Genomic DNA, 55768 nt, shown 5'->3' with positions numbered 1-55768 from the left:
ATTGACCGCAGGACGCGTCTGGTTGCGGCGGCTTTCGGCCCAGATGGCCGGATCGAAGCCGTCATCGCAGACCCGCGACAGAGTGCTGGACTGCACCAGGCTGTCGTTCCCCACATCCTGACGGTTGGCGATTTTCTCCACCGAGCGTTCGGCCGCACGCACCACGCCCTCCGAGTTCTGGAAGGCCCGGTTGGCGGCGCGGTAGTTCGCTGCCATCTTCTCCTGCATGCCGGCCACCTGCATGCCCGCAATGCCGAGCAGCGCCAGCAGGATGAGCATGATCAACGCGACATAGAGCACGGCGCCGCGCTGGGTGCGAGCGGAGGCGGGCCTGAACGAACGTGAGAAGGTCGTCATGATCAGTTCCCGAACAGGCGATTGCGCAGTGCAATCGAGACTTCATAGCTGGAGCGGTAGCGGCCGTCAGGCTTGTCACTGCTGGCAAAGCCAACGCCGAGTACCGACAGCGGGTTGGCCGGCGTGCTCGAAGACGACGGCGTCGGGCTGCGTGCCAGCAGCCCCACCTGCACCTGCCCCACCCGCAGCCACTGCGCGGCACCGGCAGCGTTAGCGTTGCTGCTGACGCCAGTCGCGGCGGCCAGGCGGGTGATGTTGCCGGCCGGCGGCGTGCCCAGGCTGATGTTGGCGGTACTGTCCAGGCCATACAGCAGCTGCAGGCTTTCGATGCCTTCCACAAGTTCTTCATTGACCGCATAGGCGCCAGCACTGTTGGCGCGCGCACGACGCAGGCCCGGCTGACCGGTCTCCGGATTGATGCCGACGTAATAGACCATCGACTCGGCGCGATAGAGCATCGTCTGCCCGGTCGGCTGCGCGGCATAGCGCGACAGGTCCAGCGAGGGCGCGGTCACACGTGCCGCACTCAACGTACCGGCGAAGATGTCCGCATGGGCACAGTCGGCGATGCCGAACAAGGTCGGTGCCGCCACGCCCCCCGAGGTGAGCCTGGCCACCCGGGTGCTGTCCATGTCCAGTAGCGCATTGCCGCCGCTGGACGAAATGCCGGTCACCGGCACCCCCTCAGGGGCCAGGTAGCGCAGTACCAGCACATCGCTTCCGCCTGCCGGCGCAGGGCTGAGCCGGGTGATCGCTGCCGGCAACGCTGACGGTGCGGACCATGTCGCCCCGAGTGCGAGCCTCCCGCCCGGCGCGGTTCCCGGTGCATCGAAGCCCTGGATGGAAACGCTGAAATCAAGCGGGCTGCCATCGCCCGAGGATGCACCCAGATGCGATACCGGATCGCCTTGGTTCTTCACCACGTGGGCCTGGTCGTTCACGCAGCCCATGTGCCCGGCCATGCGGATGTCTCGCTCAAGGAAATCCAGCGCGAAACGGGCGTTCTCCTGCACGCGCGAGGCCCCCTCGGACAGTCGCGAGGCAGCCTGCGAGGCCATGAAGACCTGCACCACCCCCAGCATCAGCACCAGGCTGATTACCAGGGCGATCATCAGTTCCACCAGCGACAGGCCGGCCATGGTGGCACGTCGGTTCAGGCGCATGCTCACAGCTCCGTAGCCAATGCAAAGGTGGTGGCCTTGTCCGGGTCATCCGGATCCCAGCGCTGGTCGCCCCAGGTGATCGCCACATTGACCACGCCGCCATTGAAGGTGACATTGGCGCCTGCATCGTCGCCCAGCGCCTTCACCACCTGGCATTGCCAGCGCGCGATCTTCTTTTCAATGGAGACGTCGCCGGTATCGCTGGTGCACGCGGTGGCGGCGGTCTTGCTGCCTGCCGCGAACGACGCGCCGGTGTACCAGGCCGCCTGGAAGCGGTTGCTGCGCATCTGCTCGGTCAGGTCGTACGCAAGGTTGGTGGCCTGGGTTCGATAATTGGCGCTCTGCACGAATCGGACGTTCATGGTCTGCAAGAGAGCAAAACCCAGCAGGCCGAACGCCAACACGATGATGGCGATCAGTACTTCAAGCAGGGTGAAGCCCCCGGCCTGGCGCGCACGGAAGGTACGGGTGGTCATGGACAGGCTTCCTTGGTGCTGCGGATCTGCCCGGAGGCGTTCACCGTCAGTGTGCGCTTGTGCAGTGCGCCCTTGCTGCAGACGTCCGGCTCCAGCCGTACATCCTGCTCGGCGCTGGCGCGGCGACGGCCGCGCCCGTCAAAGGCGATCTCCGTGGCCGGCCCAGTGATCTTCAGCTTGGGATTGCCACTGACGAAGCGCAGGACGGTTTCACCTGCCGACAGCGCACCATCGCCATTGGCATCGGCAAAGGCCAGCATGCCGCCCGACCAGCCACCATCACAGCTGGCACCGTCGCTGCTTCCACAGACGCCGCCACCGCGGTTGCTGCGGATCGCCTCGCTGCGGGCAAGACTGAGCAGGCCCAGGACCTCGTTGTTGGTCGAGCTCACCCGGCTCGAACGGATCGTGCTCTGGAAACTTGGAAAGGCGATCGCAGCCAGGACCGCCACCACGGCGATGGTGACCATCAGCTCGATCAAGGTGAAGCCGTTTTCCCGGCGCAAAGACATTGGACGCTCCCCAGCGTGTTGGTGGCCACGATGGGCCATCGCCCCGCCACCGGCAAGCGGCGGCAGGATGAACGGTCAATCCGGGGCGACGGGCGTCAAAGGCTTGACGACCCGTCCTCCCCTGCCAGTGCCGGCGCGATCCCCATCACGCCGGCCCGGGTTCAGGCCAGCACCTGGTAGCAGGGCTGGTACTCGCCGGAGATCTTCATCCGGCGCTGCTCGACGAAGGCGCGCAGCAGCGCATCCAGCGCCTGCATCATGTCCGGGTCGCCGTGGATCTGGAACGGCCCGAACTGCTCGATGCGGCGCATGCCGTCTTCCTTCACGTTGCCGGCGACGATGCCCGAGAACGCGCGGCGCAGGTCGGCCGCCAGCGCGTGCGGGGCACGCCCATGGTGCAGGTCCAGCGCGGCCATCGCTTCGTGGGTGGGTACGAACGGCTGCTGGTACTCCCACGGAATCTCGATCGACCAGTTGAAGAAGAACGAGTCCTTCTGCGCCAGACGGTGCTCGCGCACGCGCTTGATGCCGTTGGCCATCTTCTTCGCAACCGCCACCGGGTCGCCGATGATGATCTCGTAGCGATCGGCAGCCGCATCGCCCAGGGTCAGGCGGATGAAGCGATCAATCTGCTCGAAGTACGGTGCCGCTACCGTCGGGCCGGTCAGGATCAGCGGGAACGGCAGGTCCTTGTTCTCCTCGCGCAGCAGGATGCCGAGCAGGTACAGGATCTCTTCGGCGGTACCGACGCCACCGGCGAACACGATGATGCCGTGGCCGATGCGGACGAAGGCCTCAAGGCGCTTCTCGATGTCCGGCATGATCACCAGGTGGTTGACGATCGGGTTCGGCGACTCGGCGGCGATGATGCCCGGCTCGGTCAGGCCGATGTAACGCGTCACGGTACGGCGCTGCTTGGCGTGGGCGATGGTGGCACCCTTCATCGGGCCCTTCATCGCACCCGGGCCACAGCCGGTGCAGATGTCCAGGCCGCGCAGGCCCAGTTCATAGCCCACCTGCTTGGTGTACAGGTATTCGTCGCGCGAGATCGAGTGTCCGCCCCAGCACACCACCAGGTTCGGATCACCCGGATTGAGGATGCGCGCGTTGCGCAGCAGGCCGAATACCGCGTTGGTGATGCCCTCGGATGACTCCAGCTCGGCCGCGTAGGCCGGGCCCATTTCGATGGCCATGTAGGCCAGGTCGCGCACGACGGCGAACAGCAGTTCGGCGACACCGCGGATGATCTCGCCGTCGACGAAGGCCATCGCCGGTGCGTTGACCAGATCGATGCGCACGCCGCGATCCTGCTGCGCTACCTGGATGTCGAAATCAGGGTAGAGATCGCGCGCGGCGCGCGGATCGTCCGAGGCGCTGCCGCTGGTCAGCACGGCCAGCGCGCAGCGGCGCAGCAGCTCATGCATGCCGCCGGCGGAGGCATCGCGCAGGCGTGCCACCTCGGCCCGCGACAGCACATCCAGCCCACCGCGCGGGTAGATCCGGGCATCCTGCACCGGCAGTGCACGGGCCGATTTTTCGTTCGTGGTCATATCCAATTTTTCGCTTCCTTCAAGGTTTCCGACTGTACTGCCGCCCCCTTAAAAAGCAAAACGGCCGGGAAGCCCGACCGTTGGATGTGTGCCGCCCGCGTCCGCCATTCCGGGACCGCATCGGCGGCGTTGGCACCGCGCACATTTCTGGATGCTACGCCGTTGCCCCACGCCCTGCAAGGACTTTCGCCTGAACGGAAAACGGCCGGGTTTCCCCGGCCGTTTCCACTTACCACTTCAAGCGCTGATGGATCAGAACTTGTACTTCAGGGTCAGCTGCATCGACCAACGCGACACGGCGGTGTTGCCCTTGTCGTTGTTGTTTTCCTGCACCGACGGGTTGTCGGTCGAACCAGTGAAGGAGTACACGTACTTGCCGGTGGCCGGATCGATACCTGCGTAGTTGGCAACGCGACGGGTCGAGTAGAAGCCGTAGTCGTCGATCAGGCCCCACTTCTTGTTCAGCAGGTTGCCGACATTCATGATGTCCAGAGCGACTTCACCCTTGTGCCCCTTCATGAAGCCCGGGAATTCCTGGCTGACGCGGACGTCGAAGCTGTTGACCCACGAGGCGCGGTGGCGGTTGGCCGGGACCACGCTGCCACGGTAGGCATCGAGTTCCGGGTTCTGCGCCAGCCAGTCGAAGAACTGCTTCTCCATCGCGGCACCGCCGGTGAACAGCACGTCGCCCGGACCCTTCGGCACGTAGAACAGGTCGTTGGTGGTAGCACCGTCGCCGTTGGCATCGTTGTAGAAGATGTAGCTGTACGGACGGCCCGAACGGCCTTCGTAGAACAGGCCGACGCGGGTAGCGTTGTCACCGAAGAAGTTGTGCTTCCACTCCAGGGTGCCGGTGACGCGGTCCTTCATCGCATAACGCGAGTTGTAGGCCACGTTCTCGTTGGCATTGAAGATCAGCGTGTTGTTCCAGTTCGAGGTGTTCTGCGAGCTGGACAGCGGGCTGACTTCGGTGGACTTGGTGTAGGTGTAACCCAGCGACCAGCCCCAGTTCTCGGTCAACGGCTTGGCCAGCGAGAAGGTGGCCTGGGTGCCGCGGCCCTTGTCGGTGTTGCGCAGGACCAGAACGTCGCCGATGTCCTTCGGACGGTTGAAACGATCAACTGCATTTTTGGTACCGGTGGAGATGCCGTAGTCGACACCCTTATCGATGCGAGTGTTCGCCGAGTTGCGTCCAGCATCGTTCCAGTAGATCGCGCGGCCGTCCTGACCGAAGGCGGTCGGCGCCGACACGTCCAGGCGGTCGAAGTAGATGCCGTCCTTGACCTTGGTGAACAGCACTTCGGCCGACGCCACGATGCCGTACCACGGCAGCTCATGGTCGAACGCCAGGTTGGCCTTCCACACCGACGGCAGGCGGGTGCCCGGCGCGATGATGTCAACGTTCTGACGGGCCGAAGCCGGGCCACCGGCCGGGATGTACGGGTTGTTGCCGTCCGGGGTGAAGGCACCGGCCGGGATGCTGCGCTCGTCGTACTCGATGTAGTTCAGGCCGGTGTTCTGGTAGGCACCTGCCAGCCACACGTTCGGGGCGGCGCCGCCGAACAGGCCCACGCCACCGCGCAGCTGGGTCGGGCGATCGCTGTCGAAGGTGTAGTTGAAGCCGACGCGCGGCTGCACCAGGTTCTTGTCGACCAGCTTGGTGTTGTTGAAGCCGTACAGCTGCTCGATGCGCGGGTTGTACAGGCGCTGGGTGCTGAAGTCAGGCATGTCGATGCGCACGCCGAACATCAGGTTCAGGTTGTAGTTGATCGCCCAGGTGTCCTGCACGAACACGCCGGTGTTCTTCAGGGTGAAGTCGGCCGGGATGTCGCTGCGGCTGCCATCGGCGCGCGGCGCACGCAGCTGGTAGCGCGAAGCCTTGCCCGCCAGGAAATCGTTGACGCTGTTGAATTCGTACACGCCGTTGAGGTTGCGGCCGTAGAAGTTCATCAGGTCATTCTTCGAGTAATCGAAGCCGAACTTGACGGTGTGGTCACCGATGTACCAGGTACCGGCACCAAAGGCGCTCAGTTCCTTCGACTCGACGATGTTGACGTGGGTGTTCTGTTCAGTACCGACGTACAGCGAATCGTTGCCCGACTTGATGCGGATCTGCGGCATGTCGACCAGCGGGACGCGGTTGGCCGAGTAATCCTTGTGCGAGACCTTGAACTCGGTCGAGAAGTTCTCGGACCAGTCACTGAACAGTTCGCCCATCCAGGTTTCGTACTGGGTCGGCTGCTGGTACCAGAAGTTGCTCAGCGAGATGGCGCTGCTGCTGACCTGCGGGAAGCGAACGACGTTCTGCTCCATCTTGTTGTAGCGCAGGGCCGCACGGTGGTTCTCGTTGATGTTCCAGTCCAGCTTGACCGCATACTCTTCGATCTCGGTCTTGCTGTTCGGCGCCGTCAGGCTGCCCGGGTCGTAGCCCAGCTTGCCCAGGAAGTTCTGGACGTCGGTGATCTGCTGCTGGGTGATGGTGCCACGGCCGATCGGCGTGTCGCTCAGGGCGACGCCGGCAGCCGAGCGCTCGTACTTTTCATAGTTGGTGAAGAAGAACAGCTTGTCCTTGACGATCGGGCCGCCGAAGGTCATGCCGTAGGTCTTCTCGTCCTCGAAGCCGTTGAAGTCCTGCTTGTCACCTTCCAGGCGCGAGCGGACCATGTCCTTGTCGCGGTACGAACCGTACACGGTGCCGTGGAATTCATTGGTACCCGACTTGGTCACGGCGTTGATCACCGCGCCGGTGCCACCGGCGATGGTGGTGTCGTAGTTGGCCAGGTCGATATTGATTTCCTGGATGGCGTCCATCGACACCGGCTGACGCTCGGTCGGCAGGTTGTTGGAACCCAGGCCGAACGGATCGGAGGCGCTGATGCCGTCGATGCGGATGGCGTTGTAACGGGTGTTCTGGCCGCCAGCCGAGATCGCGCCGTCCGCCTTGCTGACCTGCGAGATGCGCGGGTCGAGACGGACGTAGTCCTGGATGTTGCGGCTGGCCGACGGCAGCGCATCCATCGTTTCGCGGGTCACGTTGGTGCCGGTGCCCATCTTGTTGGCACTGAACAGGTCCAGGCCGCCGGCGGTGGCAACAACGTTCACCGCGTCCAGGTTGGTCGCAGCCAGATCACCGCCCAGGTTGGCGTTGACGGTGTTGACCTGGTTCAGGTTCAGGTAGACACCTTCCTCGGTCTTGGTGCCTTCACCGGACTTGGTGATGGTGATGGTGTACGGACCACCCACGCGCAGGCCGCGCGCGTTGTATCGGCCCGACGCATCGGTGGTGGCACGCGAAACAGTGCCCGACTCGGTGTGCGTGATGGTGACTTCAGCGCCGGCGACAGGCTGGCCTGCAGCGGACATCACCTGGCCGCCGACACCGGCGGAGGTGCTGCTCTGGGCGAAGGCGGGAGCGGCAGCAAGTGCAGCCACGAGACCAAGGGTAAGCTTGGACATCCGGAGTGGGTGGGTCATTTTTCGGTAGCCTCGATGCGAGTTGGCGATGGCGGAAAAAAAGCGCATCCAAGCAGCCCTGCGGGTGGCTGATCGGAGAGTTATCTGGGGTTCCCTACCGCTCGGCTGAAGGCAGCCCTAACGGTTAACACTAGATTAACACGCTACGCCATCAATGTGACGGTTGTGCGACAAACGGCACCGGTTCGCAACGCAATCGTGACGGGTTCTTCACTCCGTCTTTCCACAGGGCTCACCTTTCCCGGGGCGTCTCACTGGCATCGAGAATCTGCCCGCGCCAGGTGCTCCCAGCGGCGGACAGCAGGGTCACCGCGGCGGCCGCCGCGGCTTCCGGGCCTTGCGCAGCCGGGTCCTGGTCCACGGAATAGGCGCGGGCCCGAAGCGCCGTGCGCAGGGGGCCGGGGTACAGGCCGCTGACCCGGATGGGACTGCGGCGCAGTTCATCGTGCAGGCTGGCGATCAGGCCACGCAGGCCGTGCTGGGCCACGCCATACCCCCCCCAGTAGGCCTGTCCGACCCGTTCGGGAGCATCGACCGCGAACACCAGAGCGGCATCCTCGCGTTGCCGCAGCAGCGGCAGGCAGGCCTGGGCCAGCCAGGACGGCGCGGTCAGGGTGACATGGACCGCACGGGCGAAACTGGCCGGGTCAGCCAGTTCAAACGGAGTCAGCCCGGGGAAATGCGCTGCGCAGACCAGCAGTCCATCCAGCCGCCCCAGCTCGCGCTGCAGGGCCTGGGCCAGTTCGGCATAGTCATCGGGACTGGCGCCTTCCAGGTCCAGCGGGTACAGAAGCGGTTCCGGACCGACCGCCTGGACCTGGGCATAGACCCGGTCCAGCCGGCGCGGCTTGCGTCCCAGCAGGACCACGGTGGCACCGGCTGCGGCTGCGGCGACCGCCGTGGCACTGCCCAGCCCTCCCCCGGCGCCGGCGACCAGTACGACGCGATCCTGCAACGGGCGGCCATCGATCGCCCCGTCAGTCGGTGACGTCGACGGCCAGGCACTCATCCCTGGGTCGCCTCTTCGACGATGCGCTTGAGCTCGCCGGATTCAAACAGTTCCATGACGATGTCGCAGCCGCCGATCAACTCACCGTTGATGAACAGCTGCGGGAAGGTCGGCAGATTGGAAAAGCGCGGCAGGTTGGCGCGGATCTCCGGCTCTTCGAGCACGTTGACAGTGCGCAGGGTGACGGCGCCGGCTGCCATCAACGCCTGCACGGCGCGACTGGAAAAGCCGCACATCGGGTATTGCGGGGTGCCCTTCATGAACAGCACGAGCGGGTAACGATCGACCTCGGCCTGGATTTGCTGCATTACCGCCACAACCACACTCCTTGCTTCGCCGGACAAACCGACCGTGATGGTCGGCTAGACTGCCCACGGTAGCCGCCATTGTAAGCGGATGGAACAGGCTACCGCCGTCCCCTGGCCACGAACCTGTCCATGCCCGTCGAATTGCCTGCCCTGCCCTACCTCCCCGGCTCCCTGCAGCCCCACCTGTCCGCGCAGACCGTTGAGTTGCATCACGGCCGCCACCACCGCGCCTACGTTGACGCGGTCAACGCCGGCACTCTCGGCACCGAGTGGGAGGAGGCGTCACTGGAAGAGATCGTGCGCCATGCCCAGGGCACGCTGTTCGATGCGGCCGCCCAGGCCTGGAACCACGGCTTCTATTGGCAGTGCCTGCGCCCGCGCGGCGGCGGCGAGCCGCAGGGCCGGCTGGGCGAGCTGGTCAAGCGCCAGTTCGGTGATGCGCAGCGCCTGCGCGAGGAATTCAACCGCACCGCGCTGGGCCTGTTCGGCTCGGGCTGGGTGTGGCTGGTGCAGCACCCCGGTGGTCAGCTCGGCATCCAGGCCACCCGCAACGCCGGCACGCCACTGACCGGCGAAAGCACCCCGCTGCTGTGCTGCGATGTCTGGGAGCACGCCTACTACACCGATTACCAGAATGATCGCGCGCGTTACCTGGATGCCTTCTGGCAGATGGTCAACTGGGAATTCGCCGAGAGCCAGCTGCGCTGAGGCAGCGGCTCGGTCCCGGGGTAGTGCCGGCCGCTGGCCGGCAACCCACTGGACGCACAAGGATGCCGGGGTTGCCGGCCAGCGGCCGGCACTACCGAAATGCAGAGCGGAGCGTCACGCGTTCTCGTGCGCAGCCACCGCGTCCATCACCCGCGCCGAGTACACCAGCGCCGCGCCGGCATTGAGCGACACCGCCACGCCCAGTGCTTCGGCGATTTCCTCGCGACTGGCGCCCTGCTTCAGCGCAGCGTCCACGTGCACGGTGATGCAGCCGTCGCAGCGGGTGGTCACCGCCACCGCCAATGCGATCAGCTCACGGGTCTTGGCATCCAGGTGGTTGGTCTGGGCACCGGCATTGGCCAGGGTGGCGTAGCCCTTGACCGTGTCCGGCGAGAGCTTGCCGATCTCGCCGATGCGGCCCTTCAGTTCCTTGCGGTAGGCATTCCAGTCAAGCATGGTCGTGACTCCTGTGAAAGGAGCTCCACGCTACCACCGGCAATGGTGCGCCGATGCCTGCACCGGCGCGCCACACCGTTGCAGGCATACAGGGTTGTGCCGGCCATTGGCCGGCACGCCCGGGCTCAGCGGTTGCGCAGCGCGTGCACTGCCGGCGCCACCTGAGCCTGGCGGTCCAGCTCCAGGCCGACCTGGTCCAGCGCATCGGCCAATGCAGCGGCATCATCGTCGCGCAACGTGGCGTGGCCGACCTTGCGACCTTCGCGCGGCTCCTTGCCGTAATCGTGCCAATGGCCACTGGCCTGACCCAGCACCGGCGCCGGATCGGGCATCGCGCCCAGCCAGTTCAGCATGCAGGCATGGCCGAGCATGCGGGTGCTGCCCAGTGGCAGGCCCAGCACGGCACGCAGGTGGTTCTCGAACTGCGAGGTCTCGCTGCCTTCGATGGTCCAGTGCCCGGAGTTGTGCACGCGCGGTGCCATCTCGTTGGCCAGCAGTTCGCCGTCGCGACAGAACAGCTCCAGTGCGAACACGCCCACATACTGCAGGTGCTCGGCGACGCGGCGGGCATAGCCGATCGCTGCCTGCCGCTCGGCGTCGGACAGCACCGCTGGTGCCACGCTGGCCGACAGCACGCCGTCGACATGCCAGTTGCCGGTGACCGGCCAGGCTTCGAAGCTGCCATCGCGGCCACGCACGGCCACCACGCTGACCTCGCGTTGGAAGGCCACGAAGCCCTCCAGGATCAGTCCGGTGCGCTCCGCCTGGGCACCGAGCGCATCCCATGCGGCGTCGATGTCGGCTTCGCTGCGCAGGCGGAACTGACCCTTGCCGTCGTAGCCGAGGCGGCGGGTCTTGAGGATGCACGGCAGGCCGAACTCAGCCGCCTTCGCCGCCAGCTCGTCGCGGTTACGGATGTCGGCGAAGGCCGGCAGCGGAATACCCAGCTGCTGGAACAGGGTCTTCTCGCTCAACCGGTCCTGGGCCACCGCCAGCGCGGCCGGCGGCGGATAGACCGGCACGCGGTCGGCCAGGAACTGTGCACTGTCGGCAGGTACGTTCTCGAAATCGAAGGTGACCACATCGACCTTGGCGGCGAAGTCCGCCAGGGCCTGGCGGTCATCGAAGGCGCCCACGGTGAGCGGCGCCAGCGGGCCGCTGCAGGCGTCGGCGGCCGGGTCGTACAGTTCGAAGCGAAGCCCCAGCGGCGCACCGGCCAGGACCATCATGCGGGCGAGCTGGCCGCCGCCCAGGATGCCGACGGTCAGGCTCATTGGCGCGGATCGTCGTGGGCCATCACGTCTTCGGTCTGGCGTGCACGGAAGGCATCGAGCGCCTGGCCGATCGCCGGCTGGTCGCTGGCCAGCATCGCCGCCGCGAACAGCGCGGCGTTGGAGGCGCCGGCGTTGCCGATGGCGAAGGTGGCGACCGGGATGCCGGCCGGCATCTGCACGATCGACAGCAGGGAATCCATGCCGTTGAGGGCTTTGGACTGCACCGGCACACCCAGCACCGGCACGGCGGTCTTGGCCGCGATCATGCCTGGCAGGTGCGCGGCCCCGCCGGCACCGGCGATGATCGCGCGCAGGCCACGCGGGCCCGCCTGCTCGGCGTAACTGAACAACACATCCGGCGTCCGATGCGCGGACACCACCTTCACTTCGAACGGAACACCCAGGGCTTCAAGCTTCTGGGCGGCGTGCTGCATGGTTTCCCAGTCGGAACGGGAACCCATGACGATGCCGACAAGCGGCGCGATCGGGTTGGGGGTCATTGGCCGTCACCTGCCTTAAAGACGTATTCTAGCCGTCTTCCACGCAAGACGAAGAACCATGGATCGCAAGCTGCTCGACCTGCTGGTGTCCCCGGACACCCGCCAGCCCCTGTCCCTGCTGGATGGCAAGGGCCTGGAAGCCCTCAACAAGGCCATTTCCGCCGGCACGGTGACCAAGGCCGATGGCAACCCGCTGGCGCAGCCGCTGCGCGAGGCGCTGGTCACCCGTGACCGCAAGCAGGTGTTCCGCGTCGACGACGGCATCCCGGTGCTGCTGGCCGAGGAAGCCATTCCGACCGCCCAGATCGCCGACTTCCCGGCCGCATGAGCACGCTGCCGACGCCGGATGCGGCCGTTGTCGCCGCCGATGTCGCGCGCGCGCTGGCCGAGGACCTGGGCAGCGGTGACGTCACCGCCGCCCTGCTCCCCGACCAGGCCGACAGCGCCTACCTGCTGTGCAAGCAGGATGCGGTGATCGCCGGGCGGCCCTGGTTCGACGCCACCCATCGCGCGCTCGACCCTGACGTGCGCATTGAATGGCACATCGCCGAAGGCGATGCCGTCACCGCCGGCACCGTGCTGGCCCTGCTGCACGGGCGCAGCCGCAGCCTGGTCAGTGCCGAGCGCACATCGCTGAACTTCCTGCAGACGCTGTCCGGCACCGCGACCACCACTGCCCGCTACGTGGCTGCGGTGGCCGGTACCGGTACCCGCATCCTCGACACCCGCAAGACCCTGCCCGGCCTGCGCCTGGCACAGAAGTACGCGGTGCGCTGCGGCGGCGGCGAGAACCATCGCTTCGGCCTGTACGACACGGTGATGCTGAAGGAGAACCACATCCGTGCTGCCGGTTCGCTGGCCGCGGCGGTGGCCGCCGCACGCCGGCAGTGGCCTGCGCTGCCACTGGTGGTCGAGGTCGAAGACCTGGCACAGCTGCGCCAGGCGCTCGAAGCCGGTTGCGAACGCATCCTGCTGGATGACTTCAGTCCCGACCTGCGCCGCGAGGCGGTGCGCATCACGGCCGGGCGCATTCCGCTGGAAGTCTCCGGCAGCGTCGGCCTGGGCGGCCTGCGTTCGATCGCCGAGGATGGCGTCGATTGCATCTCCATCGGCGGGCTGACCAAGCATGTGCAGGCCATCGATCTGTCGTTGAAGCTGGGCCCGCCGCCGGCTTGAGGCCTACGCGACCTTGTGGAGCCGAGCGTAGGCTCGCCTCTACACGACCCGGGCGCCTTCACGGCTCGGCTACGCCAGCCTCTGCGACGCTGCGGGCATCCCCCACAGGAGCCGCGCATGCGCCGGATGCTCTTGCCTGCCTGTCTGCTGCTCGCGGCAGCCCCCTTGTCCGCCGCAGCCGCTGAAGCCTGCGATGTCCCTCCCCGCTTCGGCCTGAGCCCATTGGCGGTGGCCATCCGCAATACCGCCTGCAATGAACACCGGCTCTGGTTCCGGCCCTTCATCGATCGCGATGGCCGCGCGGCGAGTCTGAGTGTCACCGAGGCCGAGAACGAACACCTGGCCGACAACGGGCTGATTGCCTGGCAGCGCGTGGCCGGCTACTGGCGCAACAGCGGCACGCTCAACGCGATGGGCAGCATCGCCGGTGCCAGCAGCTGCGTGGCACCGCTGGGTACGCGCTACACCGACAGCGACTGCCGCGCCTTCCTGATCGACAATCCGTGGTCGGCCGCTTTCATTTCCTGGGTGATGGTGCAGGCCGGCGTTCCCGGCTTCAACACGTCGCCGCGCCACATCGACTACATCCGTGCCGCGTACCAGGGCGGCCCCTCGGGCGTGCCGTACCGGCTGGTCGATCCCGCGACCGCAAAGCCCGCACCGGGCGATCTGTTGTGCTTCCTGCGCGACCGCAGCACGACGCTCAGCTACAGCGGGCTGGTGCAGGCGCTGGGCAACGGTTCGGTGGGCCACTGGAAATCGCATTGCGAAGTGGTGGTGGCTGCCAACCTGGGGGGCGACCAGACCCTGTACCTGGTCGGTGGCAACGTGATGAACACCGTGGCAATGCGCCTGCTGCCGCTGGACCGTACCGGATTGATCAAGCTGCCCCCGGCACGCGAACGCAACAGCACCGGCATCGACCCCAGCTGCACGCCGGGCCGCGAGGACGAATGCAGCTTCAACCGCCAGGACTGGGCGGCCCTGCTGCAGTTGACCGCGACCGCGCCATTGGTGATGCCGTCACCCTCCGCAGCGCCGATGCAGGCCGTACCGGCCAACGCGCCCGCAGCACCGATGACGGGCCAGCCACCGCCGAGCCGGTGATACCCGTGCTTGATCCAGCGCGCGTTCGCCGCCATCTTTGCCGGATCGACCTCTGACGGCTGACGCCATGCCTACCCTGCTGCTGTTGCTGATTGCCGGCGGAATCATCTACTTCTTCTGGAACGCCGCACGCTCGGCCGCCGAGCGCGCGGTCAAGCTGGGACGCAATGCCTGCCGCGCCGCCGACGTGCAGTGGCTGGACCAGGCGGTGCACGCCACCGGCCTGCGACTGTCGCGTGGCGAGGATGGCCGGCTCGGTTTCGAGCGCACCTTCAAGTTCGAGTATTCCTACGATGGCATCGATCGCCACGTGGGCCGCATGGTGCTGCGTGGCGACCAGCTGATTTCGTTCACCGGCCCCGGTGCCGCGCGGATCAGCCAGATCCGGCCGGATGCCGAGGATGCCTAGGGTTTGAAGATGTGCCGGCCAACGGTCGGCACCCACCGCCAAACGGGCAAAGAAAAACGCCGCCCATCGGGCGGCGTCGGAATGGTTACTTGACCACGCGCAGGTTCGGGCGGCCCTTCGGTGGCGGACTGGCCGGCGGCGTGTCGTCCGGCGGCGTGCCTTCCTCGTGCAGCAGCTCATCGCTGGTCGGTGCGGTTTCGTTGCCCGGAATGTCATCCGGCAATGCCATGCCCTGCCCGGTCTCGCGGGCGTAGACCGCCAGCACGGCGCTGATCGGCACCTGCACCGGGTAGCTGGTTCCGGAGAAGCGGGCCGAGAAGCTCACCATTTCGTTGTCGATCATCAGCCGCACGACAGCACGTTCGGCGATGTTGAGCACGACCCGGCCATCCTTGACCGCCGAAGGCGGGACCTGCACGCCGGGGACGCCGGCGTCGACCAGGATGTGCGGGGTCAGCTGGTTGTCGTTGATCCATTCCACCAGCGCCCGCAGCAGGTACGGGCGGTGGCTGGTCATGTGGAAGAAGTCTTCGGTCATGCGTGAAGTGTACGCGCCCGGCGCCCCGCCGGGGCGGATCGTCTGCACGCCGGTCGGCCTGCAGACGGGTAACGCGGGGACGGATCAGACCGGCAGATCGCGCAGTTTCTTTTCCTGCTCGGTCAGGCTGCGGACAAATCCGGGATGGCGGAAGATGCGGTTGCCGTAGTCCTCGATCGCCTTGCCATCCTTCGGCAGCGGCACATCCAGCGACTGCAGGCGCCAGATGATCGGCGCCATCGCGCAGTCGGCCAGGCTCATTTCCGGATTGAGGAAGAACTTGCTGGCCTTGAACAGCGGCAGCGAGGCGGTCAGCAGTTCCTTCAGGCGCTTGCGCCCGGCCTCGGCCTGGGTCTTGTTGCCCAGCTGGATGGCCTGCACCTGCGGCACCCAGTCGTGCTCGATGCGCAGCATGGCCAGGCGGATGCGCGCACGCGACAGCGGGTCGACCGGCATCAGTGGCGGATGCGGGTAGCGCTCATCCAGGTACTCGCTGACCACCGACGCGGCGTACAGCACCAGCTCGCGTTCGACCAGGGTCGGCACCGAGTGGTACGGATTGAGGTCGATCAGGTCTTCAGGCGGGTTCTGCGGATCGACCGGAACGAAGTCGAAGGTGACGCCCTTGGCCGCCAGGACCAGGCGTACACGGTGGCACAGTACGTCGTCGTTCGAGGAAAACAGCGTCAGTGTATTGCGCATGCGTACGCTCGCCGCCATCAAAGGCTCTCCCACGACAGGAGACCGCCTGCCGCATCGGCGCCGCCGGCACCGTGCCAGCGGTCGACTCCTCCCCGAGTGTGCAACCGACCATCACAAAAGCCAATAGGCCCACGCGATGGCCGGCGCCAGAATCAGTGAACGTCCTTCCAGTATTCCTTCTTCAGCAGATACAGCAGGAAGGTCAGCAGGGCCAGGAACAGGATCACCCACACGCCCAGCTGCTGGCGCTTGAGTGCGGCCGGTTCGCCGGCGTATTCGAGGAAGTTGGTGATGTCCCGCACGGCCTGGTCGTACTGCCCGGCATCGACCGATCCCGGCGTTTCAATCTTCAGGCCGGTCACCGGCGGGTCCATGCCGGGCGCTTCCGCCTTGCCGTGCACCGCATGCTGCAGCCCCTGCATCTCCCACAGCGGGTTGGGCATGGAGGCGTTGGCGAACAGCGCGTTGTTCCAGCCCAGCGGGCGGCTGCTGTCCAGATAGAACGACTTGAGATAGGTGTAAACCCAGTCACTGCCCCGCACGCGCGAGATCAGGCTGAGATCGGGCGGCATCTTGCCGAACCACTTCTCCGCGTTTTCCTTGGGCATCGCCACCGGGATCGGGTCGCCGATCGCCGAGCCGGTGAAGTTGAGGTTGTTCATCACCTCTTCTTCGGTCAGGCCCAGGTCCTGCGCCATCCGCGAGTAGCGCAGGTACTTCAGCGCATGGCAGCCGGAGCAGTAGTTCATGTACAGCTGCGCACCCCGCTGCAGCGAGGCGCGGTCACCGAGGTCGTTGCCGGCCTGCAGCAGCGTGGTGCCGCCCTCGGCGGCGGAGGCCAGGAAACTGCCCAGCATCAGGGTGGCCGTCAGGGCCAGCCGGACCATCCAGCGCTCAGTCATGCGTGGTCACCCTCTCCGGTACCGGCTTGGTCTTGTCCAACCTTGTCCATAGCGGCATGGTGATGAAGAACGCGAAGTACAGGAAGGTCAGCACCCGCCCGATGTAGGTTTCATGCACGTCGGTGCCCGGGCCGGAGCCGATCACGCCCAGCCACACGAAGCACACCGCCAGCACGCCCAGCATCACCTTCGAGATCCAGCCGCGGTAGCGCACCGACTTTACCCTGGCCTTGTCCAGCCACGGCACCAGGAACAGGATCGCAATGGCCGAGAACATGACCAGCACGCCACCGAGCTTGTTCGGTACCACGCGCAACATCGCGTAGTACGGCGTGTAGTACCAGACCGGCTTGATGTGTTCGGGGGTCACCAGGCGGTTGGCCTCGGTGAAGTTGTCGTGTTCCAGGAACAGGCCGCCGAAGCCCGGTGCGAAGAAGATGATGAAGGCGGCGATGATCAGCAGGAAGCCGGCGCCGACACCATCCTTGAGCGTGTAGTACGGGTGAAACGGAATACCGTCGGCCGGCGCATTCGGCGACCAGCGGTTGCCCTTCGGTCCTTTCTTGATCTCCACGCCATCGGGGTTGTTCGACCCCACTTCGTGCAGCGCGCCCAGATGCAGCACCACCAGCAACAGCAGCACCAGCGGCAGTGCGATGACGTGCAATGCGAAGAAGCGGTTGAGCGTGGCGTCACTGGGCAGGTAATCGCCCATGATCCATTCGGTCAGGCCGTTGCCGATCACCGGTATCGCGCCGAACAGCGAGATGATCACCTTGGCGCCCCAGAACGACATCTGGCCCCACGGCAGCACATAGCCCATGAAGGCTTCGGCCATCAGCACCAGGTAGATCAGCATGCCCAGGATCCACACCAGCTCGCGCGGCTTCTGGTAGCTGCCGTACAGCAGGCCGCGGAACATGTGCAGGTAGACCACGATGAAGAACAGCGAGGCGCCCGTGGAGTGCATGTAGCGGATCAGCCAGCCCCACTCCACATCACGCATGATGTATTCGATGGAGCCGAACGCCTCCGCGGCGCTGGTCTTGTAGTGCATCGTCAGGAAGATGCCGGTGACGATCTGGTTGACCAGCACCAGCAGTGCCAGCGAGCCGAAGTAGTACCAGATGTTGAAGTTCTTCGGCGCGTAATACTCGCTGACGTGCTTGCGATAGACCGGCATCAGGCCCGGCGCGCGGGCATTGACCCAGTCGGCGACGCCGCTGGCGGTACGGCTGAGGATATTGGCCATCAGGCAGCCCCCTGCGGATCGACACCGATGATGATGGTGTTGTCGTCCTGGTAGTGGTGCGCGGGCACCTTCAGGTTGATCGGCGCCGGCACATCCTTGAAGACGCGGCCGGACATGTCGAAGCGCGACTTGTGGCAGGGGCAGAAGTAGCCCCCCTTCCACTGCGGGTCATAGGGCTCGGGCCGGATCTCGGCGACCATTTCCGGCGAGCAGCCCAGGTGCGTGCACAGGCCGACCAGCACGGAGATGTCCGGCTTGATCGAGCGCAGCTCGGGGTTCTGCTTCAGCACGTAGTCCGGCTGCTGGTCCTTCTCGCCGGACTCGGGGTCCTTGAGGCGGCCATCCAGCCCGTGCAGTGCATCCAGGATCGCCTTGGACCGCTTGACGATCCAGATCGGCTGGCCACGCCACTCCACGATCAGGCGTTGGCCTTCCTGCAGGGCGCTGATGTCGGCCACGACCGGTGCACCGGCAAGCTTGGCGCGGGCACTGGGGTTCCAGGATTTGATGAAAGGAACGGCGGTGAATCCGACGCCGACGGCGCCAACCACAGCAGTGGTGGCAGAAAGAAAACGCCGACGTCCGGTGTTGACTGGATCGTGTACCCCATCGTTGGCCATCCGGCACTCCGATATTGATTAGGTAGCTTTAAGGCTGCCAGCGGATCCGGTGGGGGCCAGAGCCGCATTGAATCATGGGCGAGTGTAGCGGAACCGTCGCGCGCCACACAACGCATTGCAACAACATTGATTACGGGGTTGCCGGCCAGCGGCCGGTCGGTACCGGCCATTGCCCAGGGGTTGCCGGCCAGCGGCCGGCACTACTGGTGTGACAATGCGGTGCGGTAACGCTCGGCCAGCTGCCCAACCCGGCGCACGTAGTACTGGGTCTCGCTGTAGGGCGGCACGCCACCGTGGCGGTCGACCGCGCCTTCGCCGGCGTTGTAGCCGGCCGCGGCCAGGGTCAGGTCGCCATTGAAGCGCTTCAGCAACCACGCAAGATACTGCACGCCACCACGGATGTTCTGCCCCGCATCATAGGAATCGCTGACCCCGAAGCGCGCGGCTGTCGGCGGCATCAGCTGCATCAGCCCCTGCGCGCCGGCGCGGCTGAGCGCGGTCGGGTTGTAGGCCGATTCGGCGTGGATGATGGCACGCACCACGGCCTCCTCGACGCCGAACTCGCGTGCCGCCGAGGTGATCTCGGCCTGGAACGCGGTGGTGTTCAGGCGCACCGAACCGAAGTCCACGCGCGGGTTGACGCCGCACGCGTAGCAGCGCTCCATGAAACTGTAGCGGATGGTGCGCACCGGACCGAGGTTGGCCACCTGGGTCGGCCGCGCACTGGTGTAGTGGCGCACCCCATCCTTCATGAAGGAATAGACGTGGCCGCTGACCATCCGCCCGGCCCGCGAGGCCGTCGGTGCCGCGGCAGGCGCGGGTGCAGCAGGCGTCGGCGCGACCGCAGCGGGCGCAGCAGCGCTGGCCGCCACAGCGACCGGATTGCGTTCGATGCTGGCCACCGAGGTCGGCGCAGGCTTCGGTGCGGCCACCACGGGGCGCGGTGCCGGGCGGGTATCGCGGCTGTAGCTGATGCTGCTGCAGCGCGCGCCGGCCACTCGCTTGCTCACGTAGCTGGTGACCCCGTCGGCGCCCTGGCACTTGTACAGGGTGCCGGCGCTGGCCGGCGCAGCGGTCAGCGCAGCGATGATGATCGCCGTTGTCCCCAGTATCCCCTTCATGCCGCGAGTGTCCCAGCTTCGCCGGGGCTTGCCAAGCGACGCGGCTCAGCCTGTGACCGGCGGCACAGCCAGCACCTGGCCCAATCCGGCCAAACGCTGTGCCAGCTCATCGCGCAGGCCCGGCGGTGTGGTCCACAACGCCACCGGCACCCGGTCCAGGCTGAGGATCTGCGCCAGCATCATGCCGCCGCTCTCGGCGCCCATGCGCAACAGGCAATGGTCGGCGCCATCAGCCTCCAGCACCCCACACCACGGCGGGATGCGCCCTTCCAGCTCGGTGCGGCTGCCGGCCAGGCGGACGATGGCCTGCAGCGCGAAGGGCGCCTGGCTGACCGCCTGCCGCACCATCACGTCCGGGGGCGCGGGCGTGCGTCGATGCATGCCCGGCCCGGCGCATTCGCGCACCGCGCCCATCCGGTCCACGCGCAGGGTGCGCCAGTCCTGCCGGCCCAGATCCCAGGCCAGCAGGTACCAGCGCCGCCCATAGTTGACCAGGTGCTGCGCCTCGACCTCGCGCTGGGTCACCGCCTCCTGCGCACTGCGGTACTCGAAGGCCAGCCGTGACGCCTGCCGGCAATGCTGGGCCAGCCGTCCCAGCAGGCGTGCGTCGGTGGAGGGAAGGTCGGACAGGGTGGCCGTCGCCGCATGCACCTCGCCGGCCTGCTGGCGGCGACGGGTCGGCACCAGCGGGTCGAGCTTGGACAACAGGCCCCGGGCGGTGTCGTCGATGCCAGCGACGGTCGCGGACGCGGCCCGCAGCGCGATCGCCAGGGTGGTCGCCTCTTCCTCGTCCAGCAGCATCGGCAGTACCGGTGCCCCGGCCCCCAGCTGATAGCCGCCACCGACCCCCGACGAGGCCCGGACCGGATAGCCCAGTTCGCGCAGCCGCTCGATATCACGCCGGATGCTGCGCCGGTCCACGCCCATGCGCTCGGCCAGCTCAGCCCCGGACCACTGGCGGCGGGCCTGCAGCAGGGCGATCAGGCGCAGCAGTCGATGGGCGGTATGGCGCATGAAGAATCGAGGACAGAAGTCGTCCGCAATGGTGCCCCAGGATGGCTTCCAGTTCACCACCCACCGCAAGGAGCAATGCCATGACCTCACGCCAGATCACCCTTTATCACGCCGCCCGATCCCGCTCGAGCGGCGCCGTGGCCCTGCTCGAAGCGCTGGGTGCCGACTACCGCATGCAGGTGCTGGACCTGAAGGCCGGCGCCAACCTGGCCCCGGCCTATCTGGCCATCAACCCGATGGGCAAGGTGCCGGCCATCGTCCACAACGGCGCGCTGGTGACCGAACAGGTGGCCATTTATCTGTACCTGGCCGACCTGTATCCGGAAGCCGGGCTGGCGCCGCCGATCGGCGATGCCCTGCGCGGGCCCTACCTGCGCTGGATGGCCTTCTACGGTGCCTGTTTCGAGCCGGCGATGATCGACAAGGCGATGCACCGCGAGCCGCCGCCGCGCATGATGTCGCCGTACAACGACGCCGAGACCGTGCTGCAGGTGGTCGAGGCCCAGCTGGCACAGGGTCGCTACCTGCTCGGCGAGACGATGAGTGCCGCCGACGTGCTGTGGGGCAATGCGCTGGCCTGGACCACGGCCTTCGGTCTGGTGCAGCCTGCGCCGGCCACGGCTGATTACATCGCACGGATGAGCGCGATGACCGCCTTCGACCGTTCGCGGCAGATCGATGCGGAGCTGGCGGCGGCATAAGCAGCGCCGGCTGGCTTTCCTTGTAGAGCCGAGCCCACGCTCGGCTGGCTTCAGTAGAGCCAGGCCATGCCAGGCTGCCCCATGGGAAGCGGGAAGAGCAGCCGAGCGTGGGCTCGGCTCTACAAGGGCGCGGCGGCTGGCGCGGGATGCGGGTAGAATTGCCCGCTTTCCCGCCACCCGAATGGATTAAGCGCCATGACCGGGACGCCAGACGTCTTTCCGCCCGCCACCCCGGGCGGTACCCCGCTCGTTGCCCTGCCCGCTGGTCCGCGCAAGCCCGACCAGGTCAAGGGCAAGCTGTACATCAAGACCCACGGTTGCCAGATGAACGAGTACGACTCGGCCAAGATGGCTGACGTGCTTGCCGCCAGCGATGGCCTGGAACTGACCGACAGCCCGGACGACGCCGACGTCATCCTGGTCAACACCTGCTCCATCCGCGAGAAGGCGCAGGAGAAGGTGTTCAGCCAACTCGGCGTGTGGAAGGGCCTGAAGAACAAGGGCCGCGAGGTCATCATCGGCGTGGGCGGCTGCGTTGCCTCGCAGGAAGGCGAAGCGATCATCAAGCGCGCCCCGTTCGTGGACCTTGTGTTCGGCCCGCAGACCCTGCATCGCCTGCCGGAACTGATCCGCGCGCGGCGCGAGCAGAAGCGCCCGCAGGTGGACATCAGCTTCCCCGAGATCGAGAAGTTCGACCGCCTGCCCGAGCCACGCGCCGAAGGTGCCTCGGCGTTCGTGTCGATCATGGAAGGCTGTTCCAAGTACTGCTCGTTCTGCGTGGTGCCCTACACCCGCGGCACCGAAGTCAGCCGCCCGTTCGAGGACGTGGTGGTGGAAGTGGCGCAGCTCGCCGCGCAGGGCGTGCGCGAGATCAACCTGCTCGGCCAGAACGTCAACGCCTATCGCGGCCCATATGGAGACGGTGAGTTTGCCGACCTCGGCCTGCTGATCCGCACCATCGCCGAGATCGATGGGGTCGGCCGCATCCGCTTCACCACCTCGCACCCGCTCGAGTTCAGCGATTCGCTGATCGACGCGTTCCGCGACGTTCCGCAGCTGGCCAACTTCCTGCACCTGCCGGTGCAGGCCGGCAGCGACCGCGTGCTGTCGGCGATGAAGCGCGGCTACACCGCGCTGGAATTCAAGTCGAAGATCCGCAAGCTGCGCGCGGTGCGCCCGGACATTTCCATCAGCTCGGACTTCATCGTCGGCTTCCCCGGCGAGACCGATGCCGACTTCGAGAAGACCATGAAGCTGATCGAGGACATCGGCTTCGACCACAGTTTCTCCTTCATCTATTCGCGTCGACCGGGTACACCGGCGGCCGATCTGGAGGACACGATCAGCGATGCCGAGAAGCACGCTCGCCTGTCGCGCCTGCAGGAGCGCATCAATGCGCACGCCGCCAGCATCTCGCAGAAGATGGTCGGTACCGTGCAGACCGTGCTGGTGGAAGGGCCGTCGCGCAAGAACCCGAACGAACTGACCGGCAAGACCGAGAACATGCGGTCGGTGAATTTCCCGGCGCCTGCGCGGTTGATCGGCCAGTTCGTGGATGTGCTGATCACCGAAGCGCTTACCAACTCGCTGCGTGGGCGCGTGGTGGCGGAATAAGGCTAGGGTGTGCCGACCAACGGTCGGCACCCACCGGAAATGATGCCGGCCAGCGGCCGGCACTACCGAATGACAGGCCTCAATCCAGGCGCTTGCGGAAACGCAGGATCGCCAGCGTCATCATCACCACGATGAAGGCCAGCAGCGCCAGCGCGTCGTGCCACAGCTCCCATAGCGAGGCGCCGCGCAGCATGATGCCGCGCACCAGACGCAGGAAGTGGGTCAGCGGCAGCACTTCGGCCAGCCACTGCACCGGCCGCGGCATGCCGGCGAACGGGAACATGAAACCCGACAACAGGATCGACGGCAGGAACAGGAACAGCGTCATCTGCATCGCCTGGAACTGCGAACGCGCGCGCGTGGAGATCAGCAGGCCCAGCGCCAGGTTGGCCAGCACCAGCAGCACTGCGGCCAGGTAGATGTCGAGCAGGCTGCCGCGGATCGGCACCTGGAACAGCCAGGTGCCCAGCACCAGCACCAGCGTGGTCTGCAGCAGGCCGATGGCTGCATAGGGCAGCACCTTGCCGACCATCAGTTCGCTGCGCGATACCGGCGTGGCGATCAGCAGTTCCATGTTGCCGCGCTCGCGCTCGCGTACCACCGCCACCGCCGTGAACATCACCAGGGTCATGGTCAGGATCACCCCGATCAGGCCGGGCACGATGTTCACCGCCGAGCGCCGTTGCGGGTTGTAGAAACTGGTCACGCTGACCTGGCCACTGGCAATGCTGCCTTCGCGCAACGGCCGCGTATTGCTGGTCGGGCGCGTATCCAGTGGCACCTGCGCCAGCTGGATCGCCGCACTCTGCACCACGGTATCGCTGCCATCGACCAGTACCTGTACCGCTTCGCGTCCATCGAAGCGGCGACGCTCGAAGTCGGCCGGCACCACGATGCCGACGCTGATCTCGCCGCGGCGCAGCGCCTGCATCAGCTGGTGCGGGCTGTACGCTTCAGTACGCGGCGTGATCACCCCGGTGGCGACCATGTCCTGCACCAGCGCGCGTGAGGCGGCGCTGTTGGCCTGGTCGGCGATACCCGCATCGAGGTGGCGCAGGTTGAGGTTGATCGCATACCCGAACAGCAGCAGCTGCATCACCGGAATGCCGACGATCATCGCCAGCGTGATGCGGTCGCGGCGCAGCTGCCGCAGCTCCTTGAGCATGATCGCCCACAGCCTGCGCAGGTTCATGCCGCTGGCTCCCTGCCACGGCCACGGGTGGCGGCCACGAACACGTCCTCCAGGTTCGGCGCCACGCTATCGATATGCGCTTGCGGGTCGGCGCTGGCCAGCGCGCGCCGCAGCGCCGCGACATCCGCTGCGCCTTCGTTGCACAGCACGCGCAGATGGGTGCCGATCTGCGCCACGCTCAGCACGCCGGGCAGCTCGGCCAGCACGCGGCTGGCCTGGCGTGGCTGCGATGACGTGACCTGCAGCGTTCGTCCTTGCAGCCGTGAACAGAGCTCGGCCGGCGTGCCGTCGGCCACCAGTGCGCCGCGATCAAGGATCGCCAGGCGATGGCAGCGCTCGGCTTCGTCCATGTAATGGGTCGACACCAGCACCGTGGTTCCCGCGTCGGCCAGTTCAAACAGGGCCTCCCAGAAATCGCGGCGCGACTCGGGATCGACCGCGCTGGTCGGCTCGTCCAGGAACAGCAGTTCGGGCGAATGCACCACGGCGCCGGCCAGGGCCAGGCGCTGCTTCTGCCCGCCGCTGAGCGTACCGGCCAGCTGCGGCTGCCGGTCCTGCAACCGGTACTGCTGCAGCAGCGCATCGACCCGTTGCCGGGCCTGGTTGCGCGGCAAGTCCTGGATGGCGGCGAGGAATTCCAGGTTCTCGCGTACCGACAGGTCTTCGTACAGCGAGAAGCGCTGGGTCATGTAGCCGATGCGCCGGCGCAGTGCTTCGGCCTGCTCGGGAACCGCCAGGCCCAGCACCTCGATCTGCCCCGCACTGGGTTCCAGCAGGCCGCACAGCATGCGGATGGTGGTCGACTTGCCTGACCCGTTCGGGCCCAGGAAGCCGTACACCTGCCCGCGCGGGACGGTCAGGTCGACCTTGTCCACGGCCAGCAGTTCACCGAAGCGGCGGGTCAGGCCCTGCGCATGCACCGCGATGTCCGCACCGGTGTTCAGAAGCGCACCTGCACCGGCAGTCCGGCCGGAAGCTTCTGCATGTCGCTGGCTGCATCCACGTCGATCTCGGCGAGGTAGCTCAGGCGCTCGACGTCATCGCCGGTCAGTGCGTAGTACGGGGTGAATGAAGGCTCGCTGCGGATCGCGCGCACATGGCCCTTCAGTACGGTGCTTCCTCCCTCCAGCTGTATCTGCGCCGGCTGACCGACCTTGACCTGCAGGCGCAGCGGCTGCGGCAGGTAGACGCGCGCATAGGGGCGCTCGCCGACCAGCATCACCGCCAGCGGCGCCCCGATCGGTGCCTGGTCACCCTGCCGGTAGGGCAAGGCATCGATCACGCCATCGCGCGGTGCGCGCAGCTGCAGCTTCTGCAGGTTGACGCCCTGCACCACCTGCTGCGCCTGTGCGGCGTCGGCGGCCGCCTGGCCCTGGGCGATGTCCTGCGCGCGACTGCCGTGCACCCGTTCCAGCCAGGCCTGCTCGGCGGCACGCACGCTGGCCGCGGCATTGCCGGCGGCCGCCCGTGCAAGGTCCAGCTCGGCGGCGGCGATCAGGCGCTGGCGTGCCAATGGTTGCACCCGACGATAGTAGGCAGTGGCCTCAGCAGACTGCGCGCGCAACGCGGCCAGTTGTGCCTGGGCCTGTGCGATCTGTTCCTGGCGCGGGCCAAGCTTCAGCTCTTCCAGCTGGGCCTGCGCGCGCGCCGTGTCGGCCTGCGCCGCCGCGAACTGCGCGTCGCCGCGGGCGGGGTCGAGCTGCATCAGCACGGCCCCGGCCTTGACCCGCTGGCCCTCGCGCACCTCCACCGTGGCGATCACCTCGGCCGCCGGCGCCGGCACCGTGATCCGGTCCCACTCCAGCGTGCCCAGCGCCGTTGGCGTTGACTGCCCACAGCCCGCCAGCAGGCCGATGCCCGCCAGCCCGAGTCCACGCATCCCGTTGCCGATGCCCATGCCATTCCCTCCTGCGACGGCGACACGGTGCCACCTGCCCCGTGCACCCTCAATGATTCCGATCAGCCCTGACGGTTTTTTCGCCACGCGCGGACAGGCCTTTTGCTGCAAGGTTCCTCGCCACCTATCCACAGCTTGATTCAGCATCATTCCACAGCCGGTGTGGAGAACCGGACGGGGGCAGCCGTACTGGGTGCCTGGCAGCGGAAGATGCGCTGCCGTCACAGGCGCCGGCCGACCGTGACGGTTTTTTCACCACCACCTCATCCGCCTTGTGGCACAAGCACTGCGAAGGCCTATCCACAGCTTTTCGCGCCCCCCGTCCACACCGGGTGTGGAAAACCGCGTATCGGCCCGCCGCTGGCCGCATGCCCGGTACGCGCGTAACCTTGTCACCCCGAGTCCATCGCGGTGGACGGCGACCCCGCCCCACCCCAAGCAATGAAAAGCATCGATCATCGAGACTTCACCCTGTCGCCGGAAGACAACGAGCGACTGGCCAACCTGTGCGGCCCCTTCGATGGGCACCTGCGCCAGATCGAGCTGAAGCTCGGCGTGGAGATCGCCAATCGTGGCTTCGTGTTCCGCATCAGCGGGCCCAACGAAGCCATCGTGGAGGCGCAGAAGCTGGTTGAAGCGCTGTACGCCGAAGCCGGCGAAACCACCTTCGACAACCACGCCATCCACCTGCGCCTGGCGCAGGCCAACGTCGAGCAGATCGCCGAGCGCTCCTACGAAGCGCAGGACGTGGCGATCAAGGTCAAGCGTGGCACGGTACGCGGCCGCGGCGCCAACCAGGGCCGCTACCTGCACCAGATCGCCACGCATGACATCAACTTCGGCATCGGCCCGGCGGGAACCGGCAAGACCTTCCTGGCCGTGGCCAGCGCGGTCGAAGCACTGAACGAGTCGCGGGTGCAGCGCCTGATCCTGGTGCGCCCGGCGGTGGAAGCCGGCGAGAAGCTGGGCTTCCTGCCCGGCGACCTGAGCCAGAAGGTCGACCCCTATCTGCGACCGCTGTACGACGCCCTGTACGAGATGATGGGCGTGGAAAAGGTGGTCAAGCTGCTGGAGAAGAACGTCATCGAGATCGCGCCGCTGGCCTACATGCGCGGCCGCACGCTCAACGATGCGTTCGTGATCCTGGACGAGGCGCAGAACACCACCATCGAGCAGATGAAGATGTTCCTGACCCGCCTGGGCTACGGCTCCACCGCGGTGGTCACCGGTGACCTGACCCAGACCGACCTGCCCAAGCACGTGAAGTCCGGCCTGCGCGACGCCATCGATGTGCTGCGCGAGGTCGAGGGCGTCAGCTTCACCTTCTTCGAATCCCGCGACGTGGTCCGGCATCCGCTGGTGGCGCGCATCGTCAGCGCCTACGACCGCCGCGACCTGCATCAGATCCAGCCTGGAGCGACGCCATGACCCGTGGTCCCGTGCGACTGGACGTCGCCGTCAGTTATGCCCTGCCGCGTACCGGGCTGCCGGCGGCAGTGAGCTTCCGCAAGTGGGTGGCCGCTGCGTTGAAGGGCCGCATCCGCGAGGCCGACCTGGCCATCCGCGTGGTCGATGCCAAGGAAGGCCAGTCGCTGAACCGCCATTACCGTGGCAAGGACTACGCCACCAACGTGCTCAGCTTCCCGGCCGAAGTGCCCGAAGGTCTGCCCAAGGGCGTCAAGTTCCCGCTGCTGGGTGACCTGGTGATCTGCGCACCGGTGGTGGCGCGTGAAGCCGACGAACAGGGCAAGGCGCTCAATGCCCACTACGCGCACCTGACCGTGCACGGCGTGCTGCACCTGCTTGGCTGGGACCACGAGGACGACAAGGAGGCCGAGGCGATGGAACAGCTGGAGCGCGAGATCCTGGCCGAGCTGGGCATTGACGACCCGTACGCGGGCGAGCGCTAAGGCCGGCCCAAGGGATATGCTTGCCCCGACCGATATCGGGAGAACAGGGATGATCTTCGAGGATGGCCGGGTTTCGTTGCTGATCGGCAGTGCGGGGCTCGCTTTGCTGTTGATACTCGGCGCGCATGCCGTGCGCCGTGTCAGTGCATGCGACCCCAGCGGGCAGCACTGGCTGCTGCGCACGCTGGCACTGCTGTCACCGGCGTCCGTCATTGCCAGCCTGGCGGTCGGCGTGATCGGGCCTCAGCTGCTGCAACAGCGGCACGGAATGAGCACCACGATGGGCCTGGTGACGAGCGCGCTGCTGCTGATGCTGATTGGCGCGCTCACCGCGCCGGTGGCCTGGCGCGTGGCGGTCCAGCAGCGCCTACGGCGCTCGGTGGCGACCTTGCCGTTCTTCCATGCATCAACCGCCTCACTCTGGCTGTTGTACGCGCTCTGCGCGACGTACATGCCACTGGCAAAGGCCGCCGAACCGGCACTGATGCCCTGGTTCGAACAATCGGGCCTGCTGCAGTTGGCGGCTCGCGGATTGGTCACGGTCCTCCACGCTTCGATGCAGGCGGTGCTGCTCACCCTGCCGGTGATGGGGCTACGCGCCCTGCTGACCCGCGGCCGCCGCAGCAGCAAGGCTGAGAAACCGCCCCCGTCACAGTTATGATGTCCGGCCCGCCTGCGGAACCTACCCGTGTCCCTGCGTTGCTGCCTGTCCCTGCTGTGTGCCTTTGCGGTGCCTTCTGCCCTCGCCTCCAGTCTTGACCTGCCGGCGCTGATCGAATGCCGCCAGGGCGTGGCCGAGCAGACAGCGCTGGCGCCGCTGCTGGCCGATCCGCTGAAGGCCGTGGCCCGGGGCCTGCAGCCGCTGCCGCAGGGCAACCAGTTCATGAGCGAGTACCGGCTGGCCAGCCCGATCACCGTCTTCGGCCAACAGACCGAGCGGGTAGCGGTGGCCGGCGCCAGCATCATGGCCGTCCTCGACCAGGCCGACCCTCGGCCTCTGGCCAAGCGGCTGGCGCTGGAGACCGGCTACGACCAGAACGGCAAGTTCATGGCCGGCCGCGAGCTGGTCAGCCGCGACGTTACCGACCCGCAGAGCGGCGAGGCCCAGATCGAGTCGATCATCCTCAGCGTCTCCACCGTGGCCTCCCATCCGGGGAAAACGCTGGCCGGCTGTACCTACAGCTTGGACCTGCCTGAAGAAGAAGCCCCTGCCCGGCCTGAACTGGCCCCGCCGCCGATCACCGGACCGGGCAGCGACGGTCACTGACAGGCCGCCACATCCTGCTAGACTTGGGCCAACGCCCGGCCTGCCGGGTGCCTTTTTTCCAGAGATGTCAGAAGACGACAGTAGTAGCTCCCCTGCGGAGCACAGTGAAAAGAAGCGCGGTTGGCTTGAACGCCTGACCTCGGCCTTCTCCGGCGAACCCCACACCCGCGACGAGCTGGTCGCTGTCCTGCACACCGCGCAGGAAGAGGGTCTGATCGCCGCCGATACCCTGAAGATGATGGAAGGCGCCATTTCGGTGGCCGAGCTGACCGTGGGCGACGTGATGATCTCGCGCTCGCAGATGGTCTCGCTGCCGGTCGAAGCGCCCTTCCTGGAACTGATGAAGCAGGTGGTCGAATCGGGCCATTCGCGCTTCCCGGTGCACGGCGAGAACAAGGACGACATCCTTGGCATCCTGCTGGCCAAGGACCTGCTGCGCGGCGTGGTCGCCGACAACGGCCCGGCCAACGTGCGCGAGCTGCTGCGCCCGGCGGTGCTGATCCCGGAGGCGAAGAAGCTGAACGTGCTGCTGAAGGAGTTCCGCCTGTCGCGCAACCACATGGCCATCGTGGTCGACGAGTACGGCGGTGTCGCCGGCCTGGTCACCATCGAGGACGTGCTGGAGCAGATCGTCGGCGAGATCGACGACGAGCACGACGAGGCCGAGGATCCGTCCGCGCAGATCGCCATCCAGTCCGACGGCCAGTACGTAGTCGACGCGCTGACCCCGATCGGCGACTTCAACGAGCGCTTCGGCGCGACGTTCTCCGACGAGGACTACGACACCATCGGTGGCCTGGTCACCGAGGCCGTGGGCCATCTGCCGGAAGTCGGCGATGAGCTGGCGCTGGACCGCTTCATGTTCCGCGTGGCCCGCGCCGATGCGCGCCGGGTGCAGGCCTTCCACGTGACCGTGCTGCCGCCGGACGCGCAGGACGACGCTTGAAGCGCCGCGGTCTGATCCTGACGGCGTGGCTGGCACTGTGTGTGCTGGCCATGACCATGGCCCTGCCACTGGCCGCCTTCGCGCAGCCGGCGGCAGCCGTGCCCGCACCTGCCACCGCCAACGCCGAGGCCCCGGTCCCGCGTATCGGCGTGGTGACCATGCAGCCGGGCACCGTGTTCTTCGAACGCTTCGGGCATGATGCCATCGTGGTGATCGATCCGCTCAGCGGCCAAGCGACCTCATACAACTTCGGCTACTTCGATCCGTCCGAGGACGATTTCATCAGCCGCTTCGTGCGCGGCGACATGATGTATTACCTGGTGGCGCTACCGCTGCAGCAGGACCTGTCGTACTACGACGAGACCGGCCGCGGTGCCAGCGTGCAGTGGCTGGACCTGCGCCCCGACCAGGCGCGTGCCCTGGCCGCTGACCTGGCCGAGCGGGCCAAGCCGGAAAACGCGCGCTACCACTACGACTACTACACCGCCAACTGCGCCACGATGGTACGCGACACGGTGGACAAGGCGCTGGGCGGTGGCCTGCAGTCGCAGTTGTCGGGGCGTTCGCGCGGCAACACCTACCGCAGCGAGTCGGTGCGCTTGGCCTCGCCCGCCCCGTGGATGTGGCTGGGCTTCGATGTCGGCCTGGGGCCGTTTGCCGACCAGCCGCTGTCGCGCTGGCAGGAAGCGTTCGTGCCGATGCGCCTGGCCGATGCGCTGCGCCAGGCACGCAACAGCGATGGCCGGCCGCTGGTGCAGTCCGAACAGGAACTGCTGCCACACCGCATCGATCCGGAGCCGAAGGAATTCGCGCGTCGCTGGTGGCCGTGGCTGCTGCTTGGTCTGGCCGTGGCCGGCGGCGTGCTGGTGCTGCGCAACCGCCCGCGCCTGCTGGCCGGGCTGGCCCTGCCGTTCTGGCTGCTGTGCGCCATCGCCGGCAGCCTGCTGGTGTTCCTGTGGGGCTTCAGCATCCACTACGCCGCCTGGGCCAACCGCAACCTGCTGCTGCTTTCGCCGGTGGCCGTGCTGCTGCTGCCCGGAGCAATCAGCCTGCTGCGCCGGCGCGTGCCGGGCCGCATGTTCAGGGTCGTGCTGTGGCTGCTGGCAGTGCAGGCCGTGGCGGCGCTGGTGCTGCACTGGCTGAGCCTGCAGGCGCAGTACAACGTGCAGTGGATCGTGCTGCTGCTGCCCGTCCACGTCGCGCTGGCGTGGGTACTGGGGCGCCATCCTCACTTGTCCGAAACACGGCGCTGACGCACGATGGCGGGCATGTCATTGCCCGCCTCCGCTTCCGCCCCGGCTTCAGCCAACCCCGCCTGCGTCATCAACTGCGTCCACTACGATGACGAGGGCAAACGCCACGACATCACCCTGGACGCCATCAGCGATGTCATTGCCAGTGGCAATGGCTTCGTCTGGGTCGGCCTGTACGACCCCAACGACGATGTGCTGCTGAAACTGCAGGAGGAGTTCTGCCTGCACGACCTGGCCATCGAGGATGCGCGCAACGCGCACCAGCGGCCCAAGGTCGAGACCTACGGCAATTCGATGTTCGTGGTGGTGACCACCGCGCAGATGGTCGACGAGCGCATCCAGTATGGCGAAACCCATGCCTTCCTCGGCCCGCGCTTCCTGGTAACGGTGCGCCACGGCGCCTCGCTGTCCTACGCGCCGGTACGTGCTCGGGTCGAGCGTGAGCCGCAGCTGCTGAAGATGGGCCCGTCGTACTGCCTGTACGCGGTGACCGACTTCGTGGTCGACAATTACCTGCCGATCGTGCACCGCTTCCGCGACACCCTGGACCTGCTGGAAAAGGACATCTTCGCCGAGAACTACAAGCGCAGCACCGTGGTGCGCCTGTACGAGCTCAAGCGCGAACTGAACAAGATGCGGATGGCGGTGGCGCCGCTGCAGGATGTGCTGGCCCAGCTGCGCCGCTACCAGGGCGAGCTGGTTCCGGACGAAGTGAAGCTGTACATCCGTGACGTGCACGACCACGCGGTACGCATCAGTGATGTGATCGACACCCTGCGCGAGATGCTGGGCACCGCGCTCAGCGTGAACCTGTCGCTGGTGACGCTGGCGCAGGGCGAGACGGTCAAGCGCCTCGGTGCGTGGGCCGCGCTGCTGGCGGCACCGACGCTGATCACCAGCTGGTACGGGATGAACTTCAGCCACATGCCGGAGCTGAGCCAACCGTGGGCCTACCCACTGATGATCGTTGGTGTGGGCGGCGTCTGCGTGGGCCTGTACCGGTTGTTCAAGCGCGCAAAGTGGTTGTGACCCGCTGGTGGTAGTGCCGGCCGCTGGCCGGCAACCAGGGCAATGCCGGCCAGCGGCCGGCATTGCCATTCGGCATCAAGCTACGTAAACGGTCTTGATGTTCATGAACTCATGGATGCCGTGGTCGGCCAGTTCCCGGCCAAACCCAGACTGCTTGCTGCCGCCGAACGGCAGCCGCGCATCGCTCTTGACGATCGCGTTGACGAACGCGGCGCCGCATTCCATGCGTTGTGCGAAAGCTTCGCCGCGCACCGGATCGCGCGTCCACACGCTGCCGCCGAGGCCGAAGCGGGTGTCGTTGGCCACGCGCAGTGCCTCGCTCTCATCAGCGACCCGGATCACCGCAGCCACCGGACCGAACAGTTCCTCGTCGTAGGCCGGCATGCCCGGGCCGACCTGGTCGAGCACCGTGGCCGGATAGCCGGCATGGGTGCCGGCAATCGGCTCGCCGCCTATCAGCACACGCGCCCCCTTGGCCACGCTGGCCTGTACCTGCTTGTGCAGTTCATCGCGCAGATCGGCACGGGCCATCGGCGCCAGCGTGGTGCCCCGCTCATCGGGGTCGCCGTACTGGCGCTCGGCCGCAGCTTCAACGAAGCGACGGGTGAATTCATCGGCTACCGCCTCGACCACGATGAACCGCTTGGCCGCGATGCAGGTCTGCCCGCTGTTGTCGAAGCGCGACTTCACCGCTGCCGCAACCGTCTTGTCGAGGTCGGCATCGTCGAGCACCACGAAGGCATCGCTGCCACCCAGCTCCATCACCGACTTCTTCAACTGGCTGCCGGCGTTGGAGGCGATCGAGCGCCCTGCCCGCTCGCTGCCGGTCAGCGTCACCGCCTTCACCCGTGCGTCGCGCAGCACGTCGGCGGCCTGGTCGTTGTCGATGTGCAGCACGTCGAACACGCCGTCCGGCAGGCCGCCATCACGGCACACCGCCAGGATCAGGTCGGCACACTGCGGCACGTTGCTGGCGTGCTTGAGCAGGGCCACGTTGCCGGCCATGAACGCCGGTGCGAGGAAGCGGAACACCTGCCAGATCGGAAAATTCCACGGCATCACCGCGAACACGCAGCCGATCGGCTCGTAGCGCACATAGCTGCGCTGCGCTTCGGTGTCGATCAGCTGCGGCTTGAGATAGTCGGCCGCATGGTCGGCGTAGTACTCGCAGGCCGCCGCGCACTTGTCGACCTCGGCCAGCGCTTCGACCTTGAGCTTGCCCATCTCGTGGGTCATCGCCTGCTGCAGGTCGTCGCGGCGCGTGCGCAGCTGCGCCGCGATCTGGCGCAGGATCGCGCCGCGTTCCTGCAGCGAACGCTCGGCCCAGCCGGGGAACGCATCGGCGGCGGCCTGCAGGCGCTGCTCGATGTCGGCAGCGCCCATCAGTACATGGCGGTAGGTCACCTGGCCGGTGGCCGGGTCGACGATCTCGACGGTCATGGGGGATCTCCATCTGGAAGACCCCCATTGTGCGCCGCCGGCCGTGAGCCGGGTGTTGCCGGCACAGTCGACGGATCGTGTACTCAGCCGTTGTCCTGCCGCGCCAGCTGCAGGTCGCGCTGGCGCCGCTTCTCGGCACGGGCATTGATGTACCAGCCGATCACCGCGGCGATCGATACCGCCGACACCAGCAGCGTGGCCAGTGCATTGATCTTCGGGCTGATGCCCATGCGCACCGACGCAAACACCTTCATCGGCAGCGTGGTCGAGCCCGGCGTGGCGACGAAGCTGGCCACCACCACGTCATCCAGCGACAGGGTGAACGCCAACAGCCAGCCCGCCACCAGCGCCGGCGCGATGATCGGCAGGGTGATGCGGGTGAACACGGTCAGCCGGCTGGCCCCCAGGTCCATCGCCGCTTCTTCCAGCGACAGATCCATTTCCTGCAGCCGCGAAGACACCACCACGGTGACGAAGCACAGGGTGAAGGTGACGTGCGCGATCCAGATGGTGGCCAGGCCGCGCGCCGGGAAGCCCGGAATCGCGCCCATCGAGGCCAGCAGCGCCATCAGCGAGAAGCCCAGGATCACATCCGGCATCACCAGCGGCGCGGTGACCAGCGCACCGAACAGCGGCTTGCCACGGAAGCGCTTGAAGCGGGTCATCACCATCGCCGCCAGCGTGCCCAGCACGGTGGCGGTACAGGCGGTCCAGAACGCCACCACCAGGCTGGTCCACATCGCATCCATCAGCGCGCGGTCGGCGAACAGGTCACTGTAGGCGCGGGTGGAGAACCCGGCCCAGACCATCGCCAGCCGCGAGCTGTTGAACGAATAGAACATCAACAGCAGGATCGGCAGGTACAGGAAGGCGAAGCCGAGCAGCAGCACGCCCAGCCCCAGGCCCTTGGCGGTACGCGGGCTCATGCCTGCTTCCCTTCCAGCAGGCGCTGCTGGGATCGGTTGAACAGCAGGATCGGCACCAGCAGCAACAGGATCATCGCCACCGCCATCGCCGAGGCACCCGGCCAGTTGCGGTTGTTGAAGAACTCGTTCCACAGCTGGCGGCCGACCATCAGCGTCTCCGAGCCCCCCAGCATTTCCGGAATCACGAATTCCCCCACTGCCGGGATCATCACCAGCATGCAGCCGGCGATGATGCCGGCCTTCGACAGCGGCAGGGTGATGCGGAGGAAGGCCTGCCATGGCCTGGCACCCAGGTCGTAGGCCGCTTCCAGCAGGCGGTGGTCATGCTTGACCAGGTTGGCGTACAGCGGCAGCACCATGAACGGCAGGTAGCAGTAGACGATGCCGATGTAGGCGGCGGTCGGCGTATCGATCAACTGCAGTTTCGGCAGGCCCATCGACGTCATCAGCGTCTGCAGGCCGGTGAACTGCAGGAACTGGTCAAGCAGGCCGTTGCGGTCCAGGATCGCCTTCCACGCATACACGCGGATCAGGAACGAGGTCCACGACGGCAGCACCACCAGCATCATCGCCACGTTGCGTGCGGCCGGCGACAGGCGGGCGATGGCGTAGGCCATCGGGTAGCCGATCAGCAGGGTCAGGAAGGTGGAGATGGCCGCGATCCTGATCGAGCTCAGGAAGGCCTGCGCATAGATCGAATCGCGGAACAGCGCCAGGTAATTCTCCAGGTTCAGCTTCAGCGAGAACCCGCCGTCCCCGTACTGCAGCAGCCAGGTATACGGCGGCGAGCCGACCCGGCTGAGCGAGAAACTGATCATCAGCACGATCAGGAACGGCACTGCGAAGAACAGCAGCAGCCACAGGTACGGAATGCCGATCACCGTGGCACGCAGCCCCGGCAGCCAGCGCTTCAGGCCGGCGACGCTCATGAGGTGAGCACCACGCCGTCGTTGTCGCGCCAGTGCACCCACACCTCGTCGCCCCAGGTGAAGCCATCACTGGCCCAGCGCTGCGAGTTGGCGAAGTTGGCCAGCACCTTGGCGCCGCTGGGCAGGCGCACGTGATACACCGAGTGGCTGCCGAAGTAGGCGATGTCCTCGATCACGCCCTGCGCCTTGTTGGTGTGCCCTTCCGGCTCGTCCTTGCCGATCATCACCTTCTCCGGGCGCAGCGCGAATGCGACCGGCTGCCCTTCGTAACAGGTGATGCCATGGGCGATGTAGATCGGCGCCGGGAACAGCGGCGAGCGCACGGTCACGTACTCGGGCAGGTCCTCGTCGATCACCCCATCGAACAGGTTGACCGAACCGATGAACTCGGCGACGAAGCGGTTGGCCGGCTGCTCGTAGACCTCGTCCGGCTTGCCGACCTGCTGGATCCAGCCGGCATCCATCACCGCGATGCGGGTGGCCATGGTCATCGCTTCTTCCTGGTCGTGGGTGACCATCACGCAGGTCACGCCCGACGATTCGATAATGCTGACCAGTTCCAGCTGCATCTGCGAGCGCAGCTTCTTGTCCAGCGCGCCCATCGGTTCGTCCAGCAGCAGCAGCTTCGGCCCCTTGGCCAGCGACCGCGCCAGCGCCACGCGCTGCTGCTGGCCACCGGACAGCTGGTGCGGCTTGCGTTTGCCCAGGTGGCCCATCTGCACCAGGTCGAGCATTTCGCCGACGCGCTTGCTGATCGCGTCCTTGCCCAGGCCATCCTGCTTCAGGCCGAAGCCGATGTTCTGCTCGACCGTCATGTGCGGGAACAGGGCGTAGGACTGGAACATCATGTTGACCGGCCGCTGATACGGCGGCAGCGCGTCCAGGCGCTGGCCATCGACGGTGATGCTGCCCTTGGTGGGCGTCTCGAAGCCGCCCAGGCAGCGCAGCAGGGTCGACTTGCCACTGCCGGAGCCACCGAGCAGGGCAAAGATCTCGCCCTTGCGCACGTCCAGGTTGACGTCGTCGACGGCGACGAAACCGTCGAATTCCTTGCGCAGATCACGAATGGAGAGATAGCCGGGCGCACCGGTCGTGTCGACGACGGCGGCTACCGGCTGGGCTTCAACGGGCATGGGGGCTCCGGGAGCGGGCGGTGGACAGCGGCGGCCATTCTAACGGCCGGGGGCCGAAGGGGATATGACGGGAGTGGGTGGAAGCGGCCGCTGGCCCGCCCAGGGCCCCCGAGGGCGTGTCAGTTTTCCCCGCGATGGTGGCCTGTCCGCCCCAAGGCCCGGGCTCCCCTGGACGACCCTGCAGCCGTCCCGGCCAGACACTGCGGGCGGCAGCCCGATCTGCAACATTTTTCAGAACGGGATCCATTGAAAGCCCCGGACATTCCCCGCGCAATGTCCCGCATCTAGGCCTTGCATGGACCGCCCCTGGTGATTTCCCCGGACAGCCCCTCCCCTTTCCCGCCCCGCCTGCCGGGCTGCCTGCCTGCACGGCTGCCGCTGGTCATCATCGGCGCCGGCCAGGCCGGGTTGTCGCTCAGCGCGCTCCTGCAGGAGGCCCGCGTCGAGCATCGCGTGCTGGAGGCCGAAACCGTGGGCGCCAGTTGGCGGCGGCGCTGGGATTCGTTCCAGACCAACACCGCCAACGCGACGATGGCCCTGCATGGCCATGCCTATGCGGGGGATGACCCGGAAGGGTTCATGCGGGCCCCGGAAGTGATCCGACGGCTGCGCGACTATGCCGACGAGCGCGCGTTGCCGATCAGCGAGGGGTGCGTGGTCCATCGGGTCGGGCCGGAGTCCGGTGGCTATGCCATCGACAGCAGCCGGGGGCTGATCCATGCCCAGGCGGTGGTGGTCGCCACCGGTGAATACCGCCGGGCGCGGTTGCCCCGGGCCCCTTTCGCGCCCGCAGCAGGCCTCACCGTGCTGCACTCCAGCGACTACCGCAGTCCCGGCCAGCTACCCGCGGGCGCGGTGCTGGTCATCGGCGGCGGCCAGTCCGGCGCACAGATTGCCCAGGACCTGTGCGACGCTGGTCGCAGCGTGTACTGGTCATTGGCCGATCGTCATTCGCACACCCGTCGGCTGCGCGGCAAGGACTCGATGACCTGGTGGGACATGGCCGGGCGCATCCATCAACACGTAAGCCAATCGGCGGCCGTACTGGCAGGCGAGCCGGACGCGCTGCGCAAGGCCCGCACCGCAGAGTTCCCCCTGATTTCCGGCAAAGGAAGTGCCGGCCTGGGCAGTTCGATCAGCCTGCTGGCGATGCACCGCGCAGGGATCAGGTTGCTGGGACGGTTGCAGGAATTCAATGGAAACACCGCCCGCTTCGCCGATGTCCGCCCGCAACTTCGCACCGCGATCGAAGCGACGCGGGCCGAGTACGCCTATCTCGATTCGCTGGCCAGCGCGTACTACGCCACGCGGCCCGAACCGCGCACCGACGATGCCCGCTACATTCCCGAAGAGGTCTATCTGCACTGGGAGCCGGACATAGCCCCGGATGAACTGGATCTGCAGGCGGCAGGCATCCGCTCGGTGGTGCTGGCCACCGGTTTCGTCGCCGAATGGCCCTGGCTCGATGTGCAGGGCGCGCTGGATGCCCACGGCTATCCGCTGGGCGAGTTTGGCGTTTCCCCGCAACCGGGCTTGTTCTTCATCGGCATGCACAACCTGCAGCGGATGAGTTCGTCGTTCCTGTGCAACGGCGGCCGCGATGCACGCGACCTGCTGCCGGCCATCCTGAGGCACCTTGGCCAGGCCGACGGTACCGATTCCGGCACGGTGAAGCGGTGAAGCAAGGCGGCCGCCGGGCAAGGCCCGGCGGCGCCAGACCGGCTTAACGGCCGGTCTTCACCTCGGTCCACAGCCGGGTGTAGAGCTTGTCGGCCTCCGGCGTGTTGATCGAGTAGGTGAACATCTTATCGGCCACGTCGGCCGGCGGGTAGATCGTCGGGTCGGTGCGGATCGCCTCGTCCACCAGCGGTGTCGCGGCCGGGATCGGGTTGGCGTAGTGGATGAAGTTGGTGTTGGCCGCGGCGACCTTCGGTTCCAGCAGATAGTTGATGAACCTGTACGCCGCTTCCGGGTGCTTGGCGTCCTTCGGGATCGCCAGCATGTCGAACCACTGCGGCGCACCTTCCTTCGGGATCGAATAAGCCACGTGCACGCCATTGCTGGCTTCCTCGGCGCGGTCGCGGGCCTGGATGATGTCACCCGACCAGCCGACCACCAGGCAGGTGCCGCCATTGGCCAGCGAACCGACGTACTGCGAGGAGTGGAAGTTCTGCACGTACGGGCGGATCGACTTCAGCAGGTCGGCCGCCTTCTGCAGCTCGGCCGGGTCGCCGCTGTGCGGATCCAGGCCCAGGTAATGCAGCGCGATCGGGATCATGTCGGCCGGCGTGTCCAGGATGGTCACGCCGCAGTCCTTCATCTTGCTGATGTTCTCCGGTTTGAACACCAGGTCCCAGCTGTTGGCGATATCGGTGCTGCCGCCGAAGCGCTGCTTCAGCATGTCCACGTTGTAGCCGATGCCGGTGGTGCCGATCATGTACGGCACGCCGTACTGGTTGCCCGGATCCTGGGTGGCGATGCGCTTCATCACCGCCGGATCGAGGTTGGCCAGGTTCGGGATCTTGCTCTTGTCCAGCGGCAGGAACACGCCGGCCTGGATCTGGCGGCCGAAGAAGTTCAGGGTCGGCACCACCACGTCGTAGCCGCTGTTGCCAGCCAGCAGCTTGGTCTCGACCATCTCATCGCTGTCGAACACATCGTAGGTCACCTTGATGCCGCTCTCCTTCTCGAAGGTCGGAATGGTGTCCTCGGCGATGTAATCGCTGTAGTTGTAGACGTTCAGGACCTGGCTGTCCTGCGCGCCGCCGTTGCCACCGCCACAGGCGGCAAGCATGGCGGAGGCCAGGCCGAGCGTGAGGATACGCAGCTTCATCGGGTGCTCCAGAATGCGGGAAGGGGGGCCGGCGGGGCCGGCGACGGGTGCCAGCCTACCCCCCGGCGGCGGATTTTTCTATTCCAGATGCTCAGACGTTCAGCAGCAGGAACTCGCGCTCCCACGAGCTGATGACGCGGAAAAAGGTCTCGTATTCCTTGCGCTTGACCGAGATGTAGGCGCGGCAGAAACGCTCGCCCAGCAGGGCCTGGAGCTCGCTGCACTGCTCCAGCCCGTCCAGTGCCTCGCCCAGCGAGCGCGGCAGGTTGTAGCCCAGTTCCTTCGCGCTGCCGGTCACCGGCGCGTCCGGCGCCAGCCGCTCGCGGATGCCGAGCAGGCCGCAGGCCAGGGTCGCGGCCATCGCCAGGTAGGGGTTGGCGTCGGAGCCGGCGAAACGGCTCTCCACGCGCATGTTTTCCGGCGTATCCAGCGGCACGCGCAGGCCGCAGGTGCGGTTGTCGAAGCCCCAGTGCACGTTGCTCGGCGAGACTTCGCCGAACACCAGGCGCCGGTAGGAATTCACGTTCGGCGCGAAGAACGCCATCGCCTGCGGCGCGTACTTCTGCAGGCCGCCCAGGTAGTGGCCGAACACCGGGCTGAACTCGCCCTCAGCATCGGTCTCGCCAGCGAACACATTGCTGCCATCGCTCACCCGCACCAGGCTCTGGTGGATGTGCATGGCACTACCGGGCTCGTTTTCCATCGGCTTGGCCAGGAACGTGGCGTACACCCCGTGGCGCATCGCCGCCTCGCGCATGGTGCGCTTGAACAGGAACACCTGGTCGGCCAGGTCCATCGCATCGGCATGGGTGAAGTTCACCTCCAGCTGTGCTGCGCCGGATTCGTGGATCAGCGTGTCCACGTCCAGCTTCATCGCATCGGCGTAGTCGTACATCAGGTCGAGGATCGGGTCGAACTCGTTGACCGCGTCGATCGAGTACGACTGTCGCGCGGTCTCCGGGCGCCCCGAGCGACCGGCCGGTGGCAGCAGCGGGAAGTCCGGGTCGGTGTTCTTCTGCACCAGGAAGAACTCCAGCTCCGGCGCCACCACCGGGCGCAGGCCCAGTTCCGCATAAGCCGCCAGTACGCGGCGCAGCACGTTGCGCGGCGCAAGCTCGTGCGGTTCGCCGCTCTTGGTGTAGCAATCGTGGATGACCTGTGCGGTAGCATCGGCTGCCCACGGCACCATGCGCACCGTATCCGGGTCAGGGCGCAGCATCATGTCCGAGTCCGACGGCGAGGTCAGCTCGTAGTAGTCGTCAGGGAACTCGCCGGTGACGGTGGTGGCGAAGATGCCTTCCGGCAGGCGCGTGCCGTAGTCGTGCGAGAACTTGTCGGCAGGAATGATCTTGCCGCGGGCGTTGCCGGTGATGTCCGGCACCAGGCATTCCACCTCGGTGATGCGCCGCTCCTTCAGCCAGCGCAGCAGGCTGCTTTCCTGCGGTGCGGGGGGCGTGGCCGTCTTGCGCGGGCGCGTTCGGGAACTCATCGGGAATCCAGTCGGTTCTGTTGGTGCTGCCGGCAAGCTTGGCCGAACGCACGGAAAATAGCGTGATAGAACGGCGTCTGCGTGACACGCCACTCCGGATGCCACTGTACGCCGAGCACAAATCCATGGTGCAGGCTGCGCGCCGCCTCGACCAGTCCGTCATCGGCCATGGCCTCGACCTGCAGGCCCTGCGCGAGGCGGGCGATGCCCTGTCCGTGCACCGAATTGACCTGCGCGCGGCCACTGCCGTGCCACTGCGCCAGCCAGCCGTCGGCGGCCAGGGTCACCGCATGGGCCGGCCCATACTGCACGTCCACCGGCGCCCGCGGGTCGTCGCGATGGTCGGCCAGGCCGGGCACCGCATGCACCTGCGGATGCAGGGTGCCGCCCAGTGCGACGTTCAACTCCTGGAAGCCCCGGCAGATCGCCAGCACTGGCAGGTCCAGCGCCAGCGCCTCGTGCAGCAGCGCGAAGGCATTGGCATCGCGGGCAGGGTCATGCGGATTGCCTGGCCAGCTGCGGCCGCCTTCGTAGTGCTGCGGTTCGATGTTGCTGACCGCGCCGGTCAACAGCAGGCCATCGAGCCCAAGCAGCCAGTCGCTGGCCGGCAACGGTGGCTGCAGGCTCGGCAACACCACCGGGGTCACCTCGGCCGCCTCGGCCAGCGCGCGCACATACTTCTCGCCGGCCACCGCGAAACGGTGGTGGCCGAGCACGGTGCTGTCGGTGGGCAGGCCCACCCAGGGCAGGCGGCGCATGGGAAGACTCCTTGGCGTGCCGACACGTTACCCGTCGCCTGGCAACGGCGGCAAGTCGCTGCCGTCACACCACAGCTGCCATGCATCGGCGAAACTACCGGGGTGAACGCTGATCGACCTGCCCTGCTCCGCCCGCCCGCACTGCACCCACGAGGCCTGCAGTGAGCGCCGCCTTTCCGCCCAGCTGGTATGCCTCCAGCCTGCCCGAACCGCCCGCACTGCCCGCGTTGCAGGGGCAGGTGCAGGCCGACGTTGCGGTGCTGGGCGCCGGCTATACCGGCCTGACCGCCGCACTGGAACTGGCCGTGCGTGGCCAACGCGTGGTGGTGCTGGACGCACAGCGGATCGGCTGGGGCGCGTCCGGCCGCAATGGTGGCCAGGTGCTGGTCGGCTATGGCTGCGAGGTGGACGAACTGGAGCGTCAGCTCGGCCGTAACGATGCGCGCCACCTGTTCGACTGGTCGCGCGACGCAGTACAGGCGATGCGCAGGCGCATCGACCGCCATGGTATCGACTGCCATTGGGTGGAGGGCCACGCCAGCGTCGCCATCCGCGAGCGCCATGAGCGCGACCTGCGCGCCAACTGCGAGCATCTTCAGCGCCACTACGACTACCCGATGCAGTGGTGGGACCGTGATGCGCTGCGCGCACAGCTGGACAGCCCGCGCTACCGCGCCGCGATGTTCGATCCGCACAGCGCGCACCTGCACCCGCTGGCCTATGCGCGTGGCCTGGCCGATGCGGCACGTGCGGCCGGCGTGGTGATCCACGAGAACTCCGCAGTGACCCGCGTGCAGCGCGGACCGCAGCCCACCCTGCATACCGCGCAGGGAAGCGTGCGCGCTGCGCATCTGGTGGTGGCCGGCAATGCCTGGCTGCAGGGCCTGCTGCCCGACCTGGAACGGCGGATCATGCCGGTCGGCACCTATATCGGCGCCAGCGCGCCGCTGGGGGCCGAGCGCGCTCGCGCCCTGATCGGCAACAACATGGCCGTGGCCGACACCGCGTGGGCACTGGACTATTTCCGCCTCAGCCACGACCACCGGCTGCTGTTCGGCGGCCGCGCCAGTTACTCGGCGTTGCCCCCACCCGGCCTGCACAGGGTGATGCAGCGGCGCATGCACCAGGTGTTTCCACAACTGGCCGACGTGCCGCTGGAGCAGGTCTGGGGCGGTTACGTGGACATCACCCGCAACCGCGCTCCGCATTGGGGCCGGCTGGACGGCAACCTGTACTTCGCGCAGGGGTTCTCCGGCCATGGGGTGGCCGCCGCCGGGCTGGCCGGCGAGGTCATCGCCGCCGCGATTGCCGGCCAGAGCGAGCGCCTGGACGTGTTCCAGCGCCTGCGGCATGCGCCTTTCCCCGGCGGCCGGCTGCTGCGCACGCCGCTGCTGGTGGCGGCGATGTCCTGGTACAAGCTGCGGGATGCGTTGTGGTGAAGATTCCGCATCTCCTGGATTGAACGCTCTGACAGGCGCACCGCAGCGCTGATCGTGCTGCACACGTCACAGATTTTCACGCAACATCTGTGATGGATGGTTGGTCAACTCCCTAAATGCGCCGCTGTGCAATTGCATAATCGTTCGCAGACCGATAACGTCCTGAGAAACCGGGCCTCGCGGCGAATGGAAGCTGACAGGGGACACGTAGGAGAGGGGGACGTGCGATTGGACTGGTGGAAAGAAGGATTGTTGCTGAAGGTGCGCATTCGTCCGGCTGGCCTGATGCTTGCCTTGCTTTATGCAGTTGCCTATTGGGCAACCCGACAGCTGTCGCTGGATCAGTTCTATTTGCCAGCCGGCATCCGGGTGGCGGCCGTACTGTTGTGCCCGCCGCGCCTGTGGCCGTATCTGCTGCTGGGCGAATATGCGTACTTTGCACAGTCCCGCGTGCCAATGATCGAGAAGTACGGCCTGACATGGGTCATTGTTGCCTCCGCGTTCCTCATGCCCGCAGTGATGTTGATTGTGAAGCTGCAACGGCGACTGATGGCGGAGTCGCAGACGATCGGCCTTTTGTTGATTGCCGCCGCTTCCAGCGTCGTAGTTACGCTGCTGAACCTCAGCTTTTCTCATCTGCTCTGGCCAACACCCCCTTCCACGCCCTTCCTGACCAGTGCGGCGCGTTACAGCGTGGGCGACTTCATCGGCATTCTGACGGTGGCCCCCATCGCCATGCTGTGGGCGCGACAGGACCTGGGGCAGGAGTGGAACGCTGGACGAAAGACCCCGATGCTGGCGGCACTTTCATCGATGCTCCTGATCGGGATAGCAGCAACTCAACTGCCCGCAGACTGGGTTGCGCTGAAGGCAACGCTCCTGCTGCTGCTGGCACTCCCCGCGGCCGCACTTACCTGCCTGTATGGCTGGAAGGGTGCCGCCCTTGCAGTACCGGTGCTCAACATGGTCATCGGCCTGACCACGCCCAACACCCATCCCACCGCATTCGATCCCGCGGCCTTCATCACCCAGCAGATCATGGCGATCAGCGGCATCGTATTGCTGTTGCTCGGATCACGCATCACCCACTTCTACCATCGTTACAGGCTGCGCGAGATGGGGGAAAGGGACGCCATCCATCTTGCGAGGAGCTCGCAATTGGCCAGCGAGATGGAGCTGCGTGAGCGTGCCCTGCACCTTCGCAAGCTCGGCGACGGCATTGATACCTCACTGGTGGAGCTGGCCGACTGGCTCAAGGCCCAGGGACATCACGCAGTGGCCAGCAGCCTTCTGCATACTTCGAATGTACATTCGCGGCTCCTTCGCGAACAGACAAGCATGGTCTATCCCTCGGGTCTGGAGCATCTTGGGCTTTACGTGGCTTTGCAGGCTGGTGGCATCCGTGAGTCGTGGACGCTGACGGAGCGCGTTCTCCGCCCTGATCTGAAAGGCGACCCCTGCAACCTGAGCGTGGAACTGCAGTTGGCCGCTTACCGGACACTGATTGATGCAGTCTCCATTCTTCTCAAGCATGAAGGTGGACAGATTCGCATTCGTGCAAGATGCGGCGGAATGGGCTCCAGGCGCGGAATCCTCATGGTCGTGTCGCTGCTGGAGTCGCGTCGGCGCCTTTCCCAGCAGACAACCATGGCAGCGTTCGAGCGGCTGACCGGGCGAACCCTGCCCTATGACGGGACCGTTGACTGCTATCGCAACCGGGTCAGGATCCTGTTCCTCGACCGTGAAACAAAACTTGAGACACAGCCCAGTGCTCCATCACGGTACAGCTGCCCTGCACCCTCTGCGCTGCAGTAGCGCATTTCACAGTCAAGCGATCGGATCGAACCAAGGCAGCGGTATCGCATGAACGTCCCGCTCATCCCGCTGGCCAAAGGCGTCATGGGCACCCGGCGAACATCCGGGTGCCCATGCAGTCTGACACTGAAGCTCTCCGATATCCCGGCAACAGGCGGTATCAGGGTGCCTCTACCGCCCACAAGACATCAGCTCCGCTTGCATATCTGACCAGCGTGAATGCGGGGGACCGATAGACAACCGTCCTGGTGGCTTTGGCGGGAACAGGCAGGCGCTGCTCAGGCAACGACACCTTCGCAGATGGGTCACCTGCCGGCAGTACCCAGAACGTGCCCGCAGCATTGCCGATCACGATGTGCACGTGGCCCGCGAGATCGTTTACCTGGAAATAATCCATACCATCGCGCTCGAACCCATAGACCAACCAGCCGGGATCCACGCTCAGGTCCTGTGCCTGCGGAATCGACTGGCCGAGTCCTTGGCCGGCCATCTTGATTCCATGGTCGTCACTCGGGGCAAAAGCAAGAACGGATACCGGCACCAACATCAACGCACCAGCAAATGCATGAATTCGGAAATTTCCCACACTAACCTCCAGGTTGGATGCAATACGGATCAAGCAGGATGCTACCCCCAATCGCATCAGCATATACCGGGCGGACTCCGTAAAGCCCATGGGACATAATCGACTGGATCGATGCAAACCCATGCCACGCCGATGCAGCGTCCGAAATCGCCAATACCCGTAGCGAAACCCGCCCACGGTGCGGGTCAGCTGCATCTGCGACAAATGACCTGGACAGGCGCGTGTAACAGCAGGACATTGTCGATTGCGCGATAGTGAACACAGTGGACAGCATCAACTGCCGAATGTAGCGGGTGCAACGGCTGCAACGTGATCGAACCGAGGACGCGCTGATTGTGGATGATTCACCGTCCGCTGGTGGCTATGCCGACGCACTGCTGACCGTGTAGGGCCACGAAGCGCAGGACGCCGGCAATTGCAGCGCAAAGGGAGGCCAGACACCTCGATTGCGCCCTTCTCCGACTGTCGATAATGTCTACGGACGTGGCCAGTCATCATTGGCCGGGAGGCAAGAGGCGGGGCTTGGACCGATTCAAAGAAGCAATTGAACTGAGCTTCCGGATCCGACCCGTCGGAATCGCACTCGCGGCCGTCTACGCTTTGAGCTGCCTTGTCTCGCGTCAGTTCTCGCTGGATCAGTTCTTCCTGCCAGCGGGCATCCGGGCAGCGGCACTCCTGATCGTCCCGACCCGCCTGTGGCCCTACCTGCTGCTTGGCGAGTACACCTACTTCGCAACCCTGCGCATCCCCATGATCGACAGCTACGGCCTGGCCTGGGTCATCCTGGCCTCGACGCTGCTGATGCCGATGGCGATGCTTGTGGTCCACCTGCACCGCATGAGAATGCCATCGGAGTCCGCCGCCGGCCTCTGGCTGCTGTCGCTGACCTTCTGCACGGCGTTGTTCGTCCCGGTTCTCAATATGGGCATTTCATTCGCCCTGTGGTCGAACCCGCCGCCGAGCAACCTGCTTAGCGCAGTTGATCGCACGATCTTTGGCCACTTCGCCGCCATCATTACCCTCGTGCCACTGGCATTCCTCTGGTCGCGACGAGACGCGGCCCCCAATTGGACGCGCCGCTTTGCTGCACCTACGGTCACGGCCATCCTGGTGATGCTGGTCCTGGCCCTGTGCATGCAGCTTACGGCCATCAGCGCCCACACCACACGCACCCACCTGGTGCTGCTGTCCTCCCTACCGGCGATCGCCCTGACCTTCATGCATGGGTGGCGTGGCGCTGCCATCGCGATTCCGCTGTTGAACCTTCCACTCCATTTCGCCACTCCCAGCACCGGCCTACCGTCCTCGTTCGACCTGGGCACCTTCGCCACCCAGCAGAACATGGCCGTGATGAGTGTCGCACTGCTCGCCCTGGGATCCAGCATCAGCTATCACCACGAACGTGCACGGTCCCGTGGGCTGGCTGAGGAAACCACATTGCGCTTGGCACGTAGTTCGCATCAGATCCGTGAGCGTGAACTTCGCGAGCGCGCCTCCCATCTCAGGCAACTCGGCGAAGGCATGGACAGCTCGCTCGGCGAGATGGTCAGCTGGCTGAAGGCGCAGGGGCATCATGCGGTGGCCAACAGCCTGCAGCACGCCTCATCCGTGCACTCGCGGCTGTTCCGTGAACAGGCCAGTCTGGTCTACCCCACGGGGCTGGAGCAGGTTGGGCTGTATATCGCGCTGCGCGTTGGCGGCGCGTGCGAGAACTGGGACAACTCCCATCGCGTGATACCGCCCCGGCTGGAGGGGAACCCCTGCATGCTGACTGTTGACCTGCAGCTCGCCATCTATCGCTCGCTGATCGAGGCGGTGTCGCTGCTGCTGGAGCTGGAGTCGGGACAGGTCAGCGTGCGCGTCCGGAGCGGCCAGGCTGGCGACCGCCGCGGCATTGTGGTGGTCGTGGGCCTGCTTGACCGCAGTTGCACGCTGTCGAGTGGGACCGTTCAGCAGGCCACGGAGCGTCTGGCCGGCCGGATAATGGCCTACGGCGGTACGGTGCATTGCCGTGGCAACCGGCTCCGGTTCGTCCTGCACGAATCCATTGCGGGCACAGCGGCGTCATTCACATCGCCCGCCTGATCGCCGAACGACACGCAGGGCATACTGCCCCGCTAAAGTTACACCCGAAACCGCCGCTATCCGTGCCGAGCCCCTCCCTCGTGAGCCACCGCATCATGCCCGTGCTGCCGCAGGCCGCCGTCGATGGCGACCTGGCCGATCCGCTGCCGCAGCGGATCCTGCTGGTCGAAAACTCCCGTGCGTTCACCGGCATGCTGCGCGAAGCCATCGAGCAGCGCCTGGAACTGCCGGTGGTGATCGCCTCCACCCTGGCCGAGGCCGACCGGCTGCTCAGCGAAGGCGGGGGCTGGTTCCTGGTGCTGACCGGACTGGTGCTGGCCGACGGCGACCGCGATGCAGTGGTCGAGTTCTTCCTCAAGCGCGACCTGCCGACGGTGGTGGTCAGCGGCGTTTACGACGAGGACCTGCGCAAGCGCGTACTACAGCAGCAGATCATCGACTACGTGCTGAAGAATACCCCGGGCAGCATCGACTACCTGGTGTGGCTGGTGCAGCGGCTGGAACGCAACCGGCGCATCGCCGCGCTGGTGGTGGACGATTCGCCGTCCGCGCGTGGCTATGCCGCCGCCCTGCTGCGGATGTATGGGCATGAGGTGCACGAAGCCGCCGACGGCAACGAGGGCTTGGCTGCTATCGAGGCGCATCCGGCGATCCGCCTGGCGGTGGTCGACCAGGAAATGCCCGGCATGCAAGGCGTGGAATTCACCCGTCGCCTGCGCACCCTGCGCTCGCGCGACAAGGTGGCGGTGATCGGCATCTCCGGCAATACCGACGCCTCATTGATCCCGCGCTTCCTGAAGAACGGCGCCAACGATTTCCTGCGCAAGCCGTTCTCGCGCGAGGAGTTCTTCTGCCGCGTCTCGCAGAACGTGGACCAGCTGGAACTGATCGGCACCCTGCAGGACCTGGCCACCCGCGACTTCCTCACCGGGCTGCCCAACCGGCGCTTCTTCCTGGAGCAGAGCCAGCGCCAGCTGCCGCACCTGCAGCTGCACGGCCAATGCGTGGCGGTGGCGATGATCGACATCGACCACTTCAAGCACATCAACGACACCCATGGCCACGAAGCAGGCGACGACGCGCTGCGCGCGGTGGCCGGCGCGGTGACCGCGCATGCACGCAGCCACGACCTGATCGCGCGCTTCGGCGGCGAGGAGTTCTGCCTGCTGGTGCCAGACATGGAACAGGACGAGGCGCTGCTGTACTTCGAGGAGCTGCGCCAGCGCATCGCCGCACTGGAGGTGGACATCGGCACCGCTACCCTGCGCATGACGGTCAGCATCGGCCTGTGCTGCCTGCGCCCGCAGCGCGATGCGCTGCACCGGCTGATCTCCGAGGCCGACCGCCAGCTGTACCTGGCCAAGGCCGGTGGCCGCAACCGGGTCAGCTGCACCACGGTGGCCAGCCCGCTGCGTCCACGCGAGCCTGCGCTGACCTGACCGGCTCGCTTTGATCCAGATCAACGCCGTTCCCGCACGGCAGCTCTACAGTCGGCCCCGACATACGCATGAAGGGGAGCCGGGGATGGCACTACTGGTCTGGCAGGACGATCTGAACATCGGCATCGATGTGATCGACCAACAACACCGTCGCATCATCGAGATGCTCAACCACCTGCACGTGGCGCAGACCAGCCTGCAGCGTGCAGCGGTGGGTGAAGTGATCGACGAAGTCGTCGACTACACCCTGTCGCACTTCGCGTTCGAGGAAGAGCTGATGGAGGAGGCGGGCTACCCGTTCTGTGCAGCGCACAAGCGCGTGCATGAGATCTTCATCAAGCGCGTGGCCGAGTACCGGTTGCGCTTCCAGGCCGGCGAGGACATCAGCGACGAACTGCGCACCATGCTCTCGCGCTGGTTGTTCAACCACATCCGCGGCGATGATCAGGCCTATGCCGAACAGGTCAAGGCGCACCTTAACCAGTTCACCCGCGAGCACCAGGGCGGTGGCTGGCTGGGACGCACGCTCAAGCGCTTCTTTGGCTGAACCGCAGCGCGCGCCGGTGCAGTGCCACCAGCGCGCACAGCGTCGCTGCCGCAGTCAGGCACAGGTAGTAGCCGACCGCGACCAGGCCGAAGCGTTCGGCCAGCCAGGTGGCCAGGTACGGCGCCGGTGCCGCACCCAGAATGCCGGCCAGGTTGAATGACAGCGATGCGCCGGTGTAGCGCACCTCCACCGGGTAGATCTCGGCCAGGAAGGTACCGCAGGGGCCATAGGTCAGGCCCATCAGGAACAGGCCCAGGCACAGGAAGGCGGTGACCATCCACGGGCTGTGCGGCTGGAACAGCGGCGCGAACAGCACGCCAAAACCGATGATCAGCACGCTGGCCACGATCATCGTGCGGCGCGTCCCCCAACGGTCGCCATAGCGCGCCGACAGCGGGATGCCCAGCGCGAAGAACAGCATGCCGGCCATCTGCATCAGCAGGAACTGCTCGCGGCTGTAACCCAGCACGGCCGTGCCGTGGCCGAGGCTGAACACGGTCATCAGGTAGAACAGCACGAAGGTGGCGAACGCGCCCAGGGTACCCAGCAGCATCGGCACCGGGTGGTCACGCAGCACCGTCCACATCGGCAGCCGCACCGGCGCCTTGCGCTCCAGCGCCTGCTTGAAGTCGGGGGTCTCGTGGATGTTCAACCGCACCCACAGGCCGAGGCCGACCAGCAGCGCGCTGGCCACGAAAGGAATGCGCCAGCCCCATTGCAGGAAGTCGGCCTGGCTCAGGCAACGGCCAAGCACCAGGAAGATGCCGGCCGACAGCAGGAAGCCGAGCGGTGCACCCAGCTGCGGGAACATGCCGTACCAGGCACGCTTGCCCGGCGGTGCGTTCTCGGTGGCCAGCAGCACTGCCCCGCCCCACTCCCCGCCCAGACCCAGGCCCTGGCCGAAACGGCACAGCGCCAGCAGCGCCGGCGCCCACAGCCCGATCTGTGCGTGCGTCGGCAGCAGGCCGATCAGCACCGTGGACAGCCCCATGGTCAGCAGCGCAGCCACCAGGGTGGCCTTGCGGCCGATGCGATCGCCGAAATGGCCGAACACTGCCGAGCCAACCGGGCGTGCGATGAAGGCCACCGCGAAGGTTGCCAGCGACTGCAGCAAGGCTGCCTGTTCGCTGCTGTCCGGGAAGAACAGGTGCGGGAACACCAGCACCGCGGCCGTGGCGTAGATGTAGAAGTCGAAGAACTCGATCGTGGTACCGATCAGGCTGGCCAGCAGAACACGACGGGGGGAATTCACGGGCGGCGCGGCAGCGGTGATCGTCGACATCGGCAACGTGGGAAATGGCAGATCGCCCGATTCTGCCACGGGCAGGCGGCGGTACGGCACGATGGTTTCAGCCGACACCGATGCCAACGAGGGGCCAGGCGCCTCTGTAACGTCGAGCCATGCTCGACGGTTCTTCTCTTCGCGAGATGCAGCCGAGCATGGCTCGGCTCTACAGAAGAACGAACGGCAGTCGAGCATCCCTCGACTCTACAGAGAGCGAACAGCCGTCCAGCAGTCGCGTCGTTACAACTGGATCCAGGTGGCCTTGATCTCGCTGTACTTGTCGAACGCATGCAGCGATTTGTCGCGCCCGTTGCCGGACTGCTTGTAGCCACCGAACGGAGCGGTCATGTCGCCGCCATCCCAGCCGTTCACCCATGTGCTGCCGGCGCGCAGCTGGCGCGCGACGCGGTGGGCCCGCCCCAGGTCCCGTGTCCACAGGCCGGCGGCCAGGCCGTAGCGGCTGTCATTGGCCACGCGCACCGCTTCGGCCTCGTCTTCGAACCCCAGCACGGCCAGCACCGGCCCGAACACTTCCTCGCGCGCCAGTGCCTGCTCCGGGCGCACCTGGTCGAACACGGTGGGCTGGACGTAGCTGCCGCCGGCTTCCACTTCGGCGCGCCGCCCACCCAGCAGCAACCGGGCGCCCTCGCCTTCGGCGCGCGCGATATCGTCCATCACCTTGTCCAGGTGCGCGGCATCCACCAGCGCGCCCATCGGCGCATCGGGGTCCAATGGATGGCGGGGGTGCATGTGCTGGCCATAGGCAACCACCTGATGCACGAAATCCTCGCGGATCGAACGCTGTACCAGAAGCCGCGAACCTGCGGTACAGACCTCGCCCTGGTTGAAGAAGATACCCTGTGCCACCGCCTTCGCGGCGGCGTCCAGATCAGGGGCGTCGGCGAACACCACATGCGGGCTCTTGCCGCCACACTCCGGCCAGACCCGCTTGAGGTTGGATCGCCCGGAACACTGCAGCAGCTTCGCGCCCGTGGCGGTGGAGCCGGTGAAGGCGAGCACGTCCACATCCATGTGCAGGGCCAACGGCTCACCGACGCGCGCACCGTACCCCGGCAGCACGTTCAGCACGCCCTCTGGCAGGCCCGCTTCGGCGGCCAGCGCCGCCAGCCGCAACGCACTCAAGGGCGAGCGCTCGGACGGCTTGAGCACCACCGAGTTGCCCATGGCCAATGCAGGCGCGATCTTCCAGCAGGCCATCAGCAGCGGAAAGTTCCACGGAACGATCGCGGCCACGACCCCGGCGGCCTCGCGCGTGACCAGTCCCAGTTCGTGCGGGCCGGTCGGCGCGATCTCGCCGTACAGCTTGTCCACGGCCTCGGCGGTCCAGCGCAGGCAGCGCACCGCGCCTGGCAGGTCGATGCGGCGCGCATCACGCACCGGCTTGCCCATGTCCAGGGTTTCCAGCAGGGCCAGCTCGTCGGCGTGCTTTTCCACCAACGCCGCCAAGGCTAGCAGCACGCGCTTGCGATGGGACGGGCTTGCCTGCGACCAGTGCCCCGCCTCGAAGCTGCGCCGCGCGGCCAGTACCGCGCGCTCCACGTCCTGCGCGTCGCAGTCGGCGACCGCCCCCAGTACGCGACCGTCGATCGGGCTGACGCAGTCGAAACGGGCGCCGCTGGCTGCATCGACATAGCGGCCATCGATGAAGGCCTGGCCTGGCATCGACAGCTGGAGGGCCAGCGCCTGCCAATGGCTGCGGTCGGGAAAATCGGCCATGGGAAGCTCCAGCATTCAACGAGCCTTGGTTATACTGGGGTCACCGCGACTCCGCCGTGACGTGGCTGCGCTACATTCGTCGCATCGGACCCGACGGAGCTGGCATGAAGCGTCCCGGAAGCGACCTGCACGACCTGACCACACAGCGCCCCGAGTCACTGGACGCTTACTGGATGCCATTCACCGCCAACCGCCAGTACAAGGCGGCACCACGCATGCTGGTCCGCGCCGAAGGCATGCACTACGAAGATATCGATGGCCGACAGATCCTTGACGGCACCGCCGGCCTGTGGTGCTGCAACGCCGGCCACGCGCGACCGCGCATCGTCGAGGCCATCGCCGGGCAGGCACGCACGCTCGACTACTCGCCCGCTTTCCAGATGGGCTCGCCGCCGGCCTTCGCGCTGGCACAACGGCTGGCCGCACTGGCTCCGGCCCCGCTCAACCATGTGTTCTTCACCAGCTCCGGCTCGGAGGCGGTGGATACCGCGATGAAGATCGTGCTGGCTTACCACCGCCAGCGTGGCGAGGGCCAGCGCACGCGCTTCATCAGCCGCGAGAAGGCGTATCACGGCGTCGGTTTCGGTGGCATGGCACTGGGCGGTCTGCCCAACAACCGCAGGGCGTTCGGCCTGCAGCTGGGGGGCGTGGACTATCTGCGCCACACCCTGGACCTGCAGCGCAACGCGTTCAGCAGGGGCCTGCCGCGCCAGGGCGCGGAGCTGGCCGACGACCTGGAACGGCTGATCGCGCTGCATGACGCCTCGACGATTGCCGCCGTCTTCGTCGAGCCCATCGCCGGCTCCGCCGGGGTGATCCTGCCCGCGCCCGGATACCTGCAGCGCCTGCGCGAATTGTGCGACCACCACGGCATCCTGCTGGTGTTCGATGAGGTCATCACCGGTTTCGGCCGGGTCGGCATGCCCTTCGCCGCACAGCGCTTCGGGGTCACCCCGGACCTGCTGACCTTTGCCAAGGCGGTCAGCAACGGCGCGGTGCCGCTGGGCGGCGTGCTGGCCAGCGACGCCGTGCATGCCACGCTGATGCAGGCCCCGCCGCAGGCCATCGAGCTGTTCCACGGCTATACCTACTCGGGGCACCCGCTGGCCTGCGCCGCAGCGCTGGCAACACTGGACGTCTACGCCGAGGAGCGCCTGTTCGAGCGCGCCATCGAACTGGGCGAGTACTGGCAGGAACGGCTGCACGCGCTGCAGGGCCTGCCCAACGTGATCGACATCCGCAACTTCGGCCTGGTCGGTGCGGTCGAGCTGGCGCCGCGCCGCGATGCACCTGGCAGCCGCGGCTACGAGGTGTTCCGGCGCTGCTTCCACGACGGCCGGCTGCTGGTGCGCTGTACCGGTGACATCATCGCGCTGTCGCCGCCGCTGATCGTGGACAAGGCACAGATCGACCAGATCACCGGCACGCTGGGCGAGATGATCGGGGCCACCGCCTGAGCCCGGGCCGGTGGTGGCGAGCGGGTACAATGGACGGTTCCGCTCCTGCTCGCTGCCGTGCCCATGGATATCGTCGTCAAAGAAGAACTCGAGGCCTACATCGACCCGCTGACCGCGGACGAACATGACGCGCTGGAGCGCAGCATCCTGGCCGAAGGCTGCCGCGATGCGCTGGTGCTGTGGGGTAATGTGCTGGTCGATGGTCACAACCGTTTCGGCATCTGCCAGAAGCATGGCCTGCCCTTCAACACCGTGCAGAACACGCGCTTCCAGAGCATGGAAGACGTGCACCTGTGGATGATCGAGCAGCATCTGGGCCGCCGCAGCGTATCCGACTTCCAGCGCGGTGTGCTGGCGCTGCGCAAGCGCGACATCCTGGCTGCCCGCAAGCAGGTCGAGCAGGCGCAGCTGCAGCGCGAGAGCGACGGTACCGCCGAAACCGCCGATGAGGCGGGCGAGGACAGCCCGCCGTGGGAGCCGGCACCGAAGCTCAGCCGCGCCGAGCTGGCCCGCGAAGCCAAGCTGAGTACCAGCCAGGTCGGCATGATCGAGCGCATCCACGCCCAGGCTGCCCCCGAAGTGGTGGAGGCAGTGAAGGCCGGCGTGATCTCGATCAGCGCCGCTGCAGCCGTGGCCGACCTGCCCGAAGAGGAGCAGCGCGCCGCCGCCGCCGGTGGCAAGGACGAGCTGAAGCAGGCGGCCAAGCGCGTGCGCGAATCCAAGCGCAAGCCGCGCGCGCCGAAGCCGGACGCGGCCGAGATGGACTTCGAGGAGCCCAGCGAGGACGAGATCGCCAGCCGCGACGCCGAAGTGCTGTTGGCGCTGGAACAGCTGGGCGAGGATGCCCCGGCCCTGCGCCGCCGCGTGGTCGCGTTGACCCGCGAGAACGACACCCTGCGCGCGCAGCTGGCCGCGCTGCGCAAGCAACTGGAAGCGCTTTAAAAACGCGCGAGCCTCTCATGTAGAGCCGAGCCCATGCTCGGCTGCGGTTTGCCGCGCGCAAGGCAGCCGAGCATGGGCTCGGCTCTACAGGCAGGCATCACCAGGCTGCGGTTAGACTCGTGCAATGACGCCTGCCCACGATCCGCGCCGCGCCCAGCTGCGGCGCCTGAAGGCCCTCGCACTGGGCCTGCTGCTGTTGATGCTGGTCGGATTCGCGGTCAGCCATTGGTACGGCGAACGCGGCATCTGGGCCTGGGTTTCGGCCTTCTGCGAGGCCGCTGCGGTCGGCGCGCTGGCCGACTGGTTCGCGGTCGTTGCGCTGTTCCGGCGGCCAATGGGCCTGCCGATTCCGCACACCGCGATCATCCCGCGCAGCAAGGAGCGCATCGGCGACAGCCTGGCGCTGTTCGTGCGCGACCAGTTCCTGGAGCCAGGTGTGCTGCTGGCCAAGCTGCAGGTGTTCGATCCGGCCAGCCGTCTCGGCAGCTGGC

54 protein-coding genes (2 of these 54 running past the window's edge) are annotated in these 55768 nt (G+C 66.5%); 23 read left to right on the top strand and 31 right to left on the bottom strand.

Going from position 1 to position 55768, the window contains the following annotated elements:
• The 8 genes from AC5P8U_RS11025 to grxD form a co-directional block, all read right to left on the bottom strand.
• On the bottom strand, positions 1 to 357 hold the 5' portion of the coding sequence (locus AC5P8U_RS11025; RefSeq protein ID WP_072166745.1) for a pilus assembly PilX family protein. It extends 159 nt beyond the left edge of the window; 357 of the gene's 516 nt are visible here — the first part of the coding sequence; it begins with the start codon at positions 355 to 357; the stop codon falls past the left edge of the window.
• A gap of 2 nt (positions 358 to 359) precedes the next feature.
• On the bottom strand, positions 360 to 1520 hold the full coding sequence (locus tag AC5P8U_RS11020; protein WP_061478492.1) for a PilW family protein: 1161 nt from the start codon (positions 1518 to 1520) through the stop codon (positions 360 to 362).
• 2 nt (positions 1521 to 1522) lie between these two features.
• Positions 1523 to 1996 (bottom strand): type IV pilus modification protein PilV, encoded by a 474-nt coding sequence (gene pilV / locus AC5P8U_RS11015; protein WP_061478493.1) that lies wholly within the window; start codon positions 1994 to 1996, stop codon positions 1523 to 1525.
• Complete coding sequence (locus AC5P8U_RS11010; RefSeq protein WP_088497718.1) at positions 1993 to 2508, bottom strand: GspH/FimT family pseudopilin; 516 nt, start codon at positions 2506 to 2508, stop codon at positions 1993 to 1995. The genes pilV and AC5P8U_RS11010 overlap by 4 nt, the downstream gene beginning before the upstream one ends.
• A 161-nt stretch (positions 2509 to 2669) precedes the next feature.
• On the bottom strand, positions 2670 to 4058 hold the full coding sequence (gene ppnN, locus AC5P8U_RS11005; RefSeq protein WP_088497717.1) for a nucleotide 5'-monophosphate nucleosidase PpnN: 1389 nt from the start codon (positions 4056 to 4058) through the stop codon (positions 2670 to 2672).
• 252 nt (positions 4059 to 4310) lie between these two features.
• Complete coding sequence (locus tag AC5P8U_RS11000) at positions 4311 to 7532, bottom strand: TonB-dependent receptor (protein ID WP_154350506.1); 3222 nt, start codon at positions 7530 to 7532, stop codon at positions 4311 to 4313.
• Between the two features lie 232 nt (positions 7533 to 7764).
• Positions 7765 to 8541 (bottom strand): SDR family NAD(P)-dependent oxidoreductase, encoded by a 777-nt coding sequence (locus tag AC5P8U_RS10995; RefSeq protein ID WP_447897185.1) that lies wholly within the window; start codon positions 8539 to 8541, stop codon positions 7765 to 7767.
• Complete coding sequence (gene grxD, locus AC5P8U_RS10990; protein WP_005415957.1) at positions 8538 to 8858, bottom strand: Grx4 family monothiol glutaredoxin; 321 nt, start codon at positions 8856 to 8858, stop codon at positions 8538 to 8540. The genes AC5P8U_RS10995 and grxD overlap by 4 nt, the downstream gene beginning before the upstream one ends.
• Positions 8859 to 8978: 120 nt before the next feature.
• Between grxD and AC5P8U_RS10985 the strand changes: the two genes are divergently transcribed.
• Complete coding sequence (locus AC5P8U_RS10985; RefSeq protein WP_032954072.1) at positions 8979 to 9557, top strand: superoxide dismutase; 579 nt, start codon at positions 8979 to 8981, stop codon at positions 9555 to 9557.
• Between the two features lie 114 nt (positions 9558 to 9671).
• On the opposite strand, the gene AC5P8U_RS10980 is transcribed toward AC5P8U_RS10985, so the two are convergent.
• The 3 genes from AC5P8U_RS10980 to purE form a co-directional block, all read right to left on the bottom strand.
• Positions 9672 to 10013 carry a carboxymuconolactone decarboxylase family protein gene (locus tag AC5P8U_RS10980; RefSeq protein ID WP_088497714.1) on the bottom strand — a complete coding sequence of 114 codons (342 nt, stop codon included), beginning with the start codon at positions 10011 to 10013 and terminating at the stop codon, positions 9672 to 9674.
• 125 nt (positions 10014 to 10138) lie between these two features.
• The gene (locus AC5P8U_RS10975; RefSeq protein ID WP_088497713.1) at positions 10139 to 11287 is read right to left on the bottom strand and encodes a 5-(carboxyamino)imidazole ribonucleotide synthase; all 1149 of its coding nucleotides are present in this window, start codon (positions 11285 to 11287) and stop codon (positions 10139 to 10141) included.
• Positions 11284 to 11787 (bottom strand): 5-(carboxyamino)imidazole ribonucleotide mutase, encoded by a 504-nt coding sequence (gene purE, locus AC5P8U_RS10970; protein ID WP_005412808.1) that lies wholly within the window; start codon positions 11785 to 11787, stop codon positions 11284 to 11286. Before purE ends, AC5P8U_RS10975 begins: the two co-directional genes overlap by 4 nt.
• Before the next feature lie 58 nt (positions 11788 to 11845).
• On the opposite strand from purE, the gene AC5P8U_RS10965 reads away from it, so the two are divergent.
• The 4 genes from AC5P8U_RS10965 (at position 11846) to AC5P8U_RS10950 (ending at position 14479) form a co-directional block, all read left to right on the top strand.
• Positions 11846 to 12115 (top strand): Trm112 family protein, encoded by a 270-nt coding sequence (locus tag AC5P8U_RS10965; protein ID WP_005415953.1) that lies wholly within the window; start codon positions 11846 to 11848, stop codon positions 12113 to 12115.
• Positions 12112 to 12963, top strand: a complete 852-nt coding sequence (gene nadC, locus AC5P8U_RS10960) for a carboxylating nicotinate-nucleotide diphosphorylase (protein ID WP_005415952.1) — start codon at positions 12112 to 12114, stop codon at positions 12961 to 12963. Before AC5P8U_RS10965 ends, nadC begins: the two co-directional genes overlap by 4 nt.
• Before the next feature lie 117 nt (positions 12964 to 13080).
• Positions 13081 to 14070, top strand: coding sequence for a DUF2272 domain-containing protein (locus AC5P8U_RS10955; RefSeq protein WP_072166751.1), 990 nt, complete (start codon positions 13081 to 13083; stop codon positions 14068 to 14070).
• Between the two features lie 67 nt (positions 14071 to 14137).
• Entirely contained in the window at positions 14138 to 14479 is a 342-nt protein-coding gene (locus AC5P8U_RS10950) for a DUF3301 domain-containing protein (RefSeq protein WP_495214145.1), read from the top strand.
• An 85-nt stretch (positions 14480 to 14564) separates the two neighbouring features.
• Here the strand turns inward: AC5P8U_RS10950 and AC5P8U_RS10945 are convergent, their stop codons facing one another.
• From AC5P8U_RS10945 to AC5P8U_RS10915, 7 genes are all read right to left on the bottom strand, one after another.
• Positions 14565 to 15017 carry a ClpXP protease specificity-enhancing factor gene (locus AC5P8U_RS10945; protein WP_005412806.1) on the bottom strand — a complete coding sequence of 151 codons (453 nt, stop codon included), beginning with the start codon at positions 15015 to 15017 and terminating at the stop codon, positions 14565 to 14567.
• 84 nt (positions 15018 to 15101) lie between these two features.
• Positions 15102 to 15737, bottom strand: coding sequence for a glutathione S-transferase N-terminal domain-containing protein (locus tag AC5P8U_RS10940; RefSeq protein WP_005415948.1), 636 nt, complete (start codon positions 15735 to 15737; stop codon positions 15102 to 15104).
• A 134-nt stretch (positions 15738 to 15871) separates the two neighbouring features.
• Positions 15872 to 16621 carry a cytochrome c1 gene (locus AC5P8U_RS10935; protein WP_072166753.1) on the bottom strand — a complete coding sequence of 250 codons (750 nt, stop codon included), beginning with the start codon at positions 16619 to 16621 and terminating at the stop codon, positions 15872 to 15874.
• Positions 16614 to 17873 carry a cytochrome b gene (locus tag AC5P8U_RS10930; protein WP_005408840.1) on the bottom strand — a complete coding sequence of 420 codons (1260 nt, stop codon included), beginning with the start codon at positions 17871 to 17873 and terminating at the stop codon, positions 16614 to 16616. The genes AC5P8U_RS10935 and AC5P8U_RS10930 overlap by 8 nt, the downstream gene beginning before the upstream one ends.
• Entirely contained in the window at positions 17873 to 18493 is a 621-nt protein-coding gene (gene petA, locus AC5P8U_RS10925; RefSeq protein ID WP_004151998.1) for a ubiquinol-cytochrome c reductase iron-sulfur subunit, read from the bottom strand. Before petA ends, AC5P8U_RS10930 begins: the two co-directional genes overlap by 1 nt.
• Positions 18494 to 18693: 200 nt before the next feature.
• On the bottom strand, positions 18694 to 19614 hold the full coding sequence (locus tag AC5P8U_RS10920; protein ID WP_088497708.1) for a lytic transglycosylase domain-containing protein: 921 nt from the start codon (positions 19612 to 19614) through the stop codon (positions 18694 to 18696).
• Between the two features lie 45 nt (positions 19615 to 19659).
• Positions 19660 to 20628: a helix-turn-helix transcriptional regulator gene (locus AC5P8U_RS10915; RefSeq protein WP_072166755.1), complete on the bottom strand. Its 969-nt coding sequence runs from the start codon at positions 20626 to 20628 to the stop codon at positions 19660 to 19662.
• A gap of 80 nt (positions 20629 to 20708) precedes the next feature.
• On the opposite strand from AC5P8U_RS10915, the gene AC5P8U_RS10910 reads away from it, so the two are divergent.
• Entirely contained in the window at positions 20709 to 21329 is a 621-nt protein-coding gene (locus AC5P8U_RS10910; RefSeq protein ID WP_088497707.1) for a glutathione S-transferase family protein, read from the top strand.
• A gap of 195 nt (positions 21330 to 21524) precedes the next feature.
• Entirely contained in the window at positions 21525 to 22943 is a 1419-nt protein-coding gene (gene miaB / locus AC5P8U_RS10905) for a tRNA (N6-isopentenyl adenosine(37)-C2)-methylthiotransferase MiaB (protein ID WP_072166757.1), read from the top strand.
• A gap of 79 nt (positions 22944 to 23022) precedes the next feature.
• Here the strand turns inward: miaB and AC5P8U_RS10900 are convergent, their stop codons facing one another.
• Genes AC5P8U_RS10900 through AC5P8U_RS10890 form a run of 3 tightly spaced genes read right to left on the bottom strand, consistent with a single transcriptional unit; the run spans position 23023 to position 26032 of the window.
• Positions 23023 to 24135 (bottom strand): ABC transporter permease, encoded by a 1113-nt coding sequence (locus tag AC5P8U_RS10900; RefSeq protein WP_227837362.1) that lies wholly within the window; start codon positions 24133 to 24135, stop codon positions 23023 to 23025.
• Entirely contained in the window at positions 24132 to 25055 is a 924-nt protein-coding gene (locus AC5P8U_RS10895) for an ABC transporter ATP-binding protein (protein ID WP_188241117.1), read from the bottom strand. The genes AC5P8U_RS10900 and AC5P8U_RS10895 overlap by 4 nt, the downstream gene beginning before the upstream one ends.
• 20 nt (positions 25056 to 25075) lie before the next feature.
• The gene (locus AC5P8U_RS10890; protein ID WP_447897292.1) at positions 25076 to 26032 is read right to left on the bottom strand and encodes an HlyD family secretion protein; all 957 of its coding nucleotides are present in this window, start codon (positions 26030 to 26032) and stop codon (positions 25076 to 25078) included.
• A gap of 441 nt (positions 26033 to 26473) precedes the next feature.
• Between AC5P8U_RS10890 and AC5P8U_RS10885 the strand changes: the two genes are divergently transcribed.
• The 7 genes from AC5P8U_RS10885 (at position 26474) to AC5P8U_RS10855 (ending at position 32437) form a co-directional block, all read left to right on the top strand.
• Positions 26474 to 27460: a PhoH family protein gene (locus tag AC5P8U_RS10885; RefSeq protein ID WP_005415936.1), complete on the top strand. Its 987-nt coding sequence runs from the start codon at positions 26474 to 26476 to the stop codon at positions 27458 to 27460.
• Positions 27457 to 27942, top strand: a complete 486-nt coding sequence (gene ybeY, locus AC5P8U_RS10880) for an rRNA maturation RNase YbeY (RefSeq protein WP_072166760.1) — start codon at positions 27457 to 27459, stop codon at positions 27940 to 27942. Before AC5P8U_RS10885 ends, ybeY begins: the two co-directional genes overlap by 4 nt.
• Before the next feature lie 49 nt (positions 27943 to 27991).
• Positions 27992 to 28603 carry a hypothetical protein gene (locus tag AC5P8U_RS10875; protein ID WP_188241119.1) on the top strand — a complete coding sequence of 204 codons (612 nt, stop codon included), beginning with the start codon at positions 27992 to 27994 and terminating at the stop codon, positions 28601 to 28603.
• Positions 28604 to 28630: 27 nt separating this feature from the next.
• Positions 28631 to 29209: a hypothetical protein gene (locus tag AC5P8U_RS10870; protein WP_447897293.1), complete on the top strand. Its 579-nt coding sequence runs from the start codon at positions 28631 to 28633 to the stop codon at positions 29207 to 29209.
• A gap of 64 nt (positions 29210 to 29273) precedes the next feature.
• Entirely contained in the window at positions 29274 to 30155 is an 882-nt protein-coding gene (locus AC5P8U_RS10865) for a CorC family transporter (protein WP_005408827.1), read from the top strand.
• Complete coding sequence (locus tag AC5P8U_RS10860; protein WP_072166762.1) at positions 30152 to 31408, top strand: lipoprotein N-acyltransferase Lnb domain-containing protein; 1257 nt, start codon at positions 30152 to 30154, stop codon at positions 31406 to 31408. Before AC5P8U_RS10865 ends, AC5P8U_RS10860 begins: the two co-directional genes overlap by 4 nt.
• Positions 31409 to 31414: 6 nt before the next feature.
• The gene (locus AC5P8U_RS10855) at positions 31415 to 32437 is read left to right on the top strand and encodes a magnesium and cobalt transport protein CorA (RefSeq protein ID WP_065195776.1); all 1023 of its coding nucleotides are present in this window, start codon (positions 31415 to 31417) and stop codon (positions 32435 to 32437) included.
• A gap of 75 nt (positions 32438 to 32512) precedes the next feature.
• Here the strand turns inward: AC5P8U_RS10855 and AC5P8U_RS10850 are convergent, their stop codons facing one another.
• The 4 genes from AC5P8U_RS10850 to AC5P8U_RS10835 form a co-directional block, all read right to left on the bottom strand.
• Positions 32513 to 33877, bottom strand: a complete 1365-nt coding sequence (locus AC5P8U_RS10850; protein ID WP_151354937.1) for an NAD-dependent succinate-semialdehyde dehydrogenase — start codon at positions 33875 to 33877, stop codon at positions 32513 to 32515.
• 83 nt (positions 33878 to 33960) lie between these two features.
• Positions 33961 to 34803: an ABC transporter permease subunit gene (locus AC5P8U_RS10845; RefSeq protein WP_005415928.1), complete on the bottom strand. Its 843-nt coding sequence runs from the start codon at positions 34801 to 34803 to the stop codon at positions 33961 to 33963.
• Positions 34800 to 35732 (bottom strand): ABC transporter permease subunit, encoded by a 933-nt coding sequence (locus tag AC5P8U_RS10840; protein ID WP_069137955.1) that lies wholly within the window; start codon positions 35730 to 35732, stop codon positions 34800 to 34802. Before AC5P8U_RS10840 ends, AC5P8U_RS10845 begins: the two co-directional genes overlap by 4 nt.
• A complete protein-coding gene (locus AC5P8U_RS10835; RefSeq protein ID WP_072166765.1) occupies positions 35729 to 36865 on the bottom strand; it encodes an ABC transporter ATP-binding protein in 1137 nt (378 codons plus the stop codon). Before AC5P8U_RS10835 ends, AC5P8U_RS10840 begins: the two co-directional genes overlap by 4 nt.
• Before the next feature lie 291 nt (positions 36866 to 37156).
• Here AC5P8U_RS10835 and AC5P8U_RS10830 point away from each other — a divergent pair, with 291 nt between their 5' ends.
• Positions 37157 to 38545 carry a flavin-containing monooxygenase gene (locus tag AC5P8U_RS10830; protein WP_447897296.1) on the top strand — a complete coding sequence of 463 codons (1389 nt, stop codon included), beginning with the start codon at positions 37157 to 37159 and terminating at the stop codon, positions 38543 to 38545.
• Positions 38546 to 38588: 43 nt separating this feature from the next.
• Here AC5P8U_RS10830 and AC5P8U_RS10825 read toward each other — a convergent pair whose 3' ends face one another.
• From AC5P8U_RS10825 to AC5P8U_RS10815, 3 genes are all read right to left on the bottom strand, one after another.
• Positions 38589 to 39698, bottom strand: coding sequence for a polyamine ABC transporter substrate-binding protein (locus AC5P8U_RS10825; RefSeq protein ID WP_188241121.1), 1110 nt, complete (start codon positions 39696 to 39698; stop codon positions 38589 to 38591).
• Between the two features lie 91 nt (positions 39699 to 39789).
• Entirely contained in the window at positions 39790 to 41187 is a 1398-nt protein-coding gene (locus tag AC5P8U_RS10820; protein ID WP_049416306.1) for a glutamine synthetase family protein, read from the bottom strand.
• The gene (locus tag AC5P8U_RS10815; RefSeq protein ID WP_447897299.1) at positions 41184 to 41945 is read right to left on the bottom strand and encodes a gamma-glutamyl-gamma-aminobutyrate hydrolase family protein; all 762 of its coding nucleotides are present in this window, start codon (positions 41943 to 41945) and stop codon (positions 41184 to 41186) included. The genes AC5P8U_RS10820 and AC5P8U_RS10815 overlap by 4 nt, the downstream gene beginning before the upstream one ends.
• 161 nt (positions 41946 to 42106) lie before the next feature.
• Between AC5P8U_RS10815 and AC5P8U_RS10810 the strand changes: the two genes are divergently transcribed.
• Together AC5P8U_RS10810 and AC5P8U_RS10805 are read left to right on the top strand one after the other, a co-directional pair.
• The gene (locus tag AC5P8U_RS10810; protein WP_088497697.1) at positions 42107 to 43384 is read left to right on the top strand and encodes an NAD(P)/FAD-dependent oxidoreductase; all 1278 of its coding nucleotides are present in this window, start codon (positions 42107 to 42109) and stop codon (positions 43382 to 43384) included.
• 222 nt (positions 43385 to 43606) lie between these two features.
• Positions 43607 to 45199, top strand: coding sequence for an MASE1 domain-containing protein (locus AC5P8U_RS10805; RefSeq protein ID WP_072166938.1), 1593 nt, complete (start codon positions 43607 to 43609; stop codon positions 45197 to 45199).
• Between the two features lie 160 nt (positions 45200 to 45359).
• On the opposite strand, the gene AC5P8U_RS10800 is transcribed toward AC5P8U_RS10805, so the two are convergent.
• Positions 45360 to 45818, bottom strand: coding sequence for a hypothetical protein (locus AC5P8U_RS10800; protein ID WP_229766026.1), 459 nt, complete (start codon positions 45816 to 45818; stop codon positions 45360 to 45362).
• A gap of 489 nt (positions 45819 to 46307) precedes the next feature.
• Here AC5P8U_RS10800 and AC5P8U_RS10795 point away from each other — a divergent pair, with 489 nt between their 5' ends.
• The 3 genes from AC5P8U_RS10795 (at position 46308) to AC5P8U_RS10785 (ending at position 49856) form a co-directional block, all read left to right on the top strand.
• Positions 46308 to 47870 (top strand): MASE1 domain-containing protein, encoded by a 1563-nt coding sequence (locus AC5P8U_RS10795; RefSeq protein WP_188241123.1) that lies wholly within the window; start codon positions 46308 to 46310, stop codon positions 47868 to 47870.
• Positions 47871 to 47965: 95 nt separating this feature from the next.
• A complete protein-coding gene (locus tag AC5P8U_RS10790; protein WP_111202200.1) occupies positions 47966 to 49309 on the top strand; it encodes a diguanylate cyclase in 1344 nt (447 codons plus the stop codon).
• An 85-nt stretch (positions 49310 to 49394) separates the two neighbouring features.
• Positions 49395 to 49856: a bacteriohemerythrin gene (locus AC5P8U_RS10785; protein WP_188241124.1), complete on the top strand. Its 462-nt coding sequence runs from the start codon at positions 49395 to 49397 to the stop codon at positions 49854 to 49856.
• On the opposite strand, the gene AC5P8U_RS10780 is transcribed toward AC5P8U_RS10785, so the two are convergent.
• Both AC5P8U_RS10780 and AC5P8U_RS10775 read right to left on the bottom strand, forming a co-directional pair.
• Positions 49837 to 51138, bottom strand: a complete 1302-nt coding sequence (locus AC5P8U_RS10780) for an MFS transporter (RefSeq protein WP_072166939.1) — start codon at positions 51136 to 51138, stop codon at positions 49837 to 49839. The genes AC5P8U_RS10785 and AC5P8U_RS10780 overlap by 20 nt on opposite strands.
• A gap of 243 nt (positions 51139 to 51381) precedes the next feature.
• Entirely contained in the window at positions 51382 to 52878 is a 1497-nt protein-coding gene (locus tag AC5P8U_RS10775; protein WP_447897301.1) for an aldehyde dehydrogenase, read from the bottom strand.
• A 104-nt stretch (positions 52879 to 52982) separates the two neighbouring features.
• Between AC5P8U_RS10775 and aptA the strand changes: the two genes are divergently transcribed.
• The 3 genes from aptA to AC5P8U_RS10760 form a co-directional block, all read left to right on the top strand.
• On the top strand, positions 52983 to 54335 hold the full coding sequence (gene aptA, locus AC5P8U_RS10770) for an omega-aminotransferase AptA (RefSeq protein ID WP_072166771.1): 1353 nt from the start codon (positions 52983 to 52985) through the stop codon (positions 54333 to 54335).
• Positions 54336 to 54398: 63 nt separating this feature from the next.
• Complete coding sequence (locus AC5P8U_RS10765; RefSeq protein WP_495214143.1) at positions 54399 to 55277, top strand: ParB N-terminal domain-containing protein; 879 nt, start codon at positions 54399 to 54401, stop codon at positions 55275 to 55277.
• A gap of 124 nt (positions 55278 to 55401) precedes the next feature.
• Positions 55402 to 55768 carry the start of a DUF445 domain-containing protein gene (locus AC5P8U_RS10760; RefSeq protein WP_188241126.1) on the top strand. 920 nt of this gene lie beyond the right edge of the window, so only the first 367 of its 1287 coding nucleotides appear in the window; its start codon is at positions 55402 to 55404; the stop codon falls past the right edge of the window.

The sequence above is a fragment of the Stenotrophomonas sp. YJH_SMC_81 genome, from assembly GCF_059370875.1.
The sequence above is the reverse complement of the archived record's forward strand: the minus strand, read 5'-3'. Positions and strand labels throughout refer to the sequence as shown.

Bases quoted from the DNA above. Each gene is read 5' to 3' on its own strand.
- AC5P8U_RS11020 (WP_061478492.1), bottom strand. From the start codon at position 1,520: ATGCGCCTGAACCGACGTGCCACCATGGCCGGCCTGTCGCTGGTGGAA.
- pilV (WP_061478493.1), bottom strand. From the start codon at position 1,996: ATGACCACCCGTACCTTCCGTGCGCGCCAGGCCGGGGGCTTCACCCTG.
- AC5P8U_RS11010 (WP_088497718.1), bottom strand. From the start codon at position 2,508: ATGTCTTTGCGCCGGGAAAACGGCTTCACCTTGATCGAGCTGATGGTC.
- ppnN (WP_088497717.1), bottom strand. From the start codon at position 4,058: ATGACCACGAACGAAAAATCGGCCCGTGCACTGCCGGTGCAGGATGCC.
- AC5P8U_RS11000 (WP_154350506.1), bottom strand. From the start codon at position 7,532: ATGACCCACCCACTCCGGATGTCCAAGCTTACCCTTGGTCTCGTGGCT.
- AC5P8U_RS10995 (WP_447897185.1), bottom strand. From the start codon at position 8,541: ATGAGTGCCTGGCCGTCGACGTCACCGACTGACGGGGCGATCGATGGC.
- AC5P8U_RS10985 (WP_032954072.1), top strand. From the start codon at position 8,979: ATGCCCGTCGAATTGCCTGCCCTGCCCTACCTCCCCGGCTCCCTGCAG.
- AC5P8U_RS10980 (WP_088497714.1), bottom strand. From the start codon at position 10,013: ATGCTTGACTGGAATGCCTACCGCAAGGAACTGAAGGGCCGCATCGGC.
- AC5P8U_RS10975 (WP_088497713.1), bottom strand. From the start codon at position 11,287: ATGAGCCTGACCGTCGGCATCCTGGGCGGCGGCCAGCTCGCCCGCATG.
- purE (WP_005412808.1), bottom strand. From the start codon at position 11,787: ATGACCCCCAACCCGATCGCGCCGCTTGTCGGCATCGTCATGGGTTCC.
- AC5P8U_RS10965 (WP_005415953.1), top strand. From the start codon at position 11,846: ATGGATCGCAAGCTGCTCGACCTGCTGGTGTCCCCGGACACCCGCCAG.
- nadC (WP_005415952.1), top strand. From the start codon at position 12,112: ATGAGCACGCTGCCGACGCCGGATGCGGCCGTTGTCGCCGCCGATGTC.
- AC5P8U_RS10955 (WP_072166751.1), top strand. From the start codon at position 13,081: ATGCGCCGGATGCTCTTGCCTGCCTGTCTGCTGCTCGCGGCAGCCCCC.
- AC5P8U_RS10950 (WP_495214145.1), top strand. From the start codon at position 14,138: ATGCCTACCCTGCTGCTGTTGCTGATTGCCGGCGGAATCATCTACTTC.
- AC5P8U_RS10945 (WP_005412806.1), bottom strand. From the start codon at position 15,017: ATGACCGAAGACTTCTTCCACATGACCAGCCACCGCCCGTACCTGCTG.
- AC5P8U_RS10940 (WP_005415948.1), bottom strand. From the start codon at position 15,737: ATGGCGGCGAGCGTACGCATGCGCAATACACTGACGCTGTTTTCCTCG.
- AC5P8U_RS10935 (WP_072166753.1), bottom strand. From the start codon at position 16,621: ATGACTGAGCGCTGGATGGTCCGGCTGGCCCTGACGGCCACCCTGATG.
- AC5P8U_RS10930 (WP_005408840.1), bottom strand. From the start codon at position 17,873: ATGGCCAATATCCTCAGCCGTACCGCCAGCGGCGTCGCCGACTGGGTC.
- petA (WP_004151998.1), bottom strand. From the start codon at position 18,493: ATGGCCAACGATGGGGTACACGATCCAGTCAACACCGGACGTCGGCGT.
- AC5P8U_RS10920 (WP_088497708.1), bottom strand. From the start codon at position 19,614: ATGAAGGGGATACTGGGGACAACGGCGATCATCATCGCTGCGCTGACC.
- AC5P8U_RS10915 (WP_072166755.1), bottom strand. From the start codon at position 20,628: ATGCGCCATACCGCCCATCGACTGCTGCGCCTGATCGCCCTGCTGCAG.
- AC5P8U_RS10910 (WP_088497707.1), top strand. From the start codon at position 20,709: ATGACCTCACGCCAGATCACCCTTTATCACGCCGCCCGATCCCGCTCG.
- miaB (WP_072166757.1), top strand. From the start codon at position 21,525: ATGACCGGGACGCCAGACGTCTTTCCGCCCGCCACCCCGGGCGGTACC.
- AC5P8U_RS10900 (WP_227837362.1), bottom strand. From the start codon at position 24,135: ATGAACCTGCGCAGGCTGTGGGCGATCATGCTCAAGGAGCTGCGGCAG.
- AC5P8U_RS10890 (WP_447897292.1), bottom strand. From the start codon at position 26,032: ATGGGCATCGGCAACGGGATGCGTGGACTCGGGCTGGCGGGCATCGGC.
- AC5P8U_RS10885 (WP_005415936.1), top strand. From the start codon at position 26,474: ATGAAAAGCATCGATCATCGAGACTTCACCCTGTCGCCGGAAGACAAC.
- ybeY (WP_072166760.1), top strand. From the start codon at position 27,457: ATGACCCGTGGTCCCGTGCGACTGGACGTCGCCGTCAGTTATGCCCTG.
- AC5P8U_RS10875 (WP_188241119.1), top strand. From the start codon at position 27,992: ATGATCTTCGAGGATGGCCGGGTTTCGTTGCTGATCGGCAGTGCGGGG.
- AC5P8U_RS10865 (WP_005408827.1), top strand. From the start codon at position 29,274: ATGTCAGAAGACGACAGTAGTAGCTCCCCTGCGGAGCACAGTGAAAAG.
- AC5P8U_RS10855 (WP_065195776.1), top strand. From the start codon at position 31,415: ATGGCGGGCATGTCATTGCCCGCCTCCGCTTCCGCCCCGGCTTCAGCC.
- AC5P8U_RS10850 (WP_151354937.1), bottom strand. From the start codon at position 33,877: ATGACCGTCGAGATCGTCGACCCGGCCACCGGCCAGGTGACCTACCGC.
- AC5P8U_RS10845 (WP_005415928.1), bottom strand. From the start codon at position 34,803: ATGAGCCCGCGTACCGCCAAGGGCCTGGGGCTGGGCGTGCTGCTGCTC.
- AC5P8U_RS10840 (WP_069137955.1), bottom strand. From the start codon at position 35,732: ATGAGCGTCGCCGGCCTGAAGCGCTGGCTGCCGGGGCTGCGTGCCACG.
- AC5P8U_RS10835 (WP_072166765.1), bottom strand. From the start codon at position 36,865: ATGCCCGTTGAAGCCCAGCCGGTAGCCGCCGTCGTCGACACGACCGGT.
- AC5P8U_RS10825 (WP_188241121.1), bottom strand. From the start codon at position 39,698: ATGAAGCTGCGTATCCTCACGCTCGGCCTGGCCTCCGCCATGCTTGCC.
- AC5P8U_RS10820 (WP_049416306.1), bottom strand. From the start codon at position 41,187: ATGAGTTCCCGAACGCGCCCGCGCAAGACGGCCACGCCCCCCGCACCG.
- AC5P8U_RS10815 (WP_447897299.1), bottom strand. From the start codon at position 41,945: ATGCGCCGCCTGCCCTGGGTGGGCCTGCCCACCGACAGCACCGTGCTC.
- AC5P8U_RS10790 (WP_111202200.1), top strand. From the start codon at position 47,966: ATGCCCGTGCTGCCGCAGGCCGCCGTCGATGGCGACCTGGCCGATCCG.
- AC5P8U_RS10785 (WP_188241124.1), top strand. From the start codon at position 49,395: ATGGCACTACTGGTCTGGCAGGACGATCTGAACATCGGCATCGATGTG.
- AC5P8U_RS10780 (WP_072166939.1), bottom strand. From the start codon at position 51,138: ATGTCGACGATCACCGCTGCCGCGCCGCCCGTGAATTCCCCCCGTCGT.
- AC5P8U_RS10775 (WP_447897301.1), bottom strand. From the start codon at position 52,878: ATGGCCGATTTTCCCGACCGCAGCCATTGGCAGGCGCTGGCCCTCCAG.
- aptA (WP_072166771.1), top strand. From the start codon at position 52,983: ATGAAGCGTCCCGGAAGCGACCTGCACGACCTGACCACACAGCGCCCC.
- AC5P8U_RS10765 (WP_495214143.1), top strand. From the start codon at position 54,399: ATGGATATCGTCGTCAAAGAAGAACTCGAGGCCTACATCGACCCGCTG.